This window comes from Propionivibrio sp., from assembly GCF_049316945.1.
Taxonomy (GTDB): domain Bacteria; phylum Pseudomonadota; class Gammaproteobacteria; order Burkholderiales; family Rhodocyclaceae; genus Propionivibrio.
Genome location: NZ_JBMOJE010000012.1, coordinates 1 through 57671, shown reverse-complemented (window position 1 = coordinate 57671; position 57671 = coordinate 1). Strand labels below are relative to the sequence as shown.

General features: G+C 56.8%; 52 protein-coding genes and 1 pseudogene (1 of these 53 running past the window's edge). 29 read left to right on the top strand and 24 right to left on the bottom strand.

Annotated features, from left to right (window positions below):
- The 7 genes from ACOYNV_RS04800 to queC all read left to right on the top strand — a co-directional run.
- Positions 1–1460, top strand: partial view of an ABC transporter substrate-binding protein gene (locus ACOYNV_RS04800; protein WP_422898609.1) — the 3' end only. The gene continues 1924 nt to the left of window position 1, outside the view; the window shows 1460 of its 3384 coding nt (coding positions 1925–3384); its start codon lies beyond the left edge, outside the window; its stop codon occupies positions 1458–1460.
- A 409-nt stretch (positions 1461–1869) separates the two neighbouring features.
- Positions 1870–3162 (top strand): Tol-Pal system beta propeller repeat protein TolB, encoded by a 1293-nt coding sequence (gene tolB / locus ACOYNV_RS04795; RefSeq protein ID WP_422898608.1) that lies wholly within the window; start codon positions 1870–1872, stop codon positions 3160–3162.
- A gap of 69 nt (positions 3163–3231) precedes the next feature.
- Entirely contained in the window at positions 3232–3753 is a 522-nt protein-coding gene (gene pal, locus ACOYNV_RS04790) for a peptidoglycan-associated lipoprotein Pal (RefSeq protein ID WP_422898620.1), read from the top strand.
- Positions 3754–3755: 2 nt separating this feature from the next.
- Entirely contained in the window at positions 3756–4550 is a 795-nt protein-coding gene (ybgF, locus tag ACOYNV_RS04785) for a tol-pal system protein YbgF (protein ID WP_422898607.1), read from the top strand.
- Between the two features lie 4 nt (positions 4551–4554).
- Positions 4555–5214 carry a 7-carboxy-7-deazaguanine synthase QueE gene (gene queE / locus ACOYNV_RS04780; RefSeq protein ID WP_422898606.1) on the top strand — a complete coding sequence of 220 codons (660 nt, stop codon included), beginning with the start codon at positions 4555–4557 and terminating at the stop codon, positions 5212–5214.
- A gap of 19 nt (positions 5215–5233) precedes the next feature.
- Positions 5234–5623: a PilZ domain-containing protein gene (locus ACOYNV_RS04775; protein ID WP_422898605.1), complete on the top strand. Its 390-nt coding sequence runs from the start codon at positions 5234–5236 to the stop codon at positions 5621–5623.
- Between the two features lie 104 nt (positions 5624–5727).
- Positions 5728–6462, top strand: a complete 735-nt coding sequence (gene queC / locus ACOYNV_RS04770) for a 7-cyano-7-deazaguanine synthase QueC (RefSeq protein WP_422898604.1) — start codon at positions 5728–5730, stop codon at positions 6460–6462.
- A gap of 800 nt (positions 6463–7262) precedes the next feature.
- On the opposite strand, the gene ACOYNV_RS04765 is transcribed toward queC, so the two are convergent.
- Together ACOYNV_RS04765 and ACOYNV_RS04760 are read right to left on the bottom strand one after the other, a co-directional pair.
- Positions 7263–7391, bottom strand: coding sequence for a hypothetical protein (locus ACOYNV_RS04765; protein ID WP_422898603.1), 129 nt, complete (start codon positions 7389–7391; stop codon positions 7263–7265).
- Between the two features lie 1248 nt (positions 7392–8639).
- Positions 8640–9383, bottom strand: a complete 744-nt coding sequence (locus ACOYNV_RS04760) for a hypothetical protein (protein ID WP_422898602.1) — start codon at positions 9381–9383, stop codon at positions 8640–8642.
- A 325-nt stretch (positions 9384–9708) separates the two neighbouring features.
- Between ACOYNV_RS04760 and ACOYNV_RS04755 the strand changes: the two genes are divergently transcribed.
- The 3 genes and pseudogenes from ACOYNV_RS04755 to ACOYNV_RS04745 all read left to right on the top strand — a co-directional run bounded on the left by ACOYNV_RS04755 (position 9709) and on the right by ACOYNV_RS04745 (position 12357).
- Positions 9709–9951: a hypothetical protein gene (locus tag ACOYNV_RS04755; protein WP_422898601.1), complete on the top strand. Its 243-nt coding sequence runs from the start codon at positions 9709–9711 to the stop codon at positions 9949–9951.
- A gap of 147 nt (positions 9952–10098) precedes the next feature.
- Positions 10099–10884, top strand: a pseudogene (gene ttcA / locus ACOYNV_RS04750) (tRNA 2-thiocytidine(32) synthetase TtcA); the annotation flags it as partial.
- A gap of 456 nt (positions 10885–11340) precedes the next feature.
- Positions 11341–12357, top strand: a complete 1017-nt coding sequence (locus tag ACOYNV_RS04745; RefSeq protein WP_422898600.1) for an adenylate/guanylate cyclase domain-containing protein — start codon at positions 11341–11343, stop codon at positions 12355–12357.
- Positions 12358–12428: 71 nt separating this feature from the next.
- Here ACOYNV_RS04745 and ACOYNV_RS04740 read toward each other — a convergent pair whose 3' ends face one another.
- From ACOYNV_RS04740 to ribBA, 14 genes are all read right to left on the bottom strand, one after another.
- Positions 12429–12749, bottom strand: a complete 321-nt coding sequence (locus ACOYNV_RS04740) for a PsiF family protein (protein ID WP_422898599.1) — start codon at positions 12747–12749, stop codon at positions 12429–12431.
- A gap of 50 nt (positions 12750–12799) precedes the next feature.
- Positions 12800–13744: an HPr(Ser) kinase/phosphatase gene (gene hprK / locus ACOYNV_RS04735; RefSeq protein WP_422898598.1), complete on the bottom strand. Its 945-nt coding sequence runs from the start codon at positions 13742–13744 to the stop codon at positions 12800–12802.
- Positions 13745–13757: 13 nt separating this feature from the next.
- Complete coding sequence (gene ptsN / locus ACOYNV_RS04730) at positions 13758–14204, bottom strand: PTS IIA-like nitrogen regulatory protein PtsN (RefSeq protein ID WP_422898597.1); 447 nt, start codon at positions 14202–14204, stop codon at positions 13758–13760.
- A 97-nt stretch (positions 14205–14301) separates the two neighbouring features.
- Positions 14302–14625 (bottom strand): ribosome hibernation-promoting factor, HPF/YfiA family, encoded by a 324-nt coding sequence (hpf, locus tag ACOYNV_RS04725; RefSeq protein WP_422898596.1) that lies wholly within the window; start codon positions 14623–14625, stop codon positions 14302–14304.
- Between the two features lie 137 nt (positions 14626–14762).
- Positions 14763–16181 carry an RNA polymerase factor sigma-54 gene (locus ACOYNV_RS04720; protein ID WP_422898595.1) on the bottom strand — a complete coding sequence of 473 codons (1419 nt, stop codon included), beginning with the start codon at positions 16179–16181 and terminating at the stop codon, positions 14763–14765.
- Positions 16182–16259: 78 nt separating this feature from the next.
- Entirely contained in the window at positions 16260–17012 is a 753-nt protein-coding gene (lptB, locus tag ACOYNV_RS04715; protein WP_422898594.1) for an LPS export ABC transporter ATP-binding protein, read from the bottom strand.
- A gap of 12 nt (positions 17013–17024) precedes the next feature.
- Entirely contained in the window at positions 17025–17471 is a 447-nt protein-coding gene (recX, locus tag ACOYNV_RS04710) for a recombination regulator RecX (RefSeq protein ID WP_422898593.1), read from the bottom strand.
- A gap of 6 nt (positions 17472–17477) precedes the next feature.
- Positions 17478–18497, bottom strand: a complete 1020-nt coding sequence (recA, locus tag ACOYNV_RS04705; protein ID WP_422898592.1) for a recombinase RecA — start codon at positions 18495–18497, stop codon at positions 17478–17480.
- Positions 18498–18660: 163 nt separating this feature from the next.
- Positions 18661–19161: a CinA family protein gene (locus ACOYNV_RS04700; protein ID WP_422898591.1), complete on the bottom strand. Its 501-nt coding sequence runs from the start codon at positions 19159–19161 to the stop codon at positions 18661–18663.
- Positions 19158–19655, bottom strand: coding sequence for a phosphatidylglycerophosphatase A (locus tag ACOYNV_RS04695; protein ID WP_422898590.1), 498 nt, complete (start codon positions 19653–19655; stop codon positions 19158–19160). The genes ACOYNV_RS04700 and ACOYNV_RS04695 overlap by 4 nt, the downstream gene beginning before the upstream one ends.
- Positions 19642–20607: a thiamine-phosphate kinase gene (gene thiL / locus ACOYNV_RS04690; RefSeq protein ID WP_422898589.1), complete on the bottom strand. Its 966-nt coding sequence runs from the start codon at positions 20605–20607 to the stop codon at positions 19642–19644. Before thiL ends, ACOYNV_RS04695 begins: the two co-directional genes overlap by 14 nt.
- Positions 20608–20720: 113 nt before the next feature.
- Positions 20721–21233, bottom strand: a complete 513-nt coding sequence (gene nusB / locus ACOYNV_RS04685; RefSeq protein WP_422898588.1) for a transcription antitermination factor NusB — start codon at positions 21231–21233, stop codon at positions 20721–20723.
- Positions 21230–21712 carry a 6,7-dimethyl-8-ribityllumazine synthase gene (gene ribH, locus ACOYNV_RS04680; RefSeq protein WP_422898587.1) on the bottom strand — a complete coding sequence of 161 codons (483 nt, stop codon included), beginning with the start codon at positions 21710–21712 and terminating at the stop codon, positions 21230–21232. Before ribH ends, nusB begins: the two co-directional genes overlap by 4 nt.
- A gap of 39 nt (positions 21713–21751) precedes the next feature.
- Positions 21752–22879 carry a bifunctional 3,4-dihydroxy-2-butanone-4-phosphate synthase/GTP cyclohydrolase II gene (gene ribBA, locus ACOYNV_RS04675; protein WP_422898586.1) on the bottom strand — a complete coding sequence of 376 codons (1128 nt, stop codon included), beginning with the start codon at positions 22877–22879 and terminating at the stop codon, positions 21752–21754.
- A 591-nt stretch (positions 22880–23470) separates the two neighbouring features.
- Between ribBA and ACOYNV_RS04670 the strand changes: the two genes are divergently transcribed.
- The 17 genes from ACOYNV_RS04670 to ACOYNV_RS04590 all read left to right on the top strand — a co-directional run bounded on the left by ACOYNV_RS04670 (position 23471) and on the right by ACOYNV_RS04590 (position 46116).
- Positions 23471–23971 (top strand): hypothetical protein, encoded by a 501-nt coding sequence (locus ACOYNV_RS04670; protein ID WP_422898585.1) that lies wholly within the window; start codon positions 23471–23473, stop codon positions 23969–23971.
- Between the two features lie 113 nt (positions 23972–24084).
- Positions 24085–24324 (top strand): AbrB/MazE/SpoVT family DNA-binding domain-containing protein, encoded by a 240-nt coding sequence (locus tag ACOYNV_RS04665; protein WP_294248872.1) that lies wholly within the window; start codon positions 24085–24087, stop codon positions 24322–24324.
- Positions 24325–24351: 27 nt separating this feature from the next.
- Complete coding sequence (locus ACOYNV_RS04660) at positions 24352–25041, top strand: hypothetical protein (protein ID WP_422898584.1); 690 nt, start codon at positions 24352–24354, stop codon at positions 25039–25041.
- A gap of 98 nt (positions 25042–25139) precedes the next feature.
- Positions 25140–26033, top strand: coding sequence for a WYL domain-containing protein (locus tag ACOYNV_RS04655; protein ID WP_422898583.1), 894 nt, complete (start codon positions 25140–25142; stop codon positions 26031–26033).
- 2 nt (positions 26034–26035) lie between these two features.
- Complete coding sequence (locus ACOYNV_RS04650) at positions 26036–29572, top strand: helicase-related protein (RefSeq protein ID WP_422898582.1); 3537 nt, start codon at positions 26036–26038, stop codon at positions 29570–29572.
- A gap of 185 nt (positions 29573–29757) precedes the next feature.
- On the top strand, positions 29758–30273 hold the full coding sequence (locus ACOYNV_RS04645) for a DUF4145 domain-containing protein (RefSeq protein WP_422898581.1): 516 nt from the start codon (positions 29758–29760) through the stop codon (positions 30271–30273).
- Positions 30270–33206: a DUF1156 domain-containing protein gene (locus ACOYNV_RS04640; protein WP_422898580.1), complete on the top strand. Its 2937-nt coding sequence runs from the start codon at positions 30270–30272 to the stop codon at positions 33204–33206. The genes ACOYNV_RS04645 and ACOYNV_RS04640 overlap by 4 nt, the downstream gene beginning before the upstream one ends.
- An 11-nt stretch (positions 33207–33217) precedes the next feature.
- Positions 33218–36001 (top strand): TrlF family AAA-like ATPase, encoded by a 2784-nt coding sequence (locus ACOYNV_RS04635; RefSeq protein ID WP_422898579.1) that lies wholly within the window; start codon positions 33218–33220, stop codon positions 35999–36001.
- 1 nt (position 36002) lies between these two features.
- The gene (locus tag ACOYNV_RS04630; RefSeq protein WP_422898578.1) at positions 36003–37274 is read left to right on the top strand and encodes an ATP-binding protein; all 1272 of its coding nucleotides are present in this window, start codon (positions 36003–36005) and stop codon (positions 37272–37274) included.
- On the top strand, positions 37271–37486 hold the full coding sequence (locus ACOYNV_RS04625; protein WP_422898577.1) for a hypothetical protein: 216 nt from the start codon (positions 37271–37273) through the stop codon (positions 37484–37486). The genes ACOYNV_RS04630 and ACOYNV_RS04625 overlap by 4 nt, the downstream gene beginning before the upstream one ends.
- Positions 37483–40311, top strand: coding sequence for an ATP-binding protein (locus ACOYNV_RS04620; protein WP_422898576.1), 2829 nt, complete (start codon positions 37483–37485; stop codon positions 40309–40311). Before ACOYNV_RS04625 ends, ACOYNV_RS04620 begins: the two co-directional genes overlap by 4 nt.
- 42 nt (positions 40312–40353) lie before the next feature.
- A complete protein-coding gene (locus tag ACOYNV_RS04615; protein ID WP_422898575.1) occupies positions 40354–41634 on the top strand; it encodes a hypothetical protein in 1281 nt (426 codons plus the stop codon).
- A gap of 241 nt (positions 41635–41875) precedes the next feature.
- Entirely contained in the window at positions 41876–42208 is a 333-nt protein-coding gene (locus ACOYNV_RS04610) for a type I restriction endonuclease subunit M (protein ID WP_422898574.1), read from the top strand.
- Between the two features lie 2 nt (positions 42209–42210).
- Positions 42211–42612 carry a hypothetical protein gene (locus ACOYNV_RS04605; RefSeq protein WP_422898573.1) on the top strand — a complete coding sequence of 134 codons (402 nt, stop codon included), beginning with the start codon at positions 42211–42213 and terminating at the stop codon, positions 42610–42612.
- A 127-nt stretch (positions 42613–42739) separates the two neighbouring features.
- Positions 42740–43663 carry a site-specific integrase gene (locus tag ACOYNV_RS04600; protein WP_422898572.1) on the top strand — a complete coding sequence of 308 codons (924 nt, stop codon included), beginning with the start codon at positions 42740–42742 and terminating at the stop codon, positions 43661–43663.
- A gap of 10 nt (positions 43664–43673) precedes the next feature.
- Positions 43674–45272: an ATP-binding protein gene (locus tag ACOYNV_RS04595; RefSeq protein ID WP_422898571.1), complete on the top strand. Its 1599-nt coding sequence runs from the start codon at positions 43674–43676 to the stop codon at positions 45270–45272.
- A 91-nt stretch (positions 45273–45363) separates the two neighbouring features.
- Positions 45364–46116 (top strand): endonuclease/exonuclease/phosphatase family protein, encoded by a 753-nt coding sequence (locus ACOYNV_RS04590; protein ID WP_422898570.1) that lies wholly within the window; start codon positions 45364–45366, stop codon positions 46114–46116.
- Between the two features lie 151 nt (positions 46117–46267).
- Here the strand turns inward: ACOYNV_RS04590 and ACOYNV_RS04585 are convergent, their stop codons facing one another.
- From ACOYNV_RS04585 to leuA, 7 genes are all read right to left on the bottom strand, one after another.
- Entirely contained in the window at positions 46268–47473 is a 1206-nt protein-coding gene (locus tag ACOYNV_RS04585; RefSeq protein WP_422898569.1) for a hypothetical protein, read from the bottom strand.
- Positions 47474–47895: 422 nt separating this feature from the next.
- Positions 47896–48270, bottom strand: coding sequence for a hypothetical protein (locus ACOYNV_RS04580; protein ID WP_422898568.1), 375 nt, complete (start codon positions 48268–48270; stop codon positions 47896–47898).
- A gap of 113 nt (positions 48271–48383) precedes the next feature.
- A complete protein-coding gene (locus ACOYNV_RS04575; protein ID WP_422898567.1) occupies positions 48384–50111 on the bottom strand; it encodes a DUF3631 domain-containing protein in 1728 nt (575 codons plus the stop codon).
- Positions 50112–50540: 429 nt separating this feature from the next.
- A complete protein-coding gene (locus ACOYNV_RS04570) occupies positions 50541–51107 on the bottom strand; it encodes a helix-turn-helix transcriptional regulator (RefSeq protein ID WP_422898566.1) in 567 nt (188 codons plus the stop codon).
- Positions 51098–52330, bottom strand: a complete 1233-nt coding sequence (locus ACOYNV_RS04565; RefSeq protein WP_422898565.1) for a tyrosine-type recombinase/integrase — start codon at positions 52328–52330, stop codon at positions 51098–51100. Before ACOYNV_RS04565 ends, ACOYNV_RS04570 begins: the two co-directional genes overlap by 10 nt.
- A 126-nt stretch (positions 52331–52456) precedes the next feature.
- Positions 52457–53065, bottom strand: coding sequence for a riboflavin synthase (locus tag ACOYNV_RS04560; protein ID WP_422898564.1), 609 nt, complete (start codon positions 53063–53065; stop codon positions 52457–52459).
- Between the two features lie 85 nt (positions 53066–53150).
- Positions 53151–54839, bottom strand: a complete 1689-nt coding sequence (gene leuA / locus ACOYNV_RS04555; RefSeq protein WP_422898563.1) for a 2-isopropylmalate synthase — start codon at positions 54837–54839, stop codon at positions 53151–53153.
- 177 nt (positions 54840–55016) lie between these two features.
- Here leuA and ACOYNV_RS04550 point away from each other — a divergent pair, with 177 nt between their 5' ends.
- Entirely contained in the window at positions 55017–55478 is a 462-nt protein-coding gene (locus ACOYNV_RS04550; protein WP_422898562.1) for an Lrp/AsnC family transcriptional regulator, read from the top strand.
- 264 nt (positions 55479–55742) lie between these two features.
- Here ACOYNV_RS04550 and rpoH read toward each other — a convergent pair whose 3' ends face one another.
- Entirely contained in the window at positions 55743–56600 is an 858-nt protein-coding gene (rpoH, locus tag ACOYNV_RS04545) for an RNA polymerase sigma factor RpoH (RefSeq protein WP_422898561.1), read from the bottom strand.
- Between the two features lie 447 nt (positions 56601–57047).
- On the opposite strand from rpoH, the gene queD reads away from it, so the two are divergent.
- Positions 57048–57491 (top strand): 6-carboxytetrahydropterin synthase QueD, encoded by a 444-nt coding sequence (gene queD, locus ACOYNV_RS04540; protein ID WP_422898560.1) that lies wholly within the window; start codon positions 57048–57050, stop codon positions 57489–57491.
- Positions 57492–57671: the final 180 nt, after the last annotated feature.

Sequence of the window (57671 nt, the reverse complement as noted above, 5' to 3'; positions counted from 1 at the left end):
GCCAGCCATTCAATTTCAACGGCCTGCCACTGGCCGTGACAGCCAGCGTCGGGGTCGCCAGCGGTAACGGCAGCACCCATTCCGCCGACGACCTGCTGCGCTGTGCCGATGCCGCAATGTACGCTGCCAAGAAAAAAGGCCGTGATGGCTGGCAGTTTTTCAGCGAGAACCTGCAGGAGCAGGCCAGGCAGCGCCTGGCCATCAGCAATGGGCTGCGTACGGCGATCGAGCGCAACGAGTTGTCCACCCGCTTTCAACCCATCGTGGTGGCTGAGAGCGGTCGCATTGTTGGCGCCGAACTGTTGCTGCGCTGGCAACCGCCGGAGGGCGAAATATCTCCCGCCGTCTTCATCCCGATCGCGGAAATGACTGGCAGCATCGTGCCCATTGGTGCCTGGCTATTCCGCCAGGCCTGCCGGGCCGAGGCCGACTGGCGTCGTCGCTGGGGTGACAGTGCGCCTTATGTTGCAGTGAATGTTTCGACGCGGCAGTTGAACGAAGATTTGAACGCAAGTGCAAACGCAAATACAAACGCAAAGGCCAACGAAAAACCGCTGGTCGATGATTTTGCCGCCACGCTGAGCGATACGGGTGCCGTCCCGGCACGCGTGCGGCTCGAAATCACTGAAACCTCGCTGATGGCCGATGTCGAAACCAATCTGCGTGCTTTGCGCCGACTGGCTGATCTCGGCCTGCGCGTCACCGTGGACGATTTCGGCACCGGTTACTCCTCACTGGCGCAATTGGCGCGGCTTCCGGTCGACGTACTGAAAATTGATCCGGCCTTCATCGACGGCATCGAGACGAGCAGCGAGAACCGCGCCGTCATCCGTGCCGTGGTCGGACTTGGTCGTGCGCTCGGGCTGAAACTGCTGGCGGAAGGGGTGGAAAACAGCGCCCAGCAGCGTGAACTTTGCACCTACGGCTGTGATTTCATGCAAGGCGATCATTTTCACCCGCCGCTGGAGGAAAAGGATTTCATCGAGTCGGTCGATCGTGAAATCAGTATCGGCTCGATCAACGCGGTGTCACCCCTGCACTTCCTGATTTATGTCAGCCAGGCGGTGCACCCGATGTCCGGTATCGAGCTCGATTACCTGCTGGAACGGACTCGTGCTTTCAATCTGTCCGCGGGCGTCACCGGCTACCTCGTCTATCAGGACGGCTACTTCATGCAAATGCTGGAAGGCAAGCGGGATGTCCTGTTTGCCCTGATGGATAAAATCAAAGCCGATTCTCGCCATTGCAAGGTGCGCGTGGTGATCGAAGGCCCGGCCCGGCGCCGCATATTCGAGGACTGGGGCATGGGGTTGCTCGACCTTTCCCCGGGAAAAGACGAGCCCGAATTCAAGAAATGGCGACGCCGTGCCATCACCTTCCTTGAACTTGCTGAAGATGCGCGCACCTGTTACGCCTACATGACGGCCTATGCCTATCGCGGCATTACCGGCTTCAGGTAAAGCCCGTATCCGGTGTGCAATTCTTGCCTGGGTGTGTGCGTAGCAAAATAAAGACTACGCCTCTGCAAGCCATGCAAACAGGCGTTCTACAGGCATCAATGCAGGACAGCCAACAAATACGCCATTGTTCAGGCGCATAGGTTGTAGATTGCCTGTTCATGCGGCCTGTAGCCAGGCAATGACATGAAGTCCCAAGTTTTTTGCATGCAAATAAGCGCAAAGACCCGGAGGTGCCGAGTGCTATCGGAGAAACCCGAGAACAGGGCTTTCTCCATTTATTTTCTGCGGCTCATGGCTCCCCGTCATATCTTTTGAACAAGGCAAAAACCCTGAAATTACTTTTCGTTACAATACCTTCGCCCGTTGAGGCGATATAATCGGCGATTCTCAAACGGATGCCTTTGCTCCCATGCTTCGACCCTTGCTCAAACTTCGCGGCCTGAGCCTGATCGCTTTCAGCGCCCTGGCGCTGGTGCAGACCCCCTCCCATGCCGAACTGACGATCGAGATCACCGGTGCCGGTGCCAACCGTATTCCGCTGGCCATTGCCGACTTTGGCGGTGATCCTGGCGGCTCGCGTGTATTGACCGGCGTCATACGCGCTGATCTTGAACGTAGCGGCTTGTTCAAGATGATTGACACCGGCAGCGTGGCGATGACCGAATCGTCCAGCCCGGCCTTTGGCGACTGGAAAAACCGTGGCGCTGATGCGCTGGCTGCCGGCAGCATCGGTCCGAGCGGCGATGGCCGGCAGGAAGCCCGTTTTCGCCTTTACGACGTAAACAAACAAAGCGCACTCGGCGGCTCCGCTTTCGTGGCCTCGACGCCGATGCTGCGTGCAGCGGGTCACCGTATCGCCGACGTGATTTATGAAAAGCTGATTGGCGAACCCGGCGTGTTCTCGACGCGCATTGCCTATGTGGTAAGGGGCAGCGCCAACCGTTACGAGTTGCAAATTGCCGATGCAGACGGACAGAACGCACAAGCCGCGCTGAAGTCGAAGGAGCCAATCATTTCCCCGGTCTGGTCGCCTGACGGGAGCCGTCTGGCCTACGTCTCGTTCGAGAACAAGAAACCGGTGGTCTATGTGCATTCGCTGGCCAGCGGACAACGAATCGTCGTTGCCAACTTCAAGGGGTCGAATTCGGCCCCGGCCTGGTCGCCCGACGGCCGCAAACTGGCCGTCGTGCTCTCCAAGGAAGGCGGCTCGCAAATATTCACGGTCAATGCCGATGGCTCCGGCGTACAGCGCCTGACCAACTCATCCGCCATCAATACCGAACCATTCTTTGCACCGGACGGACAGTCGATCTATTTCACCTCGGATCGGGGCGGCAGTCCGCAGATTTACCGCACCGGTGTCAGCGGCGGCGATGCCCAGCGCATCAGCTTTGAAGGAAGCTACAACGTGTCGCCGCGCATTTCGCCGGATGGCAGGTCGATGGCCTTCATCAGTCGGCGCGAGAGCGGTTTCCGTCTCGCCGTCATGGACCTGGCCAGCAAGCAGGTGCAAATCCTCACCGACTCCAACAAGGACGAATCTCCGACCTTCGCCCCCAATGGCCGCATGATCCTGATCGCCACTGAAATCGGTGGGCGCGGCGTGCTTTCTGCCGTATCGATTGACGGCCGCATCAAACAACGTCTTTCCATCTCGGCCGGCGATGTTCGCGAACCGGCGTGGGGCCCATTCACCAGATAATCATTTATCCCATTTCCGGATTCTGACACTACCGAATTTTGACGCAGGAGCATCACCATGAAACTGACCATAAAACAACTCATCATCCCCGCCCTTCTCGCTCTTTTGATCACTGGCTGCAGTTCGACACCCGACGGCCCCGAGCAGGGTGGCGCCCCGGTCGAATCGCGTGACGGAAGTGTGGCTACCGTAAACGCCGGCGGTGTCGACGGGCGCAAACTGCCGGCCGTGCTGACCGACCCGAAGAGCATTCTCTCCAAGCGCAGCGTCTATTTCGATTACGACAAATTTGAAGTCAAGTCCGAGTACAAGGATCTGGTCACCGCACACGCCAAGTTTCTCGCCGACAACCGCCAGTTCAAAATGCTGATCCAGGGCAACACCGATGACCGTGGCAGCCGCGAATACAACCTCGCACTCGGCCAGAAACGTGCCGATGCAGTAAAAAAGATGCTGACCCTGCTCGGCGCTCGCGAAGAACAGGTTGAGTCGGTCAGCCTGGGCGAGGAAAAGCCGAAGAATGAAGGCCAGAACGAAGCCGCCTGGGCCGAAAACCGTCGCGGCGACATGCTCTACAACGGCGAGTTCTAAAAGTGCCGGGGCGTCGTTTTCTTTTTGCTTCGGGCTGGTCAACCAGTCTGTCGACAGTGGCTCTGCTGCTTGCCGTTTTTGGCGCTCCGCAAGCGCAGGCCGGCATGTTCGATGACGAAGAGGCGCGGCGGCAGATCAAGGATCTGTCGATCAAGTCCAATGAGCGTCTCGACACCCTGTTCAAGGCGCAATTTGAACTGGTCAACCAGATTCAGGCACTGCGCGAAGAAAACGCCCGCCTGCAAGGCCAGGTGGAAACACTGAACTACGAACTGGAATCGACCAAGAAGCGGCAGCAGGATTTCTACATCGACCTCGACGGCCGGCTACGCAAATTCGAGCCCCAGTCAGCTCCATCCGCCGAGACCAAAACGGGAGATGAGGCAAAACCTGCTGCCGAGTCTGGAAAAAAGGCCGCCAGCGATCCGGCTGCCGAATCGCGTGAATACGAATCTGCGCTCAACCTCTTCAAAGCCAACAAGATCAAGGAAGCGGCGGGTGCCTTCGAGGCCTTCGCCAAGGCTCATCCAGACAGCACCCTGACGCCGAATGCACAATACTGGCTTGGTAACGCGCACTACGCGCTGCACGACTGCAGGAAAGCGATCGAGGCGCACAAGGTGGTGGTCAATAAGTGGCCGCAACACCCGAAGGCACCGGACGCGTTGATCAATATCGCCACCTGCCAGCAGGAACTGGGCGACAGCAAGGGCGTCAAATCGACGCTTGAAACCGTGCTCGTCAAGTACCCGGACAGTTCGGCGGCGGCCACGGCCAAGCAGCGCCTGAAGAAGTAGGCGGGTGACCGGCAGTAGCAGATCCCTCTCGCTGAAAATCAGCGAGATTTTCTATTCCCTGCAGGGCGAAACCTCGCGTGCCGGCCGGCCAACGGTCTTCGTCCGGCTCACCGGCTGCCCGCTACGCTGCCTCTGGTGCGACACCGAGCATGCCTTCTCCGGCGGCGAGAGAAAGACACTGGCGTGGATTCTCGAAGAAGTCTACAAGCATGGCACCCGACAGGTCTGCGTCACCGGCGGCGAACCACTGGCCCAGAAGAACTGCCTGGCGCTGCTCACGGCACTTTGCGACGCTGACTACGATGTCTCACTCGAAACGTCCGGCTCACTGGATATTGCAGACGTCGACGCACGCGTCTCACGGATTGTCGATCTCAAGGCTCCCGGCTCGGGCGAGTCCAGCAAGAATCGCTGGCAGAATCTCGAACTGCTCACCGCGCATGACGAACTGAAGTTCGTTCTCAAGGACCGCGCGGACTACGAATGGGCACGCAACGCCGTAATCGAGCACCGACTCGACGCGCGCTGTCCGCTGCTCTTTTCGCCTGTTCAGGAAGCGCTCGACCCCCGATCATTGGCCGAATGGATACTCGCCGATCGACTCCCGGTTCGTTTCCAGCTACAACTACACAAGCTGCTTTGGGGTAACATGCGGGGAAAGTAACCCAGCCGAGATTATTGCCATGACTGACGACCGCCGCGTACACTCCCGGATTGCCTTCCACTCGCCCGCCGAGTTGATTTTCACCAACCGCAACATTGAAATAATCATCCTCGACATCTCGCTCAAGGGGGCGCTGGTCCGTCTGCCTGCCGACACCCTGATCGAGGATGGCGCGACCTGCATGCTTCACGTTCACCTCAACGAAGGTGAGCTGAGTGATCAAATCAGCATGGAAACACGGGTAGCACACGTCGAAGGACGTAATGCCGGACTACTCTGCCTCACCATTGACCTTGATAGCGTGACGCACTTGCGCCGCCTGGTCGAACTCAATCTCGGCGAGCCTGACCTTCTTGAGCGGGAGCTTTCGGCGCTGGTCGACGAACTGACGGCAGGAGCGACTGAATAAGCTTCATTCCCGTCTTCACGGAAATGGGCAAAGCAGGGTCAGCCACTTCCACTTCAGCTAAAATGGCGGCATATCATTGGCAACAACCGGTGAATTTCATACCCATGAGCACGCTATTACCATCCAGACCACCCCGCGCCGTTGTCCTGCTTTCTGGCGGGCTCGACTCGGCCACCACACTGGCCATGGCCCGCGACTCCGGTTTCGACTGCTATTGCCTTTCCCTGGACTACGGTCAGCGACATCGCGTTGAACTTGACGCTGCCGCACGCGTAGCCAAGGCCCTGGGCGCCAGCGAACATCGCGTGCTACGCATGGCCCTTGGGGAGTTTGGCGGCTCGGCGCTCACCGACAACGCCATCCCGGTTCCCGTCGATGGAGTCCAGCCGGGCATTCCCGTCACCTATGTACCGGCCCGCAACACCATCATGCTTTCTCTGGCCCTGGCCTGGGCCGAGGTCTTGGGCAGCCGTGACATCTTCGTCGGCGTCAATGCCGTCGATTATTCTGGCTACCCCGATTGCCGACCGGAATTCATCGCCGCCTTCGAGACCCTGGCCAACCTGGCCACCAAGGCCGGTGTCGAGGGCGCAAAACTTACCATCCACGCCCCACTGATTGATCTTTCCAAGGCCGACATCATCCGTCACGGCCGTGCCCTTGGCGTTGATTACGCGGTAACGGTTTCCTGCTACCAGGCTGACGAACACGGCCGTGCCTGCGGCATTTGCGACTCATGCCGCCTGCGCCGCGAGGGCTTTTCCGCTGCCGGCTTGGGCGACCCGACGCCTTACCTTATCAGCCCGCAAGAGTCGACCAGACGACCTGAATTACCGTAGCCCAAGACCAGGCTTTGCACTGCTTGCTCTCACATTGCTTACAGGACAGCGGCACCGTGGCGGTGAATGGGAGAGGTCAGGCAGGAAACGCGGGGCTGGCAATTCTTGTTGCGGCTATCAGGCTGAAAGCCGCGCCAAGTGGCGTTCTACGATGATGCTGCCTGTAGAGCCAATGAATACGCCACTCTTCAGGCACATGTAGCGCAGATTGCCTATTCATGCGGCTTGCAGAGTAATGGCCTTGCTGTGAGTAGCGAGCACAGAAAACGACGTGCTCAGTGAGCATCCTGAAAACCTCAGTTCTTCACCGCAAAGGCGCAAAAGTTCGCAAAGACAATCAACAGCTTGGCTGAAACCGTGGTCGGCCCCTATTATCCTGAACAGCCATCAAGACATCGCCGCCATGTGCCTACCTGCGATTTTGTAGGGTGTGAAACGCGAAGCGTTGCGCCCTGAAGGTTGGCATCGCCAGCCTGAAGAAGTACTCTTGGGGTGCGCACCTTCAGGCGGATCAAGACCGTCGATGCACGCGGGGGATTCCGCGTGCGCAAAGAAAAGAATTTGCGCACCCTACCGGGCTAGAGAGCTTTTCTCACTTGATCTATGAGTTTTATGGCTTTTTTATCAGCCTCTATCGTTTTTGTCCGCTCTTCATTTGCCTTTCTATCAATCTCTAATTGATTACTATTCACATACCCCCTCAGTCAGGCATCTGGAAATAGATCAATCACAATTTTTGCATTAAGCGCATTAGGCTCTTGATAGTATTTGATAAGATTATATACAGCCTGTAGTACATCTCATTCTTGTTTTTTCCCTTTTGCCTCTGCATAGAAGGAAAGAACTTTATTTTGAGCCGAAGGATCTATATCTGGAAGTTTATTGTAAAGTTTTGTATATTTCTCCGTTTTCCCATTTCGTTCAAACATAGCGAACATATCCTTCTTTACTACTTCCACATTTATTGAGAGTACCGGTGCACCTGCGCCTGCATTTTTCTCAAAAGGGGAGTTATTGATATCTGGTCAATTTGCCATCGCAGAACCGCCGAGTGCCGCAGTCAATCCCATAACATCACCGAATCGACTGAGCGTTTCTTGCGTATTACCGACAATATCCGTTCTTTCTCGTTCAAGGGTAATAGTTCATTTGGAGAGTTTCTGAACTTCTCTTTCGAGCAAAGTCGACTCGGGCGCAGGATTCTCTCCTCAGTTGAGCACGAACATCGTCTTCCCGCTCGCATCGACAGGCGGTTGAAACGAAGACGCCAATGCAGCAGCAGGATTCCCCAGGGCAAGAGCGCTGACGACGAGAAGGGCTTGACTTAGTCGGTTGAGCGTCTCCTGTGTCCGTGCGATGACGCCAGTTTTCTTCGACTTGATCGATGCTTGCGGACACTTCGCTTCTTCTAAAACGGACGAAGGGGAATCGTTCCCGAGTGAGGGCACAGGCGCATCAGCGCCGCTTGGCGTCAACGCATCGCGGTTTTGGCTTTGAGCATAAATTCAGTCAAAGGCAGCAACAACCGGCGTGGAAGAACAAGGGAATTTTCCCGTCGGCGGCCAGCACCGCCCCGTTTCAATTATTTTTCAGACGTTCATATTCTTTTAGCGTCGGCTTGCCGAACGCGGCCTGTCAAGGCAGAGCTTTCATCAACACGGGGCTGTTCTGGGTGTGGCATCCAGCCAGCGAGCCTGCCTGCACTGTCTCCGCCCCGGCTTATCTTGGGGAGTTTCCAGATCCCCGCTTCGCCCGGTTTAGGCCACAGCACTACTCGCCAACCGCTTCCAAATCCACCGACATACAGCCCCCTCGGTTATCCCTCGCCCCGTTGCGGCCGGCAGCCGCTCAGACAGGCGAGACAGAAAGGTGCATTGCGTTGGCCGCGCGCGTTTGCACACGCGTAAAGTTAGTCAACAGGTTGCGGAGAATGCCACCTTGCCAAGGGGATAGCAAGGAGAGAATGCTGGCTGCCCAGGGTAAATTTGTTCTAACCCATCCGGCGTGGCCCGAGGCCAGGCTTCGCGCTCATACCGGCGAAGGCCGGTATCCAGATTCGTCCATCTGATCAAGATGTTAAAAGACCTATTTGTTCAACGAACTGGATTCCGGGTCAAGCCCGGAATGACGGTAAATCAATGGGTTAGCGGTAGAACAAATTTACCCTGGCTGGCTGGCTACCCTGCGCGGCTTGAATCGAGCAGCTTCGCTCGCAGCGCGCCGGCGTCCAGCGCCAGCACGGCTTGATACCCCTGGCGCTTCAATGGCTTCAGCCGTGGGCCTTGGCATATCAGCAATTCCTGCCAGTCGCCTTTGTTGACGGCAACGCGCAGACCAAAGTGGGCGGCGTTTTCTTCGACGCTGAAGCGCTCGCGCAGTTTCACCGGTTGGGCGAGGGCTTTCTGGATATGGGTGTGAGCTCGTTGTTGCAGGGTGGCGAGGGTTACGCGCTCGGGTGCGGCGGCGGCCGCTGGAAACTGGCGCGCAAGGGCCAGGGCAAAGAGTTTGTCGGTGGCCAACAGCAGCAGGTCTTGCCGTCGTTCGGCGGCAAGGCTGGCAATGAAACAGGCGTAAAGGCTTCTTTGCACGCTCCAGGTGGGGACGGGTATGGCCGCTTGTTCGCTTGCCAGGCGCGACAGGCCGATGCGTTCGCACAGTTGTTGTATCTCGGCGCCTTCCTCCCACAGCGCCGACCATAGTGCCAGCACTTGATCCGGTGCGCTGGTCAACGGCGAAGTGGCCGCCCAGTCGCAATAGCGGGTGCGCAAGACTCCTTCGCCACGCAAGGCCAGGAGCAGGAGGGGTGGCGGCAGGGATTCGACGTTGCGCGCCTTGAGCGGCCGCGCCAGCGCCCAGCCGCCAACGTGGGTGGCGAGTACGTCGATCCATTGCGGCAGGTAGCGCAGGCGTTGTGTGTTCATGGGTTTATGACTATAGCGGTGGAAAGGTTAGAATGCCAAGGCTTTGCGCGGGTGTAGTGTAACGGTAGCACGCAGGCCTTCAGAGCCTGAAGGGGCACCACCCCGCTGTGCCGGTTCGAATCCGGTCGCCCGCTCAAGGCCAGCACGGCATTCATATTTCACGGAAAAATGCGATTGTGACCCCTTTAGTTCGCATTTAACGGGCACACGACGATCGCTCGCCGGAGAAATTACCGACCATCAACATTTCTGTTTTCTGGGCACCAACTCGATTAAAGCTTGCGTGATATCTGGCCGTTAATAATTTCATAGCAATGGAGGCCCTATGAAGAACCATCTCAAAATAGTTTCGGTTAACCCGAACTCGGTGTCGAGTACCAGACTCAACGGGTGTGCGCTGCATCAGTTGGCGGACAGACTGATCGAAGAAATCAAGGCCGGTCATTCCAGGAATGCCCACATCCTGGCATCTCTACAAAATCTGTCGCCATTTGCCATTGCCGTCGTCGCCACCTGGATGACGAAAGCCGGACTGAGCGAGGCAGATATCTTGAATACCGTGGTCTAGCAATCAGTCGTGTTGAAACGTGATGGCAAAATATTCGTCATTCCAGGCTTGACCCGGAATCCAGTAATGCCTCTCTGGAAAGCTTGTTTGGCTTCCCGATACATAGCAAAGTAGAATGGCTACCCCGATTGCCGAGCATAAGTTGCCATGAGTGTGCGCAAAGAATCATTTGAGCAGAACAAGTTGGCCAAGCGTCTGCGCCGCGAGGTTGGTCAAGCCATCGCTGACTTTGGAATGATCGAGGATGGGGATCGCGTGATGGTTTGTCTCTCCGGCGGGAAGGACGGCTATACGATGCTGGACATGCTTCTGCAGCTTCAAAAGAAGGCGCCGGTGCGATTCGAGATTGAGGTCGTCAATCTCGACCAGAAACAGCCCGATTTCCCTGGTCACGTCCTGCCTGATTACTTGCGTAAGCTCGGTGTACCCTACAGCATCCTGGAGCAGGACACCTATTCAGTGGTTAAACGGGTTATTCCGGAAGGCAAGACGATGTGCTCGATGTGCTCGAGACTGCGGCGGGGCGCCTTGTATTCGTACGCGGAAAAAAGAGGATTTACAAAAATTGCCCTTGGTCATCATTGCGATGACCTGGTCGAGACGCTGTTTCTCAATCTGTTCTTCCACGCCAAGATCAGTTCAATGCCACCCAAGCTTCTCAGCGACAATGGAAAACACGTGGTCATCAGGCCTTTGGCCTACGTTCGAGAGCGCGACATCATCGAGTACGCACATGCCCGCGGCTTTCCGATCATCCCCTGCAACCTCTGCGGTTCCCAGGAAAACCTCCAACGACGTCAGATGAAGTTGATGCTCAAAGAGTGGGATGCACAGTTCCCCGGGAGGGTCAAGAACATCGCGCGCTCAATGGGCAACGTCCACGCCTCGCAGCTTGCTGACCGCAACCTGTTCGACTTTATAGCCCTGGGGCGCCACGACCATGCGCCTATTCCCAGCGTCCATGACTGGCTAGGAGGTGAGTAACCAGAGCGAGAACTCGTTGAACCGCTACTCTTGTCGCACAAAGTTTAGCTCTCATCGATAACGTATTGTCTGTGACCCTCGGAGTTGCTTCGGTCAACGAAGACCACGCACTCTCATGGGCTTTACTCAAGTTGGCCCAAAACCGGGTAAATTTGATTACTGTCTTGTATTCATGGTCTGTCAAAGATCTCTATGCCATGCTTTCAATGCTTATGGCGCTATGCAAACGTGGCCCGGAATGGTTTTTTGCTTGATTGCGATGAATCTGGATCGATAGGAGACGACAAGGAATTGGTGTTCGACGCGCCATAGTTTGGCGAGGGATTGCGGGGCTAGAGCAGTCGCCAGGTATGTTGGTAGGCGCGTGCAGTAAAATGATTAATCTTTTGCTACGATCATACAGTTTTGGTCGTTTTGTGCTTCGGTATGAAGTGTTATGATATTGGGATGCTCGTTGAGGTTTTGGTAGCAGCGTCACATGGAACTTCCACTGGGTTTTCTAATATTGGGTTAACTATGAATAATGCAAAGAACTCCTTGTCTGTACTGTTTGCCGATGTTTCGGGAAGTGCTCGGTTGCATGAGAAACTCGGCGGTGCAGAAACACTGCGGGCGGTTGATCGCTGTCTTAAGCGCATGGGGCGAGCAGTCGATGCTTTTGGCGGACGCATCATAAAGACCGTCGGTGATGAAATGATGGCGGTGTTTGATATGGCTGATGAAGCATTTCATGCCGCCATCGAGATGCAGCAACGGGTGGCTGATCTGCCACCCATCTCTGGCGTCAAGTTGGCAATTCGTGTCGGCTTTTCGCATGGCACTGTAAGCGAAAAAGAAGGCTGCATGGTTGGCGAAACCGTCAACGCGGCAGCACATCTTGCCGGTCTGGCCAAGCCCGGGCAGGTATTGACCAGCATTCAGGCACAGGCCGCACTGTCCCCTGCATTGAAAAATTCGACGCGCGAACTTGGATCAGCGGTAGCCAAGGGCAAGTCCCTGGGCATGAAAGTTTTCGAAGTTGTCGCGCCCGTCGCGCCAGGATCGTCGGTTGCGAAAACAGCGGAAATCCCGGATGAGCGTAGTGGTGATGGCTTAGCGGGCGCCCGTTTCTGTGTCCGCTATTCCGGCAAGGCCATCATTCTGGATGACAGCAAACTGGTAATCAAAATGGGACGAGATGCAGAAAGTGACGTGGTAATTCATGATCGTCGTGCGTCGCGTCTTCATGCCAGAATTGAACTGCAAGGCAACAGGGTTATTCTCACTGACATGAGCACCAATGGCACTTTTATAACCCTGAGTGGCGAGCAAGAGTTGTTCCTGCGTAGCGAGGAGTGTGTCCTTCACGGCAAGGGCATGATTTGCTTTGCGGCATCGGCGACCAGTCCGGATGCGGATTGTGCAGAATTCGAGCAACTCTGATCGACCCAGGCTGAATATGAAAACGACGGTGCGTTAGCAACGTCGTTTTGAATTGTCAGTCTGCAGGGGGCTTACTTCTTGTCAGCTTTGAGGCACTCGCTCATGAATGCCTTGCGCTCATCGCCCTTGAGAGCCTTGGTGCCGGCCTCGGCATTGCATGCTTTCATTTTGTCCTGCTGCGTGGCCGACGCCGGCTTTGAACCCAGGCATTGACTCATGAATGCCTTGCGCTCATCGCCCTTGAGAGCCTTGGTGCCGGCCTCGGCGTTACACGCTTTCATTTTTTCCTGCTGCGCCAGTTGTGCTGGAGAGGGCGCTTTCTTTTCCTGATCCGCGGCAATGGTGACGCTAGTGGCGAAGGCGAAGACAGCGAGAGCAATCATGGCTTTCATCGGTAACTCCTTGATAGGGTTTAGTAACGTCCGTTAATTATAAACGCTACTTATATGTCGTCGTCAAGAACTGCCTGTTGCTGGCGATTGATGAATTCGCTCATGCTGTCGATACCTCGCATTTGCAGGATGCAGTTGCGAACAGCGGCTTCGAGAAGAACGGCAAGATTGCGTCCAGGCGCCACGTGAAAAACCACCTTGCGCACCGGGATACCAAGGATTTCCTGCGATTGGGCATCGAGTGGCAGGCGCGGCGAGTCGTCGCCTGTTGCGTTTCTCTGCAGGTGAACGATCAGCTTGAGTTTCATTTTTCGCCGCGCAGCCGTCTCGCCAAAGATCGTGCGAATGTTGAGCAGGCCAAGACCACGCACTTCAAGGTAGTCGCGCAACATGCCGGGGCAGCGCCCTTCGATGGTTGTTGGTGCGATGCGTGCCAGTTCGACAACATCGTCGGCAACCAGACCGTGCCCACGCGAAACGAGTTCGAGCGCCAGTTCGCTTTTGCCAACGCCGGAATCGCCGGTGATCAGCACCCCCATTCCGAACACGTCCATGAACACGCCGTGAGCCGATACCGTATCGGCAAATCGGCGCGCCAGGTAGACATGCAGCAGATCAATGACTGCCGAACAGGCCTTCGGGGTGACAAATAACGGTGTTTGCGTCGCCTCGCAAATCTCGCAAGTTCCGGGAGGAATTTCAAGACCGTCGGCGATAATCAGTGCCGGCGGTCCTGCTTCCATTAAATCTTCAATTTGTAGATGCCAGCGCTCCGGGCCGACACGCTCGGCCCATCGCTGTTCGGCCTTGCCGATAACCTGTACTCGCTGACTGTAAATCAGGTTAAGGTGGCCGACGACGTCAGGGCCGTAGGTCTCCTGATCCTTGAGTTCGACTACCCGCTCAATACCCACTGCAGCAACCCAGGTGAGCTTGAGTTTATCAAGATGATCTTCGTAGAGTTGGGTAATACTCAAGGTGCGGGAGGCAATCATGCGGATGGGACTCTCAGTTGGCGAATATCTGGCGGATCATGTCAGCGCTATCTGCGGTACAGAGTGCTTCGCGGCAAGCGCGATCCGAGAATCGTTCGGCGAGTTCAGAAAGGATCTGCAGGTGTTGCTCTGTTGCCTGTTCAGGAACAAGCAATACGAACAGGAGAGAAACCGGCTTGCCGTCTGGCGAGTCGAATGGAACAGGTGCGGCAAGACGCAGAAATGCACCCATGGCTTCCTTCAGCCCTTTGATGCGGCCGTGAGGAATGGCGATACCCTGGCCGAGGCCGGTCGAGCCGAGTTTTTCGCGAGCGAAAAGACTGTCGAATACTGCGCTGCGGGCGATGCCCTGATTGTTCTCGAAAAGCAGGCCGACTCTCTCGAAAACGCGCTTCTTGCTGCTCGCATCAAGATCAAGGACGATGTTTTCGGTGGCTAATAATTGTGTGATCTGGCTCATACAGGAGAGAAATCAGTGGCAGCAAGCATTTTGAGAAAACGGCAATATCAGGATTGCAGGTTCGGCCAAAATGGCCAAACCCGCCGCACTGATCCAGTTACTCCGGAACGATTTGACTAATTTTTTGGCCGCGATGATGGTCTTGCAGCTTGTGCTTGTATTTCTGTATCTGGCGATCGAGTTTGTCGACCAAGCTATCAATCGAGGCATAAAGATCCTCGTCAATGGCTTCGACGAAAACATCCTTGCCAGGGAGGTGAACGGTGACTTCAGCCTTCTGGTTCAGCTTGTCCACCGATAAAATCACATTCACATCGATTACGTTATCGAAATGACGTATGACGCGCTCAAGCTTCCCGGTGACGTAAGCATGTATGGCCGGAGTGATCTCAAGGTGGTGCCCACTGATTTTCAGATTCATGGTGTGGCTCCTTATCAAGGTTATAGTCGCGTCAGCGACCGTCAAATCTCCCCTCGCCCACTCGTGCAAGAGAGGTCGAGGATGAGGGAAATGGGTATTGTTTTCATCTTCTGAAGTCAAGATTTTTACAATTCCTGTCAAATCGTCTTGCGCAGTTTAACCGGAGGGATGCTGAGCGCTTCCCGATATTTTGCAATTGTTCGCCGTGCGACAACAATCCCCTGCTGACCAAGAATTTCGGATAGCTGACTATCAGAAAGTGGCTTCTTCTGGTCTTCTGCACCAATCAACTGCTTGATCAGCGCGCGGATAGCCGTTGCCGAGCATGCGCCGCCGGCTTCAGTGGAGACGTGGCTGCCAAAAAAATACTTCAATTCAAAAATCCCGCGGGGAGTGGCCATGTATTTTTGCGTAGTGACTCGGGAAATGGTTGATTCGTGCAAGCCCAGGATATCCGCGATTTCTCGTAGCACCAGTGGTCTCATGGCAACTTCGCCATGGTCGAAAAACTGCCGCTGACGATCAACGATAGACTGCGCCACTCTCAGGATTGTGTCAAAGCGTTGTTGCACGTTTTTTATCAGCCAACGAGCTTCTTGCAACTGGCCAGCAAGTCCTGATCCGCGCTGCCTGGAGAGTATCTGGGCGTACAGACTATTGATGCGCAGGCGAGGAAATGCGTCGGAGTTAACGTTGACCGTCCATTGGCCAACGATCTTGCGCACCACGACGTCGGGGGTAATGTAGCGCGCATCCAGCGCCGCATACTTTGCCCCGGGCCTGGGATTCAGGCTGCGAATGAGAAATTGAGCGCTACGCAAATGGTCGTCGTCGCATTCGATCAGCTTCTTGAGTTTCACGAAATCACGACTGGCGAGAAGATCGAGGTGATGGCGAACGATCTTCAGCGCCAGAACCTGTGTTTCATCTGCAGGCAGCGCTTCCAATTGCAGCGCCAGGCACTCATTCGCGTTGCGTGCGCCAACGCCAGTCGGGTCGAAACACTGCAGGTGATTGAGGGCGATCTGCAATTCCTCGGGCTCGATTTCAAGTTCGGGCGGCAGCGTTTCGGCGAGATCTTCAAGCGACTGGGTCAGATAACCATCCTCGTTGAGCGCGTCGATCAGGCACTGCACCAAGGTGCGATCCCGGTCGGGAATGCTCATCAATCCCAGTTGCCATGACAGGTGCTCGCGCAGAGAAGTGGTCGCGGCCTGCACATCCTGGTAGTCGCTGTCATCATCGTCAAAAGATCCTGCCGAACTGGAGTAACTACTTTCCTCGCCAAGCCAACTCTCGTCATCGGCTGACGAAGGCGTGGAAATCTCGGTTTCGGGTTTCTCCGCGTCGAGTGCATCGGATTCGACTTCGCTGGTGCCGGATTGCGGTGGCGCATACTCCTCTTCCTCGCGTTCGAGCAGAGGATTCTCCTGAAGGTATTTTTCAAGTTCTTGCTCAAGCTCAAGCGTCGACAATTGCAACAGACGTATCGACTGTTGCAACTGGGGCGTCAGCGCGAGATGCTGGGAAAGCTTTAGCTGGAGGGATGGTTTCATTTACGGAGCCGAACCGGCCGCCGGATTGGAGGATGCTACTCGTTTCGTTCAGGGAATCAGGAGGAGCAAGCGGCAGGCTCAGAGACGGAAATTCTCGCCTAGATAAACCTTCCGTACGTTTTCATTATAAATGATTTCATCGGGTCTGCCAGCGGCGAGAACGCTGCCTTCGTTGAGAATGTAGGCGTGATCACAAATGCCCAGGGTCTCACGAACGTTATGGTCCGTAATCAGGACGCCAATATTGCGCTCCTTGAGAAAGCGGATGATTTTCTGGATATCCAGCACGGCAATGGGATCAACGCCAGCAAAGGGTTCGTCGAGCAGAATGAAGCGCGGCTCGGTCGACAGCGCGCGAGCAATTTCAACCCTTCGACGTTCGCCACCTGAGAGTGAGGCGGCCGAGCTGTTGCGGATATGACTGATATGCAGTTCTTCGAGTAGACGTTCTGCACGTCGCTCAATCTCGTCAGGCGCCAGATTCTGCAGTTCCAGAACCGCCTTGATGTTCTCAATGACCGTCAGTTTGCGAAAAACCGAAGCTTCCTGCGGCAGGTAGGAAACACCGAGTTTCGCGCGCTGGTGAATGGGCAGGTGGGTGATTTTCTTGTCATCGATATAAACGTCACCGCCATCACAGGCAACCAGACCGACCACCATGTAAAAAACGGTCGTTTTCCCCGCACCGTTCGGGCCGAGCAGGCCGACCACTTCGCCACTACCCACCTCGACCGACACGTCCTCAACCACCGTACGCTTCTTGTAGCGCTTTTTCAGGTTATGCGTGGAAAGAGTACTCTTCGTACTCTGCGTGCTAATGCTGGCAGTCATTTCAGACATCGTTCAATCGTCTTCAAAATCGCCGCGCAATACGCGACGGATAGTTTCCCCGGAAAATCCCCGGCTCATCAAAAAACGCGTCTGTCGTGCTCGCCCGGCTGCATCAACTGCCCCGGACTTGTCCCCGAACTTACGTTGCCAGACTTGGCGCGCTCGTGTCAATTCATCAACATTGGTAGCTAATGCGGCAGCAACCAGTTCCTCGGATACGCCCTGAGTGCGCAGTTCGTATGCCAAACGGGCATTTCCGAACCGTGCTCCGCGAGCGTTAATTCGCATTTCAACGTAGCGCTCGTCGGAAAGCACTCCTCGCGCGCTCAGGCCATCAAGCAACGCCCCAAGTTCTTCTGCAGACTCGGCGTACGACGAGAGCTTGCGTGCCAATCCGGCTCGGGCGTATTCGCGGCGTGCCAGCAACCGCAAGGCACGCTCGCGCAGCGTGCTGCTCATGGCAGATTACTCGGTGGCGTTGATCGGCTTGGGCGAAGGGACATTCACCGCAGCACGAATCCTGGCCTCGATCTCCTCAGCGATTTTCGGGTTGGCTTTGAGATATTCGCGGGCGTTGTCTTTGCCCTGACCTATTTTTTCACCATTGTAGGCGTACCAGGAGCCTGATTTCTCGACCAGTTTGTGGATGACGCCCAACTCGACGATTTCGCCTTCACGCGAGGTGCCTTCACCATAAAGAATGTCGAAAATGGCTTCACGGAAAGGCGGTGCAACCTTGTTCTTGACGACCTTGACGCGTGTTTCGTTGCCGATAACCTCGTCGCCTTTCTTGATGCCGCCAATACGGCGAATATCAAGGCGTACCGAAGCGTAAAACTTTAGCGCATTACCGCCAGTCGTGGTTTCCGGGCTACCGAACATGACGCCGATTTTCATGCGGATCTGGTTGATAAAGATCACCAGCGTGTTGGTCCGGTTGATGTTTGCCGTGAGCTTGCGCAGCGCCTGACTCATCAGGCGGGCTTGCAGGCCGGGCAGCGAATCGCCCATCTCGCCTTCGATTTCGGCTTTCGGTACGAGGGCTGCGACCGAGTCGATGACAATGACGTCCACGCTCGCCGAACGGACCAGCATGTCGGTAATCTCGAGCGCTTGTTCGCCGGTATCCGGTTGTGAAATCAGGAGCTCTTGAAGATTGACGCCAAGTTTCTGGGCGTAAGTCGGATCGAGAGCGTGTTCGGCGTCAATGAAAGCAGCGGTGCCGCCAAGCTTTTGCATTTCGGCGATGACCTGCAACGTCAGTGTCGTTTTGCCGGAAGATTCAGGGCCGTAGATTTCGACCACGCGACCACGCGGCAGGCCGCCGATGCCAAGTGCGATGTCAAGCCCGAGCGACCCGGTGGACACGACCTGAATGTCGTTGGCAACACTGCCGTCGCCCATCTTCATGATTGAGCCTTTGCCGAACTGCTTTTCGATCTGAGCCAACGCTGCCGCCAGCGCTTTTGCCTTGTTGTCGTCCATTACGTGTCCTTTGTCTTTATTGACGGGAATTATCTCATGTTCGACAGGTAAGCCTGCAGGTGTCGAGTACTGACATTATATACAGCATTCGAGTCATGATTGGCATTGTCTTTCTGGACGGACTTATTTTCGGCTAGCTCTGCCGTTATTTTGTCCGATCTCGCTATGCGCTCATTATCTGTGCGCGCCTGAGAACTCCCGAAAGTGCATGCTCGACCGACTGTGCGCGTACCTCCTCGCGACAGCCTTTGAAGTGGCAAGTCTGGGTGTCGATCCTGCCTTCCGCTCCAGCCCAACTGAAACAGACGGTGCCGACGGGCTTATCGGGCGAACCTCCGCTTGGTCCGGCGACTCCGGTGATCGCCAGGGCCCAGTCACCTTGACTGTGGCAGAGTGCTCCAGCGGCCATGGCCGCTGCGGTTGCTTCACTGACTGCACCGTGAGTATTCAGGGTGTCGAATTCGACATCAAGCATTTCGTGCTTGGCAGCATTCGAGTAGGTTATGAAGCCACGATCAAACCATGCCGAACTGCCGGGTACGGCTGTCAGGCATTGCGCAACCCAGCCTCCGGTACACGACTCGGCCGTAACCAGTTTCTGGCCATTGGCCTCAAACAGCGAGCCAACCTGTGCGGCAAGAGCCTCCAGTTCTTGCTGATTCATTTGAGAATGAATTGCAGGATGGCGAGTACAAGCACCGTGTAACCGGCAGCGATCAGGTCGTCGGTCATTACACCGAAACCGTTCTTGACCTTCTCGTCAAAGTAGCGCGCAGGTTGCGGCTTGACGATGTCGAAAAAGCGGAAGAGAAAGAACGCTGTGGTTTGCCACAGCCATCCCGCCGGACAAAACACCAGCACCATCCAGAAAGGGACGATCTCGTCCCAGACGATGCTGCCATGATCAATGACGCCGAGATCGGCGCCCGTCCGGTGCGCGGCCAGCACGCCGCCGATGAAGCAGACAACAAGTAAAGCGAGCAGTTCGAAGTCGTTCATCCACGGTCTGAGCAACGGGAAGGATGCCCAGGCGAACAGGGTGCCGACGGTACCCGGCGCAAAGGGCGACAGGCCGCTGCCGAATCCGCAAGCAACCAGATGCGCCGGATGCGAAAAGAGGAAGCGGAGCGATGGCGGATTACATTTAATCTTGACCAAAATGATCAAATCCTTTGCGTGTCATGGGTAATGTCTGCCCGTTTTCGTCGAGCAGGCGTACTTCACCCTTGCCTTCAATAATACGACCGATGCGCCACAGCGGCAGATCGAGTTGAGCGGCCAGTTCGGCCAGTTCATGGCGCTTGTCGGGTGGCGCGGCAAACACCAGTTCGTAGTCGTCGCCGCCGGCCAATTGACAGTGGCGGGCCAGCAAGGGATCGGCCCCCGCAGGCAGGTAAGGAAGTTGAGTCTGGAAAACCTCGGCATCAACCCCGGAACGATCGGCTATATGACCGAGATCGGCGAGCAGGCCATCCGAGACGTCAATGGTGGCATGCGCCAGCTTTCTGTCACGCAAGGCCAGCCCAAGCTCAATGCGCGGTGTCGGTTTTTGCAGGGCAGCGATGCAGCGGGCAGCGAGTGCTTGCGGCAATTGCGTCCGGCCTTGAATTTGTGCGAGGCCTAACGCGGCCAATCCCGGCTGGCCGGAAACCCACAGGTCATCACCGGCCAGCGCCCCGTCACGGCGTAGCGCGGCACCGGCCGGAACCTCGCCAAGCGCCGTGATGCACAGATTGAGCGGACCACGCGTCGTGTCGCCTCCGACAAGGTCGACGCCGTAGCGTCTGGCACAGACAAAGAGGCCGTCTGCGAAGGCGGCAATCCAGTTCTCATCAGCGTCCGGCAGACTACCGGCAAGTAATACCCAGCGTGGCCTGGCGCCCATCGCAGCGAGATCGGAAAGGTTGACAGCCAGTGTTTTCCAGCCTAACTGGCACGGATCGGTGTCCGGCAGAAAATGCGTGCCGGAGACCAGCATGTCGGTCGTGATCGCCAGTTCCATCCCCGGCGAAGGCGCCAGCAACGCGCAGTCGTCACCGGGGCCGAGGACGGCTTGTGGTGTCGGCTTGGTGAAGTAGCGGGCGATCAGGTCGAATTCGGAGGGCGGCATGGAGCAGACTCTTTCAACACAGAGCGCACAGAGGCACAGAGATCATGGAGGCAAGACCAAACATGCTTCTCTCTGTGAACTCAGTGCCTCTGTGCACTCTGTGACAAAGGCGCTTAGCTTCTAACCCGCGCAGCGCGTTTGGCTTCGACTTCAACCGGGCGCAGTTTGGCGGCCAGCTTGTCGAGGACGCCATTGACGTACTTGTGGCCATCGGTGCCGCCGAAACTCTTGGCCAGTTCGATGGCTTCATTGATGATCACGCGATAAGGGGTTTGCGGGTAGTTGGCGAGCTCATAGGCCCCCGCCAGCAATACGCTGGCCTCAACAGGCGAAAGCTCCTTGAAGGGGCGGTCGAGGTGCGCCTGGAGTTGTTCCTGCAAAGCAGCATACTGGACAAGGACGCCACGCAGCAGAGCGACGAAAAACTGGCGATCTGCCTTGTCAAAACCGGCGATATCGGCCAGATGCGCTTCAATCGAGGCCTCGTCATTGCCGCTGATCTGCCATTGGTAGAGGCCTTGCAGGGCAAACTCGCGAGCTCGGCGACGTGGTGATTTGGCGGTTGGTTTTGGAGCGGGTTTGACAGGATTTTCTGCACCAGGCGTACTTATTGGCGTTTTACTCATGAAGGTCTTTCTCCAATTACGCGCAGCAGGTTGGCCATCTCGACAGCAGTGCGGGCACAGTCAGAGCCCTTCACCTGCATGCGCGCCAGCGCCTGATCGTCGTCTTCACAGGTCAGGATACCGTTGGCAACAGGGATGCCGGTATCCAGTTGCACTTCCATGACGGCACGGCAGGAATCGTTGGAAACCACCTCGAAGTGATAGGTATCTCCGCGAATAACGGCGCCGAGTGCGATCAGGGCATCATAGCGGTCGCTTTGCGCCATTGTTTGCAAAACAAGCGGAATTTCCAGCGCGCCGGGAACGGTGGCGATCTCGATAGCGCATTCGGCGACTCCAAGGTGCTTGAGCTCAGTCGTGCAGGCCGCAAGCAGGCCTTCGCAGACATCCTGATTGAAGCGGCTCATGACGATGCCGACGGTGAGGCCAGCACCAACTAGCACGGTTTCGTATTCGTAACTGTTTTCGTAGCGGGCCATGTCAGCGCTTTCTGATAATTTCCGGGAATTCGGATCGGATCATTCGAGTTCGGCCGGCGTGGCGATGTAACCGGTCACTTCGAGGTCGAAACCCATGACGCTCGGCATGCGGCGCGGGCTGGCCAGCAGCCTCATCTTGCGTACGCCGATATCGCGCAGGATCTGTGCGCCGATGCCATAGATGCGCGGGTCCCATTTCGCTGCCGGGCGCTGCGCGGGCGATTGCTCGCTAAGCGCCGCCAGAATGTCGTGGCAGGTTTCCGGACGGCGCAGGAGAACGATGACACCCGATTCGGCTTGCGCCAGCGCTTTCTGCGCCTGGTCGAGGGAAAAGCTGTGACGTCCGCTGGACGGGTCGAGAAAATCGAGTACCGACAGCGGTTCATGCACCCGCACCAGCGTTTCCCGATCCGGGCGAATCTCACCCTTGGTCAGCGCCAGATGAACTTCATTAGAGGTTCGGTCGGAATAAGCATGCAGGGTGAATTCCCCGTGCACGGACTTAACTGGCTTGGAGAAAGTGCGCTCAATCAGTGTTTCGTTGCGGCTACGGAAATTGATCAGGTCGGCAATGGTGCCGATCTTCAGGCCATGCTCACGCGCAAACTCGATCAGATCGGGCAGACGGGCCATCGAGCCATCGTCCTTGAGGATTTCACAAATGACCGACGAAGGCTCCAGTCCGGCGATCTGGGCCAGATCGCAACCAGCCTCGGTGTGGCCAGCACGAACCAGCACGCCGCCGGCTTTGGCAGTGATCGGGAAAATGTGACCTGGCTGAACGATATCTTCCGGCCGCGCGTCGCGTGCCACGGCCACCTGAATCGTGCGCGCCCTGTCCTGCGCCGAGATGCCGGTGGTGACACCGCTCGCAGCTTCGATCGAGACGGTGAAGGCCGTGCTGTAGGCGCTCTTGTTGTCGCGCGCCATCTGCGTCAGGCCGATCTGCTTGCAGCGCGCCTCGTTCAGCGTCAGGCAAATCAGGCCGCGAGCATGCTTGGCCATAAAGTTGATGGCTTCCGCCGTGACGTGTTCGGCGGCCAGGACGAGGTCGCCCTCATTTTCACGATCTTCCTCATCAACCAGGATGACCATGCGCCCGGCACGCATTTCGACGATGATTTCTTCGATCGAGGCAATGGCCGGTGATCTGCTTAGGGGTGACATTTACTGAGCCTCCGGGGAGTCGGGTGCATCGGGTGCATCGGGTGCATCGGGTGCGTCCGGGTTGAGCATGCGCTCGACGTAGCGTGCGATTATGTTTAATTGCTTCATAACTCAGTATCCATGCGGTGCTTAGTAGGGCAATACGTCGTATACCGTCACCGATACCGTCAACAACATATGCCAATAGATTGCAGTGATTTTTCGGCTAGAAGATGCCGTTAAATCTATAACTAATCGAGTATTTTCCCACACTAGACACACGTGTAGCCAGGAATGTGCGTTCACCCAAGCCGGGTAGCCCGGACGGGCAATATCTTGGCGGCGTCAGCGGCGAAGTTTTTCCGTCCTGAAAAATTTGGCAGGTTCGGCGAAACTACGTTCGTCACGTTTGCGGCAGGCCATTGGCTTGCAGACCGAAACGTGACTCACTGCGCAGCATCACTCGCTTGATCGGACAGCCCCCCGGAATTCGTATCGGGCACGGCGTCGCCGACTGGCAAATTCCCTACTCGTTGAAACCAAACCCGAGGCCTCGTCCATCGGGCGGGTAGTGCTGCGCTTTTTTCTCGCACTACTTTTCAAGGAGGCCTTATGGCTACCGCTCCCACCGCAGCACAAGCCCCGGCAACGGGTTTTCAGCCGGCGTTTAAACGCGTCGCCCAGACCAATGAGTTCGATTGCTGGCTGGCCTGCATCGCCATGATCGTCAATCGTCCGCTGGCCGAGGTTCGTCAGGTCGCTGTCGACCGTTTCAAGTTTCCCAAAAATGGTCCTTACACGATCATGGACGAAGTCCTGATCGCTAAGCTACTCGCCAACTGGTCTTTCACCGCGACGGTATACAAGGAGAGCGCCGGCATCGCCTCCCTCCCGGATGTTTGTATCGGCATGGTCGAGTACAACCCCGAAACCGAGATCGGTCGCCACGTGATCTTCATCCGACAGCGAGGGGCGGCAGGCAAGCCCAACGTCGAGTACTGCATTGACCCAGCGTACTGGGTTCCCCCTGAACAGCACGTGCGCATGGACATCAAGGGCTTCCCGATTTCGTGGCACATCGGAGTAACGCCCCTGCGGCCAGAAGGCAAATAGGGCCGACGGTAGCGTAACCGGTGCATGGTCAAGGCCGGTTACGCCTATCTGTTCAGGAACCCCGGATTGGCAATTTGATAGCCATTGATTATCAGCGAGGTTATCGAACTGCCATGCCGACGAAACTATGCAAGTGGGGCAACAGCCTGGGATTACGCCTGCCCCAGTACGTGATTGAGCGCACCGGGCTGCGTCCCGGCGATTACTTGTTTGTGCGGCTCACCGACGCCGGGGACATTGTCATTCGTCCTGTCAAGGAGCGCGACGTTCATGCGGGTTACGCCGCAGACGACGCGCCTCCGAAATTCAAACAAGGTGCGCCCACTGACGAGGAGGTACTCGCCAACTGGTAATCGCGCCTCTACTACGAGGGAACCAACATGAATCGCAGGATTTTCCTGCAAACGTTCGGCGCTGGTATTGCCAGCCTGAGTCTTCCCGCTTTCGCATCGCCAGCACCCTCATGCAAGATCATTGGTATCGGTGCCGCTGGATGCAACCTTGTCACTGCGCTGCGTGCGAGCAACATTCTGGATCGAGCGGGTGTGGCACTGAGCTATGTTTGCATCGATCTCGGCCCGCACGCGTTGGAGTTCGTTGATATTGCCAACGATGCCAATCCTGCGCTGGCACCGATCAAGACGCTGATGCTCGCGCCGGTCCGTGCTGGCGGACGAGTCAATGCAGCACGCGCAGCCTGTTTTCGCCATCGGGCCGTCTTGGCGGAATTGCTCACCGGTTCCGACATGGTCGTTCTGCTCGCCGGGCTTGGCGGCGGGACCGGTAGCGGCATTACGCCGATCATGTCGCGTGCAGCCCGTGATGCCGGGGCAGTGACGGTTGCCGCCGTGGTAACGCCCTTCGAGTATGAGGGCGTCCGTAACCGCAGGGCCGATGCCGCAATTGACCGTCTTCAGCGCGAAGCAGACTTGGTGATGCCCTTCTCAAACGAAGAATGGTTCAACCGCTACAGAGACGACACCCCGATGTTTGATGTCTTCGACGCGCTGGATCGCCAAATCGCTACAGACGTTAAAAGCCTAATCGCCGCATTCTCTGGTTCGACGTAAGAATTAAAACAATCTCTGATTACGATCATTTTGCGCCTTATTGACTTATCAATAAGGCGCGGATAAGCTACCAGTTAACTGCCGCGAGACCAACCAGCATGACCACTCAGCAACTGTCGGAACTTACCCAATCTCAGCGTGACCGCCTCGCGTTCATCGAGTTGCGTCTTCGCTTCGTCGGGGAGTTTCGTCGTCAAGACCTCGTTTCACGCTTCGGTATTCAAACGGCGGCAGCGACACGCGACCTCGGCGCATACAAGGATTTGGCACCGCGCAACCTCGACTACGACGCCAAGAGCAAGGCGTATCGCTGTGGCGAATGGTTCCGTCCGGTGTTCGACTTCTCGGCAGACCGTATCCTGACCTGGCTGTCGCAAGGATTCGGCGATGCCGAGCCGCTGCGCCTCCGCTCGCCATTTCCCTGCGAGCCGATGGTCGTATCGAGCAAGATTGACCTCGATACCCTTTCGGTGGTTACGCGGGCCATCTACAGCAAATCACCGGTCGAGATTTCCTACCGTGCGCTGACCAGCGGCCTGACCACACGCGAGATCGTGCCCTTCGCCTTGGCCGACAACGGACAGCGCTGGCACGTTCGGGCATTTGATCGTCGCAGCGGCGAATTCCGCGATTTCGTACTGGCACGCATCGCCGACGCCAAGGCACTAAGCAGCGAGATCGGCGAGCACGAGACCTCGGACCGCGACAATCAATGGAATCGCATCGTTGACCTCGAACTAGTTCCGCACCCCGCCAACGTCCAGCACCCCGACACCATCGAGGCCGAGTACGGCATGGAGGACGGGCAACTCAAGGTGCTGGTTCGCGCAGCGCTCGCCGGCTACTTGGTGCGTCGCTGGAATGTTGACTGCACCGAAAACCATTGCCTGCGCGGGTCCGAATTCCACCTTTGGCTGCGCAACCGGCAAGCCCTCTACGGCGTGACCAACCTGTTGTTGGCGCCGGGGTACGAACAGCCGGAGAAAGCCTGACCATGCTGAAACTCGAAGACATCAAGAAAAATGCAGCCATCTCCGGTATCGAGCCGGGGCATGTTGTTCGCGTCGTCACGACAGAGCCAGTCGGCGACAACGCCCTCACCGTCTATTTCAAGACCCCGGACGGCAAGCTGCTTGAGCGCATGCTCTTCCGCACCGACGAGGCAAACCTGTCGCTGGCCGAAGCTGGCCGTCCGTGGGCATTCGATGCACCCGGCGAGGAATTCAAGCTCGCCGCCGAAGCCTATCGGATCAATCTCGCGCACTTGTTCGACCCGATGATGGCGGTTCATACCTCCAACGTCGAACCTCTGCCGCACCAGATCACCGCAGTGTACGAATCCATGCTGCCGCGCCAGCCCTTGCGCTACGTGCTGGCAGACGACCCCGGTGCGGGCAAAACGATCATGGCCGGGTTGTTCATCCGCGAACTGCTGATGCGTGCCGACGCCAAGCGCGTCCTGATCGTTGCTCCCGGCAGTCTGGTCGAGCAGTGGCAGGATGAAATGTTTGAGAAGTTCGGCCTGTCCTTCACGCTGTTTTCCCGCGAGCAGGTTGAGCAGTCGCGCAGCGGCAACCCCTTCGACGACATCGACCTGATGGTTGCCCGCGTCGATCAACTGTCCCGCGCCGAAGACCTACAGGAAAAGCTGCGCCTGTCGCATTGGGACCTGATCGTCGTCGATGAAGCGCACAAGCTCTCGGCCAGCTACTTCGGCAACAAGGTCAATAAGACCAAGCGTTTCCTGCTTGGCGAGTTGCTGGGGTCGATTACCCGTCACTTCCTGCTAATGACCGCCACGCCCCACAACGGCAAGGAGGAAGATTTCCAGTTGTTCATGTCGCTGCTGGACTCCGACCGTTTCTACGGCAAGTTCCGCGATGGCGCGCACAAGGTGGATGTGACCGACCTCATGCGCCGGATGGTCAAGGAAGACCTGCTCAAGTTCGATGGCTCGCCCCTGTTCCCTGAGCGCCGGGCACGCACCGCCAACTACAAACTATCTGACCCCGAAGCCGCGCTGTACACCGCCGTCACGGACTACGTGAAGGAGGAAATGAACCGCGCCGATCAGCTTCAGGATGGCGCACGCAAGGGCACGGTCGGGTTCGCACTCACTTCCTTGCAACGTCGATTGGCCTCCAGCCCGGAAGCGATCTACCAGTCACTGCGGCGTCGCAGTTCCAAGCTCAAGCGCCGTGTAGAAGACGAGAAGCTGCGCCAGCGTGGGCACTCGCTGGCTGAAACCCTTAACACGACTACCTTCAACAACGTACCGGACGACATTTGGGAATCAGCCGACGCACTATCGCCGGATGACTACGAAAACTTCGAGGAAGCCGTCGTCGATCAGGCCACCGCCGCCCAAACGATTCAGGAACTCGAAGCCGAAATCATCATCCTCGAAGGCTTGGAGGAACAAGCACGGCAAGTCGTCCATTCCGGCCAAGACCGCAAATGGGACGAGCTTTCCAAGCTGCTCCAGAACACACCGGAGATGCGTGATGCCGATGGTCGCCAGCGCAAGCTCATCATCTTCACCGAGCACCGGGACACGCTGAATTACCTCGCCGTCAAGATTCGCGGCCTGATCGGCAATGAGGAATCCGTGGTTATGATCCACGGCGGCGTCAAACGCGAAGATCGCCGCAAGGTGCAGGAGCTATTTCGCAACGATCCTTCCACTCGGGTGCTGCTGGCGACCGACGCGGCAGGCGAAGGCGTGAACCTCCAAAACGCAAACCTGATGGTTAACTACGACCTGCCGTGGAACCCGAACCGGCTTGAGCAACGTTTCGGACGTATCCACCGTATCGGGCAGACCGAGGTATGCCACCTCTGGAACATGGTCGCCGCCGAGACCCGCGAAGGCGATGTTTTTCAGCGCCTCTTTGAAAAACTGGAAGTCGAGCGCAAGGCACTGGGCGGTCGCGTGTTCGACATTCTCGGCGAAGTGTTCGAGGACAAGAGCCTCAAAGATTTGTTGATCGAAGCCATCCGCTACGGCGACGACCCCGAGATTCGTGCCCGCTTGCATCGCAAAGTAGAAGGCGCGCTGGATACGCAGCATCTCGAAACCATCATCAAGCGCAACGCCTTATGCGAAGAAGTGATGGACGAGCGCCGCCTGTTCGCCGTCAAGGAGGAAATGGAAAAGGCCGAAGCGCGCAAGCTTCAGCCCTATTTCATCCGCTCATTCTTCAATCAGGCATTCCAACGACTGGGTGGCGAACTGCGGCCACGTGAGCAGGGCCGCTACGAGATTACCCACGTTCCGGCCAATATCCGCGAACGTGATCGGCAAATCACTGGCCGGGATCGCCGCAACGCCGACCCGGTGCTGCGCCGTTATGAGCGCGTCTGCTTCGAGAAGCAGTTCGTCCGCGTGGCCGACAAGATCGGGGCACCGATGGCGAGCCTGATGCACCCCGGCCATCCCTTGATGCAGTCGGTGACTGACATTGTGATGGAGCAGCACCGCAACAAGCTGAAGCAGGGTGCAATCCTCGTCGACTCAAGCGACATGGGTATTACGCCCAAGGTCATGCTCATCATCGACCACTCCGTAAAGGAAGGCGCCGACCTGACGCACGTCGTCTCCCGGCGCATGCAGTTCGTCGAGATCGATCCGCAAGGCGGCGCAATTAACGCCGGCTGGGCACCTCACCTCGACCTTGAACCCATCGACAAGGCAGACGTTGCATTGATCGAAGACGTGCTTGCCGCGCCGTGGATCACGCAAAACCTTGAACAGCAGGCACTGGCGCATGCTTCGACGCATCTCGTGCCCGAACATTTCGACGAGGTGCGAAGCCGGCGCGAAAAGCACGTCGACAAGACCTTGAATGCGGTTCACGAACGTCTGGTCAAGGAAATCAACTACTGGTCGGATCGCTACATCAAGCTCGGAGACGACATGGCTGCCGGCAAAGACGTTCGCCTGACGCTCGAAAACGTCCGCCGCACAATTGACGATCTGACCGCACGCCGGGAGTCGCGTGAAAAGGAACTCCTCGCCATGCGCCACGTTATCTCGGCTACACCCGTGGTGGCTGGCGGTGCGCTGGTCATTCCGGCAGGCTTGCTGGCACAACGCAAAGGCCAACCGGGATGGAGCGCCGACGCCGATGCGCGTGCACGCGTCGAGTGGATCGCCATGAATGCCGTGATGGATGCCGAGCGCGCACTCGGGCATGAAGTTATCGACGTATCGGCGCAGAAATGTGGCTGGGACGTAACGAGCCTGCCAAGGGCCATCGACGGCAAGCTGCCCGCATCACGACACATTGAGGTCAAGGGTCGCGCCAAGGGGCAAAGCACGATTACCGTCACCCGCAATGAAATCCTCTATGGCCTCAATCAGCAGGACAAATTCATTCTGGCAATAGTCATCGTCGATGGCGATCACCACGAAGGTCCGTATTACGTGTCCACGCCTTTTACGCAGGAACCAGATTGGGCGGTGACCAGCATTAATCTTGACTTGCCAGAACTGCTGAAGCGATCCATCAAACCCGGAAGTGCGCTATGACCAGTGGCACGAGAGCAAAAACGGAGCCCCCGATTTGGTCGCATTGCAATGAATGCTGCCAAGAAACTTTGCACAAAGTCGTGAAACTGATCCGTAGATCACGCGATTTTGACGCAGACCGATGCACGGTTTCGGTGGGCACCAACTGGCGGATTCTGCAATGCTGCGGATGCAACGAGGTTGCCATGAGTCGAATCGACTGGTGCTCAGAGGATGACCCGCAGGATGGATATACCCCGACGTATTTCCCTCCACGAGTCTCCAGGCGAAAACCTGATTGGCTGTTGCGGCGAGAGGCTCCGGGTTATCACGGGCTACTCGATGAGGTCTATACCGCATTGCACGCCGACAGCAGGCGATTGGCAATGATGGGAGCAAGGTCGATCATCGACAAAGCGATCTCCAAAAAGATTGGGGATCACGGCAGTTTTGTTGCGGGTCTCGATGCTTTGCAAAATGCGAATCTTTTGAGCATACAAGAACGCCCTATTATTGAGGCTGCATTTGAGGCAGGCTCTGCCGCAATGCATAGAGGACATCAACCGACTGCCGACTCATTGAACACCGTCATAGATATCGTAGAGCGAGTGATTCACGCGGAAGTTTTGGAAGAAAAGGCCAAGGAATTAGCTGCGGCTACGCCCAAGCGCCCGCCTCGCACCAACAAAACAAAAGGCAGCAAGCAGCAGGAAAACAAATGACCACGACCATCAAAACTCCAAAGAAGCTTATCGAAGTCGCCCTACCGCTTGATGCCATTAACGTGGCAGCGGCAAAAGAAAAGTCCATTCGTCACGGCCACCCGAGCACGTTGCATTTGTGGTGGGCGCGACGTCCGCTTGCGGCAGCACGTGCAGTGATCTTCGCGCAGATGGTCAACGATCCCGGCTACCAGCAAGGCGGCGGCTTCAAGTACGGTGTGAACAAGGAAAAGGCCGCTATCGAGCGCGAGCGGCTGTTCAAGATCATCGAGGACCTCGTTCTCTGGGAGAACACCAACAACGAGGAGGTGCTGTCCCGTGCGCGTGCCGAAATCGTGCGCAGTTGGCGCGAGACTTGTGAGCTGAACAAGGGGCATCCGCAGGCGGCTGACTTGTTCAACCCAGACAAATTGCCGGCCTTCCATGATCCCTTTGCTGGCGGTGGTGCGTTGCCGTTGGAGGCGCAGCGCTTGGGGCTAGAAAGCTACGCCAGCGACCTCAATCCGGTGGCGGTGACAATCAACAAAGCGATGATCGAAATCCCGCCGCGCTTTGCCGGTCGCGCACCAGTCGGGCCAAGGCTGGCCGGTGACCAACAAGGCAGCCTGAGTGAGGATTGGGCGGGTGCGCGGGGGCTGGCCGAGGACGTTCGGCGTTATGGCGATTGGATGAGGTCTGAGGCAAAAAAGCGCATCGGTCATCTTTATCCGAAATTAGAAATTACGGCAGAGATAGTTTCCGAGCGTCCTGACCTCAAGCCTTTGCTTGGGCAGAAGTTGACGGTCATTGCTTGGCTATGGGCTCGAACAGTAAAAAGCCCTAATCCGGCTTTCAGTCACGCAGAAGTGCCGCTGGTCTCAACTTTCGTGTTGTCTAGCAAGGAAGGTAAGGAAGCATATGTCGAGCCAGTGGTGGATGGGGACTGCTATCGCTTCACTGTGAAAACGGGAGCCCCAACCGCCAAGGCAATTGACGGCACTAAGGCCCCTGGGCGCGGAGCCAACTTCGCCTGCGTGTTATCGCAAACCCCGATTAGCGGCAACTATATAAAGGCAGAAGGCCAAGCGGGTCGAATGGGGGCTCGTTTGATGGCGATTGTGGCAGAAGGTGTGCGTGGCCGCATTTATCTGGCGCCGACTGTCGAGCACGAAACCGTCCCTTTGCTAGCGAAGCCCACATGGAAACCTTCGGGCAATGTCCCGGCGCGTCTGACTGGCGGCACATGTGTGCCCTACGGCTTGACGGAATGGGGCGACCTCTTCACGTCGCGTCAGCTAGTCGCGCTGACAACACTTTCCGACCTAGTGTCCGAGGCTATAGAGCGCTGTCGGCAGGACGCTCTTGCAACCTGGGAGCGCAATGACAACTTGCAAAAAAATCGGCCTGATGCCGCCGCAGCGCTCGACCACGACCTCCCGCTCGACAAAGTCGGCGCTGGCGCGACGGCGTATGCGCAGGCAATCGGAGTGTTTTTGGCTTTCTCCATAGACAAAGCGTCCGACTACTGGTCGTCGATTTGTACTTGGCATTCCAGCAAAGATCTGATTCGCAACACCTTCGGACGACAAGCCATTCCCATGACTTGGGACTATGCGGAAACAAATCCATTTTCTGACTCAACGGGTAATGTGAGCAGCGGGATCGATTGGGCCTATAAAGCGCTGCAACTTATGCCGACTCAGGCTCGTGGCTATGCCGAGCAATCCGATGCCCAAACCCAAACTATCAGTACTGCAAAAGTCGTTTCTACAGACCCCCCGTACTACGACAACATTGGTTATGCCGACCTCTCAGATTTCTTTTACGTGTGGTTACGCAGGAGTCTGAAACCAATTTTCCCTAGCCTGTATGCGACTCTGGCTGTGCCGAAGGCTGAGGAACTGGTCGCCACTTCTTACCGCCACGGCGGCAAAGAGGAAGCGGAAATATTCTTCCTTGATGGCATGACGCATGCGATGCGTAATCTGGCCGAACAAGCTCATGGCGCTTTCCCGGTGACAATCTATTACGCATTCAAGCAAGCCGAGACTAAGGGTGAAGCTGGGACGCACAGTACAGGTTGGGAAACCTTTCTTGATGCGGTTCTTCGCGCTGGCTTTGCCTTGACCGGCACTTGGCCGATGCGTACCGAACTCAGCAACCGAATGATCGGCTCCGGCACCAACGCACTCGCCTCCAGTATCGTCCTCGTCTGCCGAAAACGCGCCACCGATGCCCTCACGGTCAGCCGCCGCGAATTTCTGCGCGAACTCAATTCTCACCTGCCCGAAGCTCTGCTTGATATGACCCGTGGCGGCGTCAATTCGCCAGTTGCTCCGGTCGATCTGTCGCAGGCCATCATCGGCCCCGGCATGGCGATCTTCAGCCAGTACGCTGCCGTTCTCGAAGCTGACGGCAAACCGATGAGCGTGCGTACCGCGCTGCAACTTATCAATCGCTTCTTTGCCGAGGATGATTTCGACCACGACACGCAGTTCTGCCTGCACTGGTTTGAGTCGCTGGGTTGGGCTGAGGGCAAGTACGGTGAAGCTGACGTGTTGGCCCGCGCCAAAGGCACCAGCGTCGGCGGTTTGCAGGATGCGGGCGTGATCGAGAGCGGTGCCGGCAAGTTGCGCCTACTGCGCTGGGCTGAATTGCCTGCCGACTGGAGCCCCGAGACCGATACGCGCACACCTGTTTGGGAGGCTCTGCACCAACTGATTCGTGCACTCAACAGCCAGGGCGAATCCGCTGCCGGTGCATTGCTGGCCCGCATGCCTGCACGTGCCGAACCAATGCGAGCTTTGGCCTACCGCCTCTACACACTCTGCGAGCGCAAAGGCTGGGCCGAAGAGGCCCGCGCCTATAACGAGTTGGTGACGGCGTGGTCCAGCATTGAGCAGTCTGCCGGTGACGCCGGTTTGGTCGGCTCGCAGGGCGCCTTGGATATTTAAGGGGGAAAGACATGGCAACGATGGAGTGGCCGTACCCGGGTTCGCGCTGGTGGAAATTCGATTTCCATACCCATACACCAGCCTCGCGTGATACGCCCTGGCATCAGCAGAATCTGACGTTAACCGAGGCAGACTGGTTGCGACAGTACATGGCTCAAGAGATTGACTGTGTGGCGGTGACCGATCACAACAGTGGCGCGTGGATCGACCGGCTCAAATCGGCCTACGCAACGATGAAGCAGCAGGCCAACGCAGGTCCGGTGCCTGCTGGGTTTCGGGAGCTGACGATCTTTCCTGGAGTGGAAATCTCGGCCAACGGTGGGGTACACGTGCTAGCTCTCTTCGATCCCGCAGCGACGTCCGGGGACATCGACACCCTGTTGGGCCGAGTCGATTATCAGGGTACTAAGGGAGACAGCGACGGCGTAACCAGCATGGGTATCGCCGAGGTGATTCGCGCTATCCAGGCGACCGGAGCCGTTGCAATTCCTGCTCACGCTGACCAAGCCAAGGGTTTGCTGCAATGCCGACCGGGGACCAGCCAGAGCCAGTTCGACAGCAACACGTTGCGTCAGGCCATTGCGGTCGGAGGGGGGCTAGCGGTGGAGTGGTGCGACACGTCGATGCCATGGCCGCAATGCGTTGCGCAAGACGAATCTCGCTTTGCTCGCGTACTCGGCAGCGATTGCCACAGCTTCCAAGGGGCTGCTGTTCCCGGCAGCCGCTACACTTGGGTCAAGATGGCATCGCCAACGCTGGAAGGGCTACGGCTGGCCTTGCTGGATGGCAATGGCGTGTCGATTCGGCGTAGTGACGAGGGCGCTTTTGACCCCTTCCGGGTGCCAACCCACATCATTACAGCCATCGAGGTCGGGCAGGCTCGCTACATGGGCAATGGGCAGCCAGCACGATTGGCCTGCTCTCCGTTTTTCAATGCGGTGGTTGGTGGCCGTGGCACGGGCAAATCTACCGTGGTACACGCCCTCCGACTGGCGGCGCGGCGTGAACAGGAATTGGTGGCGCTGGGCCAAGGGAGTGAACCAACGGCGCAGTTTGCAGCGTTTTGCAAGTCGGCCAATGGCCGGGACGATAAAGGCGCCTTGCGCTCGAATACTACTATCGGCTTGGAATGGCAGCATGAAGACGCGCGCCTTCGTTTACGATGGCAACCCGAAGGCCAATACATCGCAGTCGAGGAATGGCGAGCAGGACAATGGCATGCATCGTCCAGCCAGAGTGTGAATGCGGCGCGTTTCCCCTTACGTATCTTTTCCCAAGGGCAGATTGCGGCGTTGGCGGGCGGCGGACGGCAGACGCTGCTCTCCATCATCGACGAAGCGGCCAACGTCGATCCGCTGAAGCAATCCGTTGAAGAAGCGAAACGCACTTTCTTCACGCAGCGCGCTCGATTGCGCGAGTTAAACGGCAAGCTGGCCGGGCAGGCGGAGGTCGAGCGCAAGCTGGATGAGGCCGGGAAAAAGCTGGCTGCCTTGTCGCAGACCGACCATGCAGTGGTACTGCGCGCCTACGCACAAGCGCAGCACCAAAGCAGGGAAGTCAAGACGCTGTTCGAACAACTGCGTGATGGTGCGACTCGTATTGCCGAGTTGCCCGAACTCATCGTGCTGGATGATTGGTCCAGCCAGCATTTCACCGAACAGGATGCTGGTTTGCTGGCATGGCGGGCAGAGATCAATCAGCAGGTCGAGCAGATCCGTATTGGCATCCTCGAACAGGCGCGCAAGCTTTTTGCCCTCGGTGAATCCCAACCAAAGGATGCTCGGTTTGTGCAATGGCAGGCGCGTGTCCAGGCGTCACAGCAGGCGCATGCCGCGCTGCAACAGCAACTCGCACAGCAAGGAGTGAACGACCCCCAGGCCTTCGCTCGCTTGACTCAAGAACGCCAACAACTGGAAGCACAACACAAAGCGCTGAAGCAGATGCAGAGCGACCGTGTGACGCTATTGCAGCAGATTGAAGCGCAAATGGCGCTCGTGGCCCGAAAGCGACAGGCCATCACGCAGGCGCGCCAGTTGTTCATTGAGAACGCATTGGCTGGTAATCCCCATGTCCGCATGGCGGTCGTTGCCTTTGGGTTCGATGCGCGGCAGATCGAGCGCGATCTGCGTGAATTGATCGACGTAACGGACGAAAGATTTGCTGACGACATCCTTTTGATGGAGGACGGCGATCCTTCGGGTGGGATGGCATTCGATCTGGCACAGGCGGACGAGGCCACCAAGACCCGTGCACTCGAAGCGGCTAAACGCCGCTTGCTGGACGGAGACGCCACCTTGGGAGGGCACTTCCGCAACTATCTCAAGCGCAAGAGTGATAAGCCAGAGTTTGACGATCACGTTCTGGCGTGGTTTCCGGAAGACGATTTGCGGATTGAGTATCAGCGCGATGGCCGTTGGACTTCCATCAGTCAAGGCTCGCAGGGCCAGCGTTCGGCGGCTCTGCTGGCCTTCTTGTTGGCGTTTGGCGAGGAGCCCATCGTACTCGATCAACCCGAAGACGACCTGGACAACCATCTGATCTATGACCTGATCGTTCGGCAGATTCGGGAGAACAAACTGCGCCGCCAGCTCATCGTCGTGACCCACAACCCGAACGTGGTCGTCAATGGCGATGCTGAACTTGTGCACATCATGGAGTTCGGTCGCGGACAGTGCTTTGTGCAACAAAGTGGCTCGTTGCAGGAGGCCTCGGTGCGTCGAGAGGTCTGTCGCGTGATGGAAGGTGGGCACGAGGCTTTTGCCCGACGCTGGAAGCGCCTGGGAACGGAGGTTTGACATGTTGGCAACACGCAGTGAATTGCTGGAAAAAATCCGGCTTGGTGAGGACAGCTATCTCGAATTGAAGGAGGTGAAATTCGCTGGTGGCAAGGTCAGGGGGCCGTCTCAGGACGCCCTGGCCGACGAATTGGCTGCCTTCGCCAACAGTGTGGGCGGAGTCCTGTTGCTAGGCGTGGAAGACACCAGCCGGGAGGTGCTCGGCATCCCCATCGAACACCTTGACGCCGTGGAGCTGGTGGTAAGGCAGGCGTGCGAACAGTCGATCAAACCGCCCTTGGCTCCCATCATCGAACGTATGACGTTACCCGACTTCGCGGGGACGGAACAACCGGTGTTCCGGCTGGAAGTGGAGCGCAGTCTGTTTGTCCATCAAAGCCCGGGCGGTTATCTTCATCGTGTCGGCTCGTCCAAGCGTCCGATTCCACCGGATCAACTGGCCCGACTATTCCAGCAGCGCAGCCAATCCCGCTTGATTCGTTTTGACGAAACACCGGTTACTCGCGCCACTCTGGCCGATCTGGACGAGGCGCTTTGGCGGCGCTTCGCGCCGATGAACAGCAGCGATGCGCCGGAAATCTTGTTGAACAAGCTCGCCATGGCGGCCTGTGACGACAAGAGTGACTGGCATCCTACGGTGGCTGGATTGCTCATGAGCAGTCGTACGGCACGGCAGCACCTGCCGGGTGCCTTCATCCAGGCCGTGGCGTATCAGGGCACGGACGCTCTGCCAGAGGGTGACTCTGCTTACCAGCAGGATGCCCAGGACATCAGCGGCCCACTGGATCAGCAGATTCTCGAAGCATGCGCCTTCGTTCGCAAAAACATGAGGGTGGCTGCCTACAAGCACGCGCAGGGCGGGCGCGAGGATGTGCCTCAATTCGACATGCTGGCCGTGTTCGAAGCCGTGACCAACGCAGTGGCCCACCGGGATTACTCCATGGCGGGGGCGAAGGTGCGACTGCGCTTGTTCGACGATAGGCTGGAGTTGTATTCCCCAGGCATGTTGCCAAACACGATGACTCCTGAGAGCTTGCCATACCGTCAGGCAGCGCGTAACGAGGCACTGACCAGCCTGCTGGCCCGCTGCCCGATCATCGATGACATGTTGGTCAACCACCGCAGCCACATCATGGACAAGCGTGGCGAAGGGGTGGCGATCATTTTGGCGCGAAGCGAGCAACTTTCCGGGAAGCGCCCCGAGTACCGATTGAAAGATGACAGTGAGTTGGTTTTGACGATCTATGCCGCAAGTACGGAGAAAAGGGGATGAAGGCAAACTCTGGCGTGAATTCGCAGAGCCGCATTCGTCGCGAAGTTCCGCATGACAAGAAGGTCGTTTGCGGGGAACGGTTTGTTGCGACACTGTCGCAACAATTGGTGCACGAGTACGGTAGTGGCTTCACCGAAATCGAAAAAAGTCTGGGGCGCATGGTGCGGTTTGCCAAGCCATTTCCGGACCAAGTCAGTGGAGAAAACACATGACCCTGAAACCCTGGCGCGAAATCGCCGTTCCGCACGAAGATGTCCTCAAGGGCACGTTTCAGCAGGCCGAGTTTGCCGCTGACTTATCTCGTGTTCATGAAGGCACGGCAACGCCCGAGTACCAGAATCCGGCACTGTTCTTCCAGCGCACCTTCATTACCGAGGGTATGCGTTTGCTGCTCGATTCCGTGGTCAAGCGCTTGTCTGGTAAAGGCGGCGATCCGGTCATTCAGTTGCAAACCGCTTTCGGCGGCGGCAAGACGCACACCATGCTGGCCGTCTATCACCTCGCGACTGGTGATGTATCAGCAAGCGATTTGCCCGGCGTGCCGGCGATTCTTGACGCAGCTGGCGTCACGGAACTGCCGCGTGCGCGTGTTGCGGTACTTGACGGCATCAAGTCATCGCCCAATCAACCCGTGATGCGCGACGGTCAGGCGATTCGCACCCTTTGGGGCGATCTGGCGTGGCAATTGGGAAAAGCCGAAGGCTATGCGCTGGTCGCCGATGCCGATTCATCCGGCACCTCTCCAGGCAAGGCGGTACTGGAAACTCTGCTGAGCCGTTACGCGCCCTGCGTGATCCTGATCGACGAGTTGGTTGCCTATGTGCGCCAGTTTGAAGAAGGTAAGGCACTGACGGGCGGTAGCTTCGACTCGAATCTGAGTTTTGTGCAGGCGCTGACCGAGGCACTAAAGGCGGTTCCGAACGCCGTACTGCTGGCCTCGTTGCCCGAATCGGACAAGGAAGCGGGTAGCCAGCGCGGCGTGAAAGCACTTGCCGCCTTGGCCCACTACTTCGGGCGCATTCAAGCCCTCTGGAAACCTGTCGGCACCGAGGAAGCATTCGAGATTGTCCGCCGCCGGCTGTTCTCCAGCATTGACGACAAGCTGGCTGCGGAATCGGTCTGTCGTGCGTTCGCCGACTTCTACACGGCCAACGGCGAGGACTTCCCACGCGAGACGCAGGAGAGCCGCTACTTTGACCGCTTGATGCACGCCTACCCGATTCACCCGGAGGTGTTTGACCGACTTTATGAAGACTGGTCGTCGCTCGATAACTTCCAGCGGACCCGTGGTGTCCTGAAGCTGATGGCGAAGGTGATTCATCGCCTGTGGAAAGACAACGATAAAGACCCACTCATCATGCCGGGCAGCTTCCCGCTGCAAGATGCCGACACCCGTAACGAGGTGATCTATTACCTGCCGCAAGGCTGGGACCCGGTTGTAGAGCGCGACGTGGATGGCGAGCGCGCCGAGACCACCGAGATCGAAAACCGAGATACCCGTCTTGGTGCGGTGCAGGCCTGCCGCCGTTCGGCACGGACCATTTTTTTGGGCAGCGCGCCGACTACGGCAAGCCAGATGGTGCGTGGCCTTGAACTGGAACGTGTCATTTTGGGCGCGGCGCAACCGGGCCAGCAAGTCGGCATCTATAAGGACGCGTTGCGCCGTTTGGGCGACCGCCTGCACTACCTGAACAGCGGCAACAATCGTTTCTGGTTCGATACACGTCCCAACCTGCGACGCGAAATGGAAGAGCGCAAGCGCCGGTTCCAAGACAAGGAAGACGTATTCCCCGCCATCCGTGACCGCGTGCAGAAAAGCTTTGCGACGGGCGTGTTCGGCGGTATTCATGTCTTCACGTCGAGCGGCGATATTCCCGACGACTGGCAATTGCGACTTGTCGTGTTGCCGCCCGATGCCGCCTTCAGCCGAAGCGGCCAAAGCCTTGCCATCGACCGTGCGACCGAGATTCTGAAAAACCGTGGCGACCAGCCGCGCTTCAAGCAGAACCGTTTGATTTTCATCGCCGCCGACTACGACAGCGTGAGCCGCCTAAAGGATCAGGTGCGCTCGACCTTGGCGTGGCAGTCCATCGTCGGCGACATCAAGGAGATGAAGCTCAACCTCGATCAGTTCCAGGCACGGCAGGCCAGCAAGAGCCTTGAGGATTCCAACGAGGCACTGCGCCGCATGATCCGCGAGACCTATAAATGGATCGTGGCGCCGATGCAGGAAGCCCGTCCGGGCAAAGGCCTGTCTGATATTCAGTGGGAGCATTTCCCCGTCAATCCCGGTGCTCAGAACCTTTCGCAAGAAATCGAGCGCGTGCTCAAGGAGAACGAACTCCTGATTACCGAGTGGGCGCCGATCCACTTGGCGACGGTGCTCAAGACGTGGTTCTGGAAAGAGGACGCCAAGGAAACCCTCGCCCTCAACGTGTGGCAGCAGACATGCCAGCAACTGTATCTGCCCCGGCTTCGTGATGACTCAGCCTTTCAGCACACCTTGGCCGCAGGTGCCGAGAGCCGCGACTTCTTCGGTTTCGCGCAGGCCAAGGAGGATGGTCGCTACCTCGGCTTCAGCTATGGCAAGCGCACCTCGCTATTCCTTGATGCATCGCTGCTCCTGATCGAACCCGTTACCGCTGCCGGATACGCCGAAGCGCAGCGCGCTGCCGACGAGGCAGCGCGACCCAAGCCGACCGATACGGCGGCAGCAGCTACCGGTGGTAGTTCGTCGCGTGTGGAGGATTCCGCGAAGCCGACCTATCCAACGGGTGGTGGCGCAACGACGCAGACGCCGAAAAAGCAGTTCTACGGCAGCATCGAACTCGACGCGATTCAGGCCAAGAAGCAGTTTGCTGATCTTGTCGACGAGGTCGTTCTGCAATTCACGTCGCGCCCCGGCGTGAAGGTCAGGATCGCGATTGAGATTCAGGCCGAATCGGCAACGGGCTTCGACGATGGATTGCAGCGCGCCGTGAAGGAGAACTGCAACGTGCTGCGGTTCAAGAATGCTGAGTTCGAGGACGGCGAGTGATGGACCTTCTTCGAGTGCTTGGCGGGAAGTAAGGGGGACAACATGAGCCAATGGGCAGAGCGCATGCAGAGCCATCAGGTATTCACGGAACTGGCCGAAATCGGCAAATTCCTGGAATCCGCGAATGAGGCCTGCCAACAAGATGCAACCACCATCGCCCATTGGGATAGAGCCAACGCGGTCGTTGCTCATGTAAGAACGGTCTTCAATCAGGCTGACCCGCTCTTGGTGGTGATCGGCAATCTAAATAACGTAGCCACGTATCTGCAGCAGGCCCGCGCCGAAATCAGCGGTTTTGTCTCCAACAAGAATGCGGCGCACTGGAATAACGCGCAGACTCATCTCGACAACTGCCTTGCCCAACTTGCTGCAATTCCGCGACAGAGCGCGTCCGGCATCGATGACATGCGAGAGGTTGCTGCGAGCTATCGGACGGCTACGGCAACCTACCTCAACGAATTGAAAGTCGACGGCGACGAAGTAGCTAAAGCGCAGGCAGCACTCGATAAGCGAATATCGGAGGCGACGACTGAGATTGCTGCACAGAAGCAGCGATTGGATACTGCTATTGCTACGTTTCAGCAGCAGTTTTCCGATGCGCAACAGTTGCGCCAAAATGAGTTCTCTACTGCTGAGCAGAGCCGCGTTCAGTCCGCAGCAAAAGCAGAGCAGGAGAGACAATCCTCGTTCGAGGAAGCTGAAGAGCAACGCGCTGAAGCTGCCGAGAATGCAGCCTCCGGTGCTGCCAAAGAGCATGCGACCGTTATCGAGTCACTGAACAAGGACACAAAATCCATCATCGACACGATGGAAGGGCTCAAAGCGCATGCGCAAAAGTTGATCGGTATCATTACCGACACGGGCATGGCGCATGGCTACCAAAAGACTGCAAACGAGGAACGGTCTCGTGCGGCGCTTTGGAAGGGTGTGGCGTCTTCGTCGTTGGTCTTGTGGATTACTGTCGGGGTTGTTTTCTTCTACTTCACTTATGACAAGGATTTGACTTGGGCCACAGTCGCTCGGCAGACCTTGATTTCCATGCCGTTCATTCTGTTGGCGGGGTTTGCCGCACTGCAAGTAACTCGTCACCAGAAGAACGAGCGACGATTCCGGCAGGCCGAGCTTGAGCTGGCATCAATAGACCCATTCTTGGCGACTCTCGACGATAGCGAGCGGAACCAAGTCAAACGAGAATTCGCTGTCAGGTATTTCGGGCAGCAGGACACCGATTCAAAACACGATGGCGCGGACCCCAAGCTTCTTGACTTGGCCGGCTCTCTCGCGAAAACTTTGCATGAAATTCAGCAGGGGGTGAGAAAGTAAGTCAGCGTGGATAGGGTCGGGAACTGTCGAGTACGCGCCGAAGTTTATTGGTGCTTGTGCCCAACTTAGCGTTCCGGCTAAAGTAAGCTACGACGCGTAGCGTCGTAGTCGCGACGCGCCAGAAAACGCGCTGATTCCCGACGCTTGAATCGAAAGCCATTGCTCTCTGAGCAGTGGCTTTTTGCGTTTACGGATTCGGCACTTTTTTGGCGGTGCGGCTCAACTAATTGGAGCCACTGCCATGTCAAACAAACTTCTAGATTTACCTGCCACCTCGTTGTCGATGCCAACCCCGCACGATGACGGTCCATTGTTTCCCTTGGGACGGACGGTCGCCACACCCGGTGCGCTGGCGCACTGCGATAAGCACAATGTTTCGCCGCTCTCATTGATTGCCCAACATCATCGGGGGCAATGGGGCTGCCTCGTCAAGGACGACAAAATCGCCAACGAAAGCGCCTTGTTTTCAGGTGGGCGGCTGCTTTCCGCCTATGCCGTCGGAGGTGATATGCTATATGTCATAACCGAGTGTGATCGCTCAGTTACGACCGTCCTCAAGGCCAACGAGTACTGAACATGAACGGACAACATCTCGATACCGACCTCACGGCATGCGAAGCGCGGCGCCCGTTGCGTGACCTCATGCTTTCACTGCCGCACCTCAATGTGCGGCTGGAATACCACCTCGACTATGAGTCAGCCGAACCGGCACTGCTCTATCAAATCTGCACCAATGCAGACATCACGATGCGCACCATTCACCGAGGGACCGCTGCGATTGGTCGTCTGATGGTTGCTGTGTCCCCGGAATGCGGAACTGGTGAGATACCTGCTGATACCCTGGAAGCATTAGGATTCCTGATCGCTGAAATGGGGGATTTGGCAGCGACGGCGCACAGTCTATCGGCAGGTTGCAAACGCTACGTATCCGATTACGTGCCACGAACGCCGAAACACATTCCCACCGCGAGACCGTAGGCCACCCGGTCAGTTCTCGCCAGCGGCAATCGTGCCGCTTTCATTTTCGCCAAGCAGTTTCACAAAACCACAGTTAGTGAAACCGGTTTTGTACTCGCCATTGGCATACAAACAAAGGAATCCAATCATGAGCAACGTCGATCATCGGCGCAAGGCACCCGTGCGCCCCTTACTTTCCGAGGTCGAATACCTTGAAGCAACCAGAGCGCCATCAACCCGGCGCGAGTACGCCAACGATGTTCGCCTCTACATTGAGGCAGGCGGAAGCATTCCGGCGACGGTCGATCAGATCGTCGACTACGTTACGGCCATCGGCAGCAGGCTTGCCGTGGCGACTATCGAACGGCGACTGGTAAGCATCCACGTCGGCCATCTTGACCAGGGCTATCAGTCGCCCGTCAGCGATGCGCGGGTAAAACAAGTCATGAAGGGCGTGCGCCGGTCGGTCGGTGTTGCCCAGCGCCGGGTTGGCGCCATCGAGAAAGACATCCTGCTTGAGTTGTGGTCCGTTGCCGCGAAGCGCAAGCCAGTATGGGCGGCGCGGACAATTGCACTGCTCGCGACCGGCTGGGGTGGGGCGTTTCGTCGCAGTGAGTTGGTCGGCCTGACATGGGACTGTGTGACTTGGTTGGATTCCGGCATGGAATTGCTGCTGCGCTCGTCTAAGGTCGATCAAGCCGGTGCCGGGTTCGTGAAGTTCATCCCGAATGCCTACGGTGATCGGTGCCCGGTGAAAGCGTTGAGACACTGGCAGGAAATATCTGGACTGACTGACGGGCCGATTTTCCGCGCTGTCGGCCAAAACGAGAGCATCGGCAACCGAGCGCTTTCCACGCATGCCGTCGCGAAGATCATCAAGCAACTGATCGAATCGTCGGGGCGAGACCCGGCATTGTTTTCAGGCCACAGTTTGCGCGCAGGCTTTGTCACTGCTGGGATTCTTGCTGGTGTGCAGAGCCACGTCATTGCGATGGTGTCGGGGCACAAGGGCGCAACGCTCGAAAAGTACGTCCGAATCGGCAAGCGCCGCCAGATTCCATCTTTGCTTTGAGGGGCCTGCCATGAACACGATGACTGATGTTCGGCAAGTTCAGGTGCCGCATACCTACTTTCAGAAGGCCAAAACCGAGTACGCCGACTGGCGCTGGGCGATGATCCGCGAGTTCCTCCAGAACGCCTACGACGCGCAGGCGGCGAATATCGACTTCCTGCTGGCAGCCAACGAAGCTGGCCGGATCGAACTGCATGTATCCGACGACGGCACCGGCATGGACCGAGACACGCTGGAAAACGTCCTGCTCTGCATGGGTGGGTCACGAAAGCTGGCCGGGTCCATCGGGGGATTTGGCTACGCCAAGGCGATCCTGTTTTTCGCGCATCACCGTTACTCGATCTGCACGCGCAATCTCCTTGTCGAGGGCAGCGGCGGCGAATATCGGCTGACTGAGGAATCGACAACCGTTTCCGGTACGCGGATGACGGTCGAGCTGGCCGATGATTCCAGCTTGCTTGATGCCTGGCGCGAGCGAATCAAGGGCTATGTCGCTGCGTGTTTCATGGAATTCGCGACCGGTCGTCCGGTGGCGATCACTCTGGACGGCGTGGTACTACCGCAAAACAACGACGGTCTCTACGACTTCGCGGTGAAAACTTCGCTGGGCGACCTCTGGTACGACGAGCAACAAGAAGCCAGTCGGTCGGCCTTCGTGGTTACGGTGGCCGGATTGCCGATGCTTATCGAAGCGCTCTACTCCAGCACCAATCAGAGTGCGCTGAGCGGCGGTCTCGAACTCGATGCCGGTAGCGCCGCTCTGACCGCCAATCGCGATGGATTCACTTCGGCCATGCGCGACCAGTTCTCCAAGATCGTCGGCGAACTGGTGCAAAACCAGAGCGCTGTCCGCTACGGAAAGGCGCTGGACCTGTCGATAAACTTTGACGACTTTTCTGCCATTCCGGGTAGCAGCAGTTCAAGCGGACCGGACACCAGCAGCGAATCGAGCCTACCGCCAAGCGCACCGTTGCTACTGATGTGCCCGAACACGGCGAAACCTGATGCGGTGGCCGGGTACGCGGCGGCGTTGAGGCGCATTACGCACGAGCGCTATCCGGCAAACTTTCATCTGAAGGTCGATTCGCTGGCGGTGCGCCGGTCTGCCAATAGTCAGGCGTACATCACGGCTCCGCTGCTGGTTGCCGAAATGAACAAGCAGCGGACTGCCAAGCTGGCCCATAGCTGGCGGGCTGCAATATCGACGATTCTGTGTTGTGACTGGTCGCTGAAAAATGGCGCGGCGTTCTACGATCAGCAAGGACAGTTGATCGACGACTGGGAGAGCAACGGGGCTGATGTTTCCGGCTCGCAGACATGCTTTCGGGGTCGCCGGGTTGATGTCGGGTTCTGCTTCATTGCTAACGCCGAGGGGCTGTGCTCGACGCCTACTATTGATGGCAGTCCGCATCGCATCTTCATCAACCCGCTGCTGCTGACCGCCGAAACCAGATACCGGCATGGCGACTTACTCGACCTCGCCTTTCACGAGCTTGCGCACCTTTGGGAGCAGCATCACGGCGAGGCGTTCTGTGCCATCGAGGGCAAGTTGCGGCAGAGTGTTCGGCGCTGGCTGTCGGACAGAGAATTGCTTGCGCGACTGACCTGATTCACTTCAGACGGCTCGCTTCGCTCATCGTGTCCAAGAAATAACTCGTCGTCGGATATGAGTTCCAAACCAAAGGGGTAATAATGACCTCATGATTAGAATCGCTACATGGAATCTAGAATCGGTAAGGCCATTGGGCGCTGACCGAAAAGCCGCCTTTTACGATGCAATTGAAAAGCGGGATGCCGATGTCTGGATTCTGACTGAGACATGGGTGGCAACCTCCCTTGAGCCACTTTCGAACTACGTCATGGCCGCACAGTCGTTGTCCGCCGAAGACTTAGCATCATCTCCGGAACGTTGCTGGGTCTCGATCTGGGTCAGAAATACAATTGCACATACGCCAGTTGAGATTCATGCTCAGCAGGATCGGATGGCGGCTGTCCATATCAAGATTCCGAAGCATCCCGCTATTGTCGTCGTCGGCACTGTCCTACCGTGGCTCAGTGACAAGCTATGGCTAGGCGCTGACGGATTCTGTAGCGCAGTTGCCGTGCAGTCTGCTGAATGGACACGGATTCATGCACAGCACGATGATTGCACTTTCTTGGTCGCCGGCGATTTCAACCAGTCTCTCCCTGGGGTATCGCGGTACGGCTCGAAGGACGGTGAGATTATGCTTTCAGCCGCGCTGCGTCATCGGGATCTCTTTTGCCTTACGCCGGGTCTCGATACGCTTACCGGTAGGCCACGGATTGACCATATCTGCATCAGCAGACGGGGGCTTCAATCGCCATATCTCCCGAACGTCAGCGAATGGGCAGTGCCTTTCATCAATGGGAAGCCCATCACAGATCACGTTGGTATCGCCGCCGAAATACCCACTTTGCCCGTTTCAGCATAAATCGCATAGTGAGGCGCGGACGTTTAGCATCGTTAACTATGGCGGTTCAATCGTCGTCTGGCCCACCGAGATCAGCCGGCCAAGTAAGGAGAGATTCCTCACGTTGCAACGGGGACCGTCAATACAACTGACCGGTCCCCCGAATTTGCCGCTACAGCGCTACAACGTCTCCCGGTAGGTGGGTCGCGGCCTTGCGTTTGGCTACCGCAGCCAATGTCTCCTCGTACTTGTCGCGTAGCTTCTGGAGAAGCGCCGGCCAGTTCTCCTCGCAGAAGCACCACGGAGCATGCTCACCATCGGGATGGTGGTCACCGGGATACCGCAGCGGCACTTCCAACTCGAAGCAGCGAAGTTGGACATGTTTGTCCCACGGAATGTCGATATCCGTATTGGCCTTGGCAAGAATCGATTTCCGCAGTTCCGAGAAGCGCTTGCCTGGACTGCGGCTTTCGACAACATTTTTAAACTTTCGCGGATCATGCCCGGCGATATAGCCGCGCAGCAAACGTTCCTCGGTCGGCGTCAGACGTTCATACACTTCGGCACGCGGCTCTTTGTGGCGGAGTCCGTCATCGAGGCGCAGCAGTTTCCGAACGGTGAGGTTGTAGATGCGCTCGTACAGACCTTCCTCGTAGGCGTTTTCCCAACTCCGGAGAGCGGTCCGGTGGTACTTTTTTAGGAACCGTTCGCCCAGCACGGCCTCAATCCGCACGATACAGCCCGCGCAGCCAATCAGGCTCTCGACCGGTGCGTCACTCGGAAACGCGCAGTGCGACAGGTCGGTCTTGATGTAGAAGACCAGCTTGAACGTTCCGCAATTCAGATAGACCGTCAAATTCGATGACCCGTAGTACTCACAGATGCCCAATGCGGTCCCCGTAGCAAGAACAGCATCGACTAGAGCCTTGGCGGTTTCATGGTCGGCCATCAGCTGATGAAACGTGATGGTCACGCCCCGCAATGTGATGTCGTCCGGCGTCAGGAGGTCAAGCTCTTCGCGGGGCAAGCCAAAGCCAGCCATCCAGATACGTTGCAGTTCGAGCGCAGCCACTCCGGCGGCGAACACGCTGGTTCCATGTTCGAGGTTGTGCCCGGTCAAAGCGTTGGGGAGGTGCAGCTGAGACTCGATGCAATATGGAACATCGCCTAGTCCGGGATCGTTTAGGTCCGCAGCACACCGGACGACCCACTTGGTTTTGGTTCCAGAGAGCGCGCTGCGCTGGTGACTGGGCTTGGTGTAGCGCTCAAGTAGCTCACCCCACGGGGTGACGACATTGCAAAGTCTGGCATCAATGTCCATGCGAACGCGGGGGGACAGCTTCCGCAGGGACAGGGTGGTCTTGATTGAATCGGTCATGGTCGGCACTCCGTACAGGTCGATGGCGATCCTTGATGACCTTCGCCACTGCCCCGGTTATCGCTGGGGCGAGTTGGCTGGTTATCATCTAGGGGAATGCACCTGGGGGGGTATGCCTTTCAGCAAGTACCCCAGCCACTGACGACCTGACTGGCAGCGAGCCAATATGCCCGGTGCCAAGCAGGTAGCCTTGGTAGCCAAGTGCTGCCGTCAAATTGAGTACGGCACCTGAAAATGAGTGCTTTATATTGGCGTTGAATTCATGTGCCAGCGCATGCCTGCGGGACATGCCGACGCGGGTGGTTAGGCCCGCTACCGAGCGTAGGACAAGCGCTCGGTTGCGACCTTCGACAATCGGTGGCGCGACCATAATTCTGAAAAATAAGTTCGCCACATGCGAGCATCGGTCGACTTGCGTCGGCCTACGACCGCGAAATACGTAGCGTGACATTTACGGGGTCGTTTTTCCGATCGCAGGGTTTCTTGCGCCGCTCTCGGTTGTTCCAAAGCTTTTCCCAGTCGTCCTCAGCTATTCTCAATCGGAATACCGAATGGTCGACGCTGCCGCCCTGATCTATGGTCTTTAGCAGTTGAGTGAGGGCATTTTTAAGGTCGAATTCCTTGGCCGGCTCGCTCCCCTTGATGGTGAATTTACGCGGTTCCTCAATGATGAAGGCGTACCTGTGAACCGGTGGGCAGTGCCCTGCATCTGGCGGGACGCCAGGGAATTTTGGGACTGTTTCCCTCATTCTTCTCAGTTGTGCGGCAGTAGCCTTTCCAAATACAGATTTTTTCATGGTGACCTCATGTGTGCGTGACGTGACGTTTTTTTTTGGGTTTGCTCGAATTGCCGCTACAACGCTACAAATCAGATGTAGCGAGCTTGTAGCGTTGTAGCGGCTTTTCTCAGTTAATCGGGCACGTATCGAGCAAAGGCATCCTCGAAATCGACTAACCAGTACCCCTTCTTAACCTCCTCGCCTGTCCGAATGTCACGTGATTCGATTCCGAAGTCATCAAGCAGCTTGCCGATTTGACGAGGCGTGATCGGCCCTCCGCGACTGAATGTGCTCCATGGCTTTTCCGGATTGCTGCATAGCGCATGAATCAATTTAGAGGTATAAATCCGATTTGTTCCCTTGGCGGAAAATACCGTCCGGATATCACGAAGCAGTTCCTCGCCTGAGCAAATAGCTTTCTCGTGCGTGGCGGAGAGAGCTTCAGCCGCTTCGGTAGCAGCCTTCAACCACTCGTCGCCGAGACATGCTGCGATGGCTAGCAGCGGCTCCCAGTTGTCCAATGCGCGGTCGTTACCCAGAGCGGGACGGTCGAATTGAGCGGCTGCAATCGCCTCCAGATTGTCGGCTGCCCAACGTGCAATGCGGGTGCGTAGAGCAACTAGATCGTCGTTGTCCTTTGCTGAATATTTTTCGACGATCTCGTCTTCGCGCTTACGCTGGTGCTCGATAACGATTGAGCGGTCTGTAATCGTCGGCGAACGGTGACCAATCCCCGCAATCAGCTTCGGGCAAAAGACATTGAAGCGGCGCGGTTTATTGCCCACCCCCATGCGATAGACGAACCCTGAATCCCGCGTGTGACCCGCATTGATGATGCCAATCAGCTCTTGGCACGTCGCCAGAAAGGTATCGGCCTCGTCAATCAGCAAGGTCGGCTTCCATTCGTCAACTGTCCGATACATGGCCGCCGGAGTGATGTTGTTTGACATCAATCCACGATTTACGAGCATGAGAATGAGGCCGAGCAGCGTGGTCTTGCCGCAACGACGCACCGGTGAGACCAAGGCTAAAATCGGCAACACCCGCGCTACGCCCACAGCATGGGTGAGAATCACCCACAGGCTGACCGCCAGTATCTGATGTTCGGAAAGGACAACATGGCGTTTGAAGGGCTCCAAAAGCTGTTCCATCAGCGCGCTACCGAATATCGGCCCTGACCATTGCATCGAATCCGTTACAGGCGAGGACTCTTCAGGTTCCGGCAATGCTGGCTTGGTCAACGGCATGTTGCCTAGAAGCACTTGCGCGAGCGTATGTTTAGCACCCCTTTCCAGAAATAGATCGTTGAAGTGATCGCCGCTGTCGGGAATGGCAACACCAGCGTGGCTCTGCATTGCCGCCTTGCGGGCGTAAGGCTCGTTCGAGCGGAGGTCTTTGGCGCCATAGGCACCAACACACACAATGATCCGACTTTCCGGATACTTCTTCCTCAGGGATGAAACGACACCAGCGATGTTTTCCGAGTACAGCGTAACTGCTACACAAAAGTCGGTAGCAGCGTTCAGCGACAATCCACTTTCGACGTCCTCGACCACAAGAATCGGATTGGTAAGGGAGCCGATGCGAATATAGTGCCCAGCGATGCTGTCCCCAGTAAGCAGCACGTGCTCAAAGCTGGAGTCACCTTGATTCGCCAGAAACAGCGCATTAGCTGGCTTTCCAGAGTGGTCACAGATTTTGAACGTCGCAAGACCACGGCACGGAATGTCGGCCACGACAGCATCTCCGTTGTACATCTGGCAATTGGCGCCGACATTCCCGGTGGCAACGAGGTACGGATGATCTGCAGGACAGGCTACGAAATCATCATTAGGTAAAAGCTTTTGTATTTGAGACATGACAAGTTCTCCAAAGCGAATTGAGACGCATGGTGGAGAACAAGGACATTGATTATGTCTAGCTAGAATGAGACACCGACGCTTATCCGCCACCACGAACGAGATGGTTGTGCGCGAAAATTTTCCGCGCTAGTTTGAGTAGGATAAGAGTCGGCGTCATAAGTAAGCCGAGGGGTGCTGGTGTTTTTCACTCGCGCATTGCGCGCAAGTCAGTTATTCGGTGTCCCCCAATGCGAAGGACCTTGACCAGTGCTACCTCGAACTACCGAGACGACGGTGCGAGATTAGCTGAGATAACTCTGGAAATCAAGGGCTGATTTCTTGACAGACTAAATGCATCCGTCACACATTCGTGATACGGGCTGAGGCGTTCTGTGGATCAATTTCCGCACACTTTATCTCCGCGGAGGTGCGAAGATAAGCAAATGACTACTTGCTTGGCTTTGCCTTGCCGAGTCTGGAGGCATTGAAATCAGCAACCACGTCGATAGCTTTCACGCCCCTATTTATCCGGACTGCCCCCTCTTTTCTAGCATTTCGCTTACTGGGAGCCTGAGCAAGCCGAGGAGGCTGATTGGGCGATTTCGGCACGTCGTCGCCGTCAGACCAGTCAGCGAACTTGTCGGTCGTTTCGGAGACTTCTTCAGACCAGCCGGGGAAATCATCGGTCGGCTCGGTGACAATCCCTGAAGCTCCAACTGGTGGCGTTAAGCTTGGCTGCTCAGTTGGTTCAATCGCCGATTTTTCTGCTTTTCTCGGTGATCCACTCTTGCGCACTGAAGGGCGTCCAGGCTTTGCTTCGCGTCCCGACTTCACTGCTGATTTCCTCGATTCCATCCAGGTGGCAATCTCGGATTCCAACCAAGCCACTGCACGTGGCCCAAGAGCCTTTTTTGATGGGAAGTCGCCTTTTTTCTCCATCGCGTAGATGGTCGCTCGTGAAAGCCCCGTCAGCTCGCAGACCTGCTTTATTCGCAGGTACTTGTCTATTGCCATTCGTCATTTTCCTTTTTCTTGGGCATTGCGCCGCGAAGCTCATCGACAATATCGGCCCATGCCTGCATCATTTGACGGCGCTCTTCCAAGTATTTTGCATGGTTGTACGCTGCACGCGTCTCATTCCGTTCAACGTGGGCTAGTTGACGCTCGATCAAATCTCCTCGATGCCCGTGCTCGTTGAGGATAGTGCTGGCGGTAGCGCGGATGCCGTGAGGTGTCAGCAGACCCGAGTACCCCATGCGTGCAAACATCACGTTGAGCGTGCTTCCTGCAATTGGCTTTTCAAGACTGATAATGCCTGGAAACAGATACTCTGAACCGGCACTAATCGGGCGCAACTCTTCAAGAAGTTCAAGCGCCTGCCGGCTCAGTGGAACATCGTGGGCGTTATGTCGATTCGCCTTTTGCTCCGTCAGCATTTTCATGCGCTCTGCTGGTACGACCCACAGTGCATTATCGAAATCGAATTCCGACCATTTGGCTCCACGGAGTTCGCCCTTACGAACGAAGGTAAGAAAAAGCAGCTTGGCGGCGTACTTTGTCGTCGGGTAGCTAGGGTATTCATCCAGCGCGTCAAGGAATGCGGGGACTTCAGCCTCTTTTAGCCAAGCGCGATGCTTCTTGGCTGGTATTTCAGCCCATCCAGCCAGGGCGCGTGCCACGTTTGCGGTGATCTTCAGTTTTCGGCGTCCGAAATCGAAAACTTGGCTGGCAGTCTGGCGGACTCGGTCGGCGGTTTTGACGCCAGAACTCTTTGCGACCTTTTCCAATAAGCCCAGCAGCGTCTCAGTCGTAATGTCTGCTAAGGGAATTTTGCCGAACGCTGGTGACAAATCGCGCTTCAGATAAAGCTGATGCCCTTGCCGCCAAACTTCTGAGCGCCGCTCTTTCTTGGAGTCAAACCACGCGGTCGCTACCTTATCGAAGGTATTGCTGAGTCCGACCTGCTGACTGAGCTTTTCCAACTTCTTCTTTTGCGACGGATTGACGCCTTCCGCCAGCTTCGTCCGTGCAGCCAGATGCTGTTTTCGCGCTTCGTCCAACGTGACTTCGGGAAATATACCGAAGGTCATCGTGAACCGCTTCCCCCCGAAACGATAGTCGAATCGCCATGACTTCGTCCCGTGAGGCGTGACGTAGAGGTACAGGCCCCTATCGTCGACTAGCTTCTGCGGCTTGTCGGTCGGCGCGGCTTTTTCTACGAGGCGTTTGGTAAGCATCTGACGGTATTTTGACGGTATCGCAATGAATGCCGTCAATAATACCGTCACCGATTCACATAATCAACCATGTCCAACAATATCCAGTAATGGAATAACTAACTGTTTTTCCTATACTTTATTTACCTACTTGGCGCCGTTGGATACGCCAAGAAGCCGTTCGCAATAGCGTGCGATCAGATCGATCTCGAGATTGACCTGGCTGCCCGCTTTCAGACGACCGAGCGTCGTTGCTTCAAGCGTGTGCGGAATCAGGTTGATGGAGAAACAGGCGCCGATGACCGTATTGGTGGTCAGGCTGACGCCATTGACGGTGATCGAACCCTTGCGTGCGATATATTTGGCCAGAGCCTCCGGTGCCCTGATTTCAAGCAGGCGGTTATCGCCAACGGGGTCGAAGCGCAAAACCTCGCCAACGCCGTCGACGTGGCCGGAAACGAGGTGGCCGCCAAGGCGGTCAGCCAGACGCAGCGCCTTTTCCAGATTGATCGGGCCCGGAGCGCCCAGCCCGATGGTACATGACAGCGTTTCGGGCGAGACGTCGACCGCAAAGCTGCGCTCGCGCTTTTCGACGACGGTCAGGCAGACGCCGTTGCAGGCAATGGAGTCACCCATGGCCACGTCGTCAAGGCTGAGATGGCCGGCGTCGACGGTCAGCCGTACGGTCGGCGTGCCGTCGTTACGCGGGGTCAGTTCGGTAATGCTTCCAATTGCGGCAATGATTCCGGAGAACATAGTGAAGATCAATCAGAGGGTTGCGTGCAGGGGGCATGATTCTACCACGTTGCCTCACCGCACCATCCGTTGATCTCCTCCTGTTTCAAGCGGCTTTGACCGCCGCGCCGCTCAGGCTCAGTCGATTGACGCCACTCAACAGCGCCTTGATCGAGGCGGTGACGATGTTCGCATCCATGCCGACGCCGTAGCATTCGCGCTCGCTGCCAACTTGTGTAACTTCCATGAAGGCACAGGCTTTAGCATCGCCGCCTTCGCGGCTGCTACCCATCGAACGCTCTTCGTAACTGCGCACCTGCAGCTTGATCCCGAGTTTGCGCAAGGCATTGACCGCGGCATCAATCGGACCATTGCCTTCGCCGGTCAGCTCATGGGTTTCGCCCTGCATCTGCACCGTCAGGCGAATGCCCTGCATTGTGCCGTCCTCAAATAGTTGATGTTTGACATAACTAACGGGATTACAGGTTTCGAGATAGGTCTGCGAGAAGAGCGTCCAGATGTCGGATGCTTCCATTTCGCCACCGTGTTTGTCGGTGTAGCGCTGAACCACAGCTGAGAATTCAACCTGCAAGCGGCGCGGCATCACGACGCCGTATTCGGTTTCGAGCAGATAGGCAACGCCTCCCTTGCCCGACTGACTGTTGATGCGGATCACCGAATCGTAGCTGCGGCCGAGATCGGCCGGATCGATCGGCAGGTAGGGCAGGTTCCAGAGCGCATCCGCCTCCTGTGCTGAGAAGCCTTTCTTGATCGCGTCCTGGTGCGAGCCGGAGAAGGCGGTGAAGACCAGGTCGCCAACGTAGGGATGGCGCGGGTGGATCGGCATCTGCGTGCAGTACTCGAAGTTGCGTGCGACGGCGTTGATATCCGAAAAATCGAGATTCGGCGAGACGCCCTGCGTGTAGAGATTGAGCGCCAGCGTGACGAGATCGACGTTGCCGGTACGCTCGCCATTGCCGAAGAGGCAGCCTTCGACACGGTCGGCACCGGCCATCAGTCCGAGCTCAGCAGCAGCCACTGCCGTGCCGCGGTCGTTATGCGGATGCAGGCTGATCAGGATGCTGTCGCGACGCGCCAGATGGCGGTGCATCCATTCGATCTGATCGGCGTAAACGTTGGGTGTCGCCATTTCCACCGTCGTCGGCAGATTGAGGATGATCTTGTTGTCCGGCGTCGCGCCCCACGCTTCGGTAACCGCGTTGCAAACCTCAAGCGCGAAGTCGAGTTCGGTGGCGGTAAAGTTCTCCGGGCTGTATTCGAGCACCCATTCGGTCTCAGGATTCTCTTCGGCAAGCTGCTTGACGAGTTTGACGGCGGCCACGGCCATCGCCACCACCTCGGCCTTGCTCATGCCGAAGACGATCTCGCGGAAGGGCTTCGAAGTCGCGTTGTAAATATGCACGATGGCGCGGCGGGCGCCCTTGACCGCCTCGAACGTCCGGCGGATGAGCGCCTCACGCGCCGGGGCGAGCACCTCGATCGTCACGTCGCCGGGAATATGCTTTTCTTCGATCAACCTGCGTACGAAGTCGAAATCTGTCTGCGAGGCAGAAGGAAAGGCCACTTCGATTTCCTTGAAACCCACCTCGCACAGCGTTTTGAACATGCGCATCTTGCGCTCGGCATTCATCGGTTCGAACAGCGCCTGATTGCCGTCGCGCAGATCGGTGCTCATCCAGGCTGGTGCCGTGATGATGGTGCGGGTCGGCCATTGGCGGTTTTCGATCTTGACCGGCGGGAAGGCGGTGTATTTGGTGGCGGGTTGTTTCAACATGATTGAGCACTCCTCAGGTCGGCGCAGAGGCCTGTTTCGATGGGGTAATCATAGCCAATGAGACGCGGCAAGTGCTTGCGTTTTTTGGTTAATATTGACCTGAGCAAGGCATATAATTGCTAACTTTATCAGTTTAATAAAATATAGTTGCTACATAACAAATTCGGGGGCAATAGAATGGAAATTGATCGCTTTGACCGGCAGATATTGCAGGTGTTGCAGCAGGAGGGGCGCATCAGCAACCAGGACCTGGCCGAGCGCATTGGTCTGTCACCTTCGCCCTGTTTAAGGCGCGTACGCGCACTTGAGGAATCGGGCGTGATTACCGGATACCGCGCCCTGCTCAATGCCAAGGCGCTCGGCCATACGCTGATGGCGCTGATCTACATTTCCATGGACAAGCACACGCCGGAGCGCTTTGAACACTTCGAACTGGAGATCAACCAGTTCTCCGAGGTGCTCGAATGCCTGCTCATTACCGGGCAGGAGGCTGATTACCAGATCAAGGTCATCGTCAAGGACATGGACGCATTTCAGGAGCTCCTGCTCAACCGCATCAATCGCATTCAGGGCGTGACCGGAGTGCATTCGAGCTTCGTTCTGCGCCGGGTAGTCGACAAGACAGCGCTACCGGTTTGAAAGTAACAAACCGCAGCGAACATGATGGCGTGGCCAATAGTTTAATAAAGGGAAACAGTGGCTCCTCTGGAAAGCAGGCAAATAGCCACTCACAGCGGCATATGCCGTGAGAACCGCATGGATATTGACTTCCATGGAAGCCTGCTCCCAAAAGCCCGTTCTGCCTGCCTTGCAGGGCGCAAGTAAATTTTTTCTGTCAGAAAAAAGCCGTTCAGCAATCACTGAACGGCAATTCGGGTCATTACCCTTGGCGAGTAGGCAGGCTCAGTTGGCGGAAACCAGCGGCGCCAGGCTGACACGCATCTTCTGCATGGCCTTGGTCTCGATCTGGCGAATGCGTTCGGCTGAAACGCCAAACTCGGCAGCCAGATCATGCAGCGTCGCCGGACCATCGCTCAGCCAGCGTGCTTCAACGATACGGCGGCTCCGCTCGTCAAGGCCGGCCAGCGCCGATTGCAAGCCTTCGCCATGCAAATGATCGCGAGCCCGGGATTCCATGACCCGTGTCGGCTCGCTGCGGTTATCCTGAAGATAGGCAATCGGAGAAAAAGCGTCTTCATCGTCGTTACCTGATTCAAGCGCCAGATCATGCCCCGAGAGGCGGGTTTCCATCTCAACGACCTCTTCCGGCTTGACGCTGAGTTGATGCGCAACATCAGCGACCTGCCTGGGCGTCAGCGCTTCGCTACCGGGCTTCATGCTGCGCAGGTTGAAGAACAGTTTACGTTGCGCCTTGGTCGTCGCCACTTTCACCATGCGCCAGTTCTTAAGCACATACTCATGAATTTCAGCCTTGATCCAATGCATCGCAAAAGATACCAAACGCACGCCATGGGATGGGTCGAAGCGTTTGACAGCTTTCATCAGACCAATGTTTCCTTCCTGAATCAGGTCAGCATGCGGCAAACCATATCCGAGATAGCCACGCGCGATTGAAACCACCAAGCGCAAGTGTGAAAGAACCAACTGACGTGCCGCTTCCACATCATCATCCTCGCGGAAACGCGTTGCCAGCCTAAACTCTTCTTCCTGCGTCAGGAAGGGAAACTGCCTCACCACCTGCATATAGGCGTCGATGCTACCTACCGCAGAGATCGTAGGAAAATCCAAAGCTAACGTCATAAACATCTCCTTACTGAAGTTCTATATTTATTTTAGCACTCTAATTCCTAGAGTGCCAAAACCAGAGAATGTTTCAGCAATTCTCATTTTAACCGCGCCGTTCGCTACCGGGCATGATCTTTAAAATGAAAATAACTGCTCGCAATCAGGCATCATTTTGTGACTGTTCAGCATGGTGATTTGAATGTAAACAATATGTTACGAATGCCCGACGGTGGCGCATAGCATTGGCATATCGCATAACCCATTGATTATTCGAAAATATATATTTTCCATCATGACTTCTGAAGCTGTGTGCTTTTCGGTTTTTTGTTCCGAATCAATCGGTTAGGCCATGCTGAACTGTCACATCATTTTCATAATGAGAATTGCTGTCCCGATAAGGCACAACAGGGCAACCGATCCGGCAATGATATAATCATCGCTCGTTTTTTTTCGAGTTTTTCAATGCTCGTCACCCGCCGCCTTGAGTTTGATGCTGGCCATCGCATTCCCGACCACAAGAGCCAATGCCGCCATTTGCACGGTCATCGCTATGCGCTGGAAATTACGCTGGCCGGAAGCATCATCCTTCGGGCCGGCGACCCGGCCAACGGCATGGTGATGGATTTCACCGAAATAAAATCACTAGCTCAACAGTACCTCGTCGATCATTGGGATCATTCCTTTCTGGTCTATGCCGGAGACACTCAGGTTGTCGAATTTCTGAAAACCATTCCGGACCACAAGACCGTTGTGCTTGACTGCATCCCAACGGCCGAGAATCTCGCCGAACAAGCGTTTACGATACTCGATGGCGTTTATCGCGACACCTACGGCAATCACCTGCGTCTTGAGCGGGTGCGCCTCTATGAAACACCTAACTGCTGGGTTGATGCAGTTCGCCAATAGTTTCAAGTTGCATTGCCGAAGGCTCCAAGCCTGCTGGCCTAAGGAATGCTCAGGTATTCCAATTCAGGAAAGATACCTCCAGAAATCAGGATATGGCACAAGCGCAATGATTGTACTTGCGTAATATCAGATTTCTTCTGTTAGGACCCAATTGGTTTGGCACTTTTCACACCAGCGTGT

Bases quoted from the DNA above. Each gene is read 5' to 3' on its own strand.
- hpf (WP_422898596.1), bottom strand. From the start codon at position 14,625: ATGAATCTGAAAATCAGTGGGCACCACCTTGAGATCACTCCGGCCATA.
- ACOYNV_RS04560 (WP_422898564.1), bottom strand. From the start codon at position 53,065: ATGTTCTCCGGAATCATTGCCGCAATTGGAAGCATTACCGAACTGACC.
- ACOYNV_RS04590 (WP_422898570.1), top strand. From the start codon at position 45,364: ATGATTAGAATCGCTACATGGAATCTAGAATCGGTAAGGCCATTGGGC.
- ACOYNV_RS04755 (WP_422898601.1), top strand. From the start codon at position 9,709: ATGAAGAACCATCTCAAAATAGTTTCGGTTAACCCGAACTCGGTGTCG.
- ACOYNV_RS04720 (WP_422898595.1), bottom strand. From the start codon at position 16,181: ATGAAACCATCCCTCCAGCTAAAGCTTTCCCAGCATCTCGCGCTGACG.
- ACOYNV_RS04625 (WP_422898577.1), top strand. From the start codon at position 37,271: ATGAAGGCAAACTCTGGCGTGAATTCGCAGAGCCGCATTCGTCGCGAA.
- nusB (WP_422898588.1), bottom strand. From the start codon at position 21,233: ATGAGTAAAACGCCAATAAGTACGCCTGGTGCAGAAAATCCTGTCAAA.
- rpoH (WP_422898561.1), bottom strand. From the start codon at position 56,600: ATGACGTTAGCTTTGGATTTTCCTACGATCTCTGCGGTAGGTAGCATC.
- recX (WP_422898593.1), bottom strand. From the start codon at position 17,471: ATGAGCAGCACGCTGCGCGAGCGTGCCTTGCGGTTGCTGGCACGCCGC.
- leuA (WP_422898563.1), bottom strand. From the start codon at position 54,839: ATGTTGAAACAACCCGCCACCAAATACACCGCCTTCCCGCCGGTCAAG.
- ACOYNV_RS04700 (WP_422898591.1), bottom strand. From the start codon at position 19,161: ATGAATCAGCAAGAACTGGAGGCTCTTGCCGCACAGGTTGGCTCGCTG.
- ACOYNV_RS04665 (WP_294248872.1), top strand. From the start codon at position 24,085: ATGCCGACGAAACTATGCAAGTGGGGCAACAGCCTGGGATTACGCCTG.
- tolB (WP_422898608.1), top strand. From the start codon at position 1,870: ATGCTTCGACCCTTGCTCAAACTTCGCGGCCTGAGCCTGATCGCTTTC.
- queD (WP_422898560.1), top strand. From the start codon at position 57,048: ATGCTCGTCACCCGCCGCCTTGAGTTTGATGCTGGCCATCGCATTCCC.
- ACOYNV_RS04645 (WP_422898581.1), top strand. From the start codon at position 29,758: ATGAGTCGAATCGACTGGTGCTCAGAGGATGACCCGCAGGATGGATAT.
- ACOYNV_RS04760 (WP_422898602.1), bottom strand. From the start codon at position 9,383: ATGAACACACAACGCCTGCGCTACCTGCCGCAATGGATCGACGTACTC.
- ACOYNV_RS04765 (WP_422898603.1), bottom strand. From the start codon at position 7,391: ATGTTTGAACGAAATGGGAAAACGGAGAAATATACAAAACTTTACAAT.
- ACOYNV_RS04660 (WP_422898584.1), top strand. From the start codon at position 24,352: ATGAATCGCAGGATTTTCCTGCAAACGTTCGGCGCTGGTATTGCCAGC.
- ACOYNV_RS04655 (WP_422898583.1), top strand. From the start codon at position 25,140: ATGACCACTCAGCAACTGTCGGAACTTACCCAATCTCAGCGTGACCGC.
- ACOYNV_RS04775 (WP_422898605.1), top strand. From the start codon at position 5,234: ATGACTGACGACCGCCGCGTACACTCCCGGATTGCCTTCCACTCGCCC.
- ribBA (WP_422898586.1), bottom strand. From the start codon at position 22,879: ATGTCACCCCTAAGCAGATCACCGGCCATTGCCTCGATCGAAGAAATC.
- ribH (WP_422898587.1), bottom strand. From the start codon at position 21,712: ATGGCCCGCTACGAAAACAGTTACGAATACGAAACCGTGCTAGTTGGT.
- ACOYNV_RS04600 (WP_422898572.1), top strand. From the start codon at position 42,740: ATGAGCAACGTCGATCATCGGCGCAAGGCACCCGTGCGCCCCTTACTT.
- ACOYNV_RS04630 (WP_422898578.1), top strand. From the start codon at position 36,003: ATGTTGGCAACACGCAGTGAATTGCTGGAAAAAATCCGGCTTGGTGAG.
- ACOYNV_RS04670 (WP_422898585.1), top strand. From the start codon at position 23,471: ATGGCTACCGCTCCCACCGCAGCACAAGCCCCGGCAACGGGTTTTCAG.
- ACOYNV_RS04615 (WP_422898575.1), top strand. From the start codon at position 40,354: ATGAGCCAATGGGCAGAGCGCATGCAGAGCCATCAGGTATTCACGGAA.
- ACOYNV_RS04570 (WP_422898566.1), bottom strand. From the start codon at position 51,107: ATGGCAATAGACAAGTACCTGCGAATAAAGCAGGTCTGCGAGCTGACG.
- ACOYNV_RS04605 (WP_422898573.1), top strand. From the start codon at position 42,211: ATGAACGGACAACATCTCGATACCGACCTCACGGCATGCGAAGCGCGG.
- hprK (WP_422898598.1), bottom strand. From the start codon at position 13,744: ATGATTGCCTCCCGCACCTTGAGTATTACCCAACTCTACGAAGATCAT.
- ACOYNV_RS04550 (WP_422898562.1), top strand. From the start codon at position 55,017: ATGGAAATTGATCGCTTTGACCGGCAGATATTGCAGGTGTTGCAGCAG.
- thiL (WP_422898589.1), bottom strand. From the start codon at position 20,607: ATGCCGCCCTCCGAATTCGACCTGATCGCCCGCTACTTCACCAAGCCG.
- ACOYNV_RS04595 (WP_422898571.1), top strand. From the start codon at position 43,674: ATGAACACGATGACTGATGTTCGGCAAGTTCAGGTGCCGCATACCTAC.
- ACOYNV_RS04610 (WP_422898574.1), top strand. From the start codon at position 41,876: ATGTCAAACAAACTTCTAGATTTACCTGCCACCTCGTTGTCGATGCCA.
- recA (WP_422898592.1), bottom strand. From the start codon at position 18,497: ATGGACGACAACAAGGCAAAAGCGCTGGCGGCAGCGTTGGCTCAGATC.
- ACOYNV_RS04635 (WP_422898579.1), top strand. From the start codon at position 33,218: ATGGCAACGATGGAGTGGCCGTACCCGGGTTCGCGCTGGTGGAAATTC.
- ACOYNV_RS04620 (WP_422898576.1), top strand. From the start codon at position 37,483: ATGACCCTGAAACCCTGGCGCGAAATCGCCGTTCCGCACGAAGATGTC.
- ACOYNV_RS04740 (WP_422898599.1), bottom strand. From the start codon at position 12,749: ATGAAAGCCATGATTGCTCTCGCTGTCTTCGCCTTCGCCACTAGCGTC.
- queC (WP_422898604.1), top strand. From the start codon at position 5,728: ATGAGCACGCTATTACCATCCAGACCACCCCGCGCCGTTGTCCTGCTT.
- ACOYNV_RS04575 (WP_422898567.1), bottom strand. From the start codon at position 50,111: ATGTCTCAAATACAAAAGCTTTTACCTAATGATGATTTCGTAGCCTGT.
- ACOYNV_RS04640 (WP_422898580.1), top strand. From the start codon at position 30,270: ATGACCACGACCATCAAAACTCCAAAGAAGCTTATCGAAGTCGCCCTA.
- ACOYNV_RS04585 (WP_422898569.1), bottom strand. From the start codon at position 47,473: ATGACCGATTCAATCAAGACCACCCTGTCCCTGCGGAAGCTGTCCCCC.
- ptsN (WP_422898597.1), bottom strand. From the start codon at position 14,204: ATGAGCCAGATCACACAATTATTAGCCACCGAAAACATCGTCCTTGAT.
- ACOYNV_RS04650 (WP_422898582.1), top strand. From the start codon at position 26,036: ATGCTGAAACTCGAAGACATCAAGAAAAATGCAGCCATCTCCGGTATC.
- lptB (WP_422898594.1), bottom strand. From the start codon at position 17,012: ATGACTGCCAGCATTAGCACGCAGAGTACGAAGAGTACTCTTTCCACG.
- ACOYNV_RS04565 (WP_422898565.1), bottom strand. From the start codon at position 52,330: ATGCTTACCAAACGCCTCGTAGAAAAAGCCGCGCCGACCGACAAGCCG.
- ACOYNV_RS04580 (WP_422898568.1), bottom strand. From the start codon at position 48,270: ATGAAAAAATCTGTATTTGGAAAGGCTACTGCCGCACAACTGAGAAGA.